Origin of the sequence: Actinoplanes lutulentus (assembly GCF_003259845.1) — a bacterium.
Lineage (GTDB): Bacteria > Actinomycetota > Actinomycetes > Mycobacteriales > Micromonosporaceae > Actinoplanes > Actinoplanes lutulentus.
In genome coordinates this window covers 220,017-274,383 of the sequence record NZ_QLMJ01000015.1, presented here as the reverse complement: position 1 = coordinate 274,383, position 54,367 = coordinate 220,017, and the positions used below count along the sequence as shown (strand labels likewise).

The window sequence follows — 54,367 nt, the reverse complement described above, 5'->3', positions numbered from 1 at the left end:
GTTGCAGCGTGAGGCTGCGGGCCTGGCGGGCGGATCGTAACCGCCCACCGATCGCGGGGCCGGTCGTGGTGGTGGCTGGGGCAACGCGCCGTACCTGACCCGCCATTAAAAAACGCCCGCCGTCACGACTCAGACCTCCAGTTGCATGGCGACCGCGCGTACCGGGGCCCCGTCCGCATTCTCCAAGGCGAGCGGCAGGCATGACACCAGGGGGTCGGGGAAGTCGACGAGTTCCAGGTTGCGGAAGTTCTCGCCGATGACCCCGCCGGCCGAAGCGATCAGGTGGTGCACCGGATAGCCGACACCGGGGTGATCGTCGGAAGGCGTCTCGTCGATGTTGATGGCGTCGATGCAGAACGTGCGCACCCCGAGGTCGAGCATTCGCTGGCAGGCGTCGGCGGAGAGGTATGGGTGGTCGAAATATGCTGGCGTGCCGTAAAAATCCAACCATCCAGTGCAGATCAGCGCGATAACCCCCGGACGTAAGAACCGCTCATAACGCGAAATTTCCGACAAGCCAACCCGTCCCCGCGGACCCAGCCCCCGTACGTCGATCAACACCCCCGGCCCGGTGAACAACCCCAGATCCAGTTGATCGACACGCAACCCGGAATCCTGGAAATGGAACGGCGCGTCGACATGCGTCCCGGTCTGCGACCCCATGTCCACGTGCAGCAGGTTGAACCCGTCCCGCTCAACCGTGGAATGCACGGAAAGCCGCGGCACCGGATCGCCAGGATAGGTCTGGGTGTCAGACCCGATCGGAACCGACAGGTCGACGATGCGGCGTACCCGCATGTTCCCTCCACGAAATATTCTGGAAAACAACAGCCGTTGCCTCACATGCAACTTAGCCCTACTCTCCCTCCAGTGGGTCGACGCAGACCGAAGGAGATCGCATGACTACCGCCATCGAGCGGCCCAAGGCCACCGACATAGAGCAGCACGGCATCGACACCATTCCGGCGGAGCACCGGCACTCCCGGCCGCTGGACCTGTTCCGCATCCAGTTCGGCGGGGCGAACACGTTCGCCACCGTCATCCTCGGCACCTTCCCGATCCTGCTCGGCCTCTCGCTGTGGCAGGCCGTCGCCGCCACTGTCGTCGGCGTCCTGGTCGGCTCCCTGTTCCTGGCGCCGATGGGCCTGTTCGGCCCGTTGACCGGCACGAACAACGCGGTCGCCTCCGGCGCCCACTTCGGCGTACGCGGACGGATCGTCGGCTCGTTCCTGTCCCTGCTCACCGCCATCGCGTTCTACTCGATCTCGATCTGGGTCAGCGGTGACGCCGTGGTCGGCGCGCTGGTACGCCTCGCCGGCGTACAGGACTCCGACCTGCTGCGCGGGGTCGTCTACGCGATCCTCGGCGCGATCGTCATCGTCGTGGTCATCTACGGGTACGCGTTCATGCTGCTCGTCAACAAGATCGTCGTCTTCGGCAACACGCTGCTGATCCTGCTCGGCGCGGTGGCGTACAGCGGCCAGCTCGACCTGGGTTACAACCCGGGCGCTGACGCGTACGCTCTCGGGTCTTTCTGGCCGACGTTCGTGCTGTCGGCTCTGATCGTGATGGGCAACCCGATCTCCTTCGGTGCGTTCCTCGGCGACTGGTCGCGGTACATCCCGGCGAACACGTCGCCCAAGAAGATCCTCGCCGCCACATTCGGCGCCCAGCTGGCGACGCTCGTGCCGTTCTTCTTCGGCGTCTTCACCGCGACCCTGGTGGCCGGCGAGGCCGACTACATCGTCGCGCTGATCAACACCTCGCCCGCCTGGTACGCCCTGCTGCTGATCGTCGTGGCGTTCCTCGGCGGCCTCTCCACCGGCATCACCTCGCTGTACGGCACCGGCCTCGACTTCTCCTCGGTGTTCCCGCGGCTGTCCCGGGTGCAGGCGTCGCTGTTCATCGGCGCCCTCGCGTTCGTCTTCATCCTCGTCGGCCGGCTCGCGTTCGACCTGCTGGCCAGCGTGAACGCGTTCGTCGGCGCGATCGTCATCTGCACCACCCCGTGGATGGTCATCATGACCATCGGCTACTTCGTGCGGCGTGGTTACTACCGCTCCGCCGACCTGCAGGTGTTCAACCAGGGCCGGACCGGCGGGGCGTACTGGTTCAGCAACGGCGTCAACTGGCGGGGCATGGCGGCGTGGATCCCGTCGGCGATCCTCGGCCTGTTGTTCGCCAATTACCCGCCGCTGATCGAGGGCCCGTTCCGCAATGCCGCCGGGGGCGTCGACATCAGTCTGCTGGTGTCGATCGGCACGGCCGCGGCCGCGTACCTGGCTCTGATTTTGATCTTCCCGGAGCCGCGCTACGTCTTCGGCCCGGAAGGGCCGCGCGGAATTCCGGCCGCGGACGGCGAGATGCCGGAGGTCGTCGACGACCACGGCGCGTCCGTCCACCGCACCAAGGCACGCGCCGAAGCGAAATAAAGGAAAAAAGCACAATGTCCGTTCCCCGCATCGTCACCGAAGGGCGCGTCGGTCAGATCGACGCGACCCAGGTTCCCCGCTTCGCCGGTCCCGCCACGTTCGCGCGGCTGCCGCGCATCGACGAGGTGTCCGACGTCGACGTCGCCGTGATGGGCGTGCCGTTCGACGCCGGTGTCTCCTACCGGCCCGGCGCCCGGTTCGGCCCCGCGCATGTCCGAGAATCATCACGGCTGCTGCGGCCCTACAACCCGGCCGTCGACGTGTCGCCGTTCGCCAGCCAGCAGGTGGTGGACGCCGGTGACCTCGCGGTGAACCCGTTCGACATCGAAGCGGCGATCGGACAGGTGGAGGCCGGCGCGCGGGCGATGCTCGAGCGCGCCGGCCGCCTCGTCAGTATCGGCGGCGACCACACCATCGCGTTGCCGCTGCTGCGCGCCGTGGCCGCCAAGCACGGTCCGGTCGCGGTGGTGCATTTCGACGCGCACCTGGACACCTGGGACACCTACTTCGGTGCGGCGCACACCCACGGAACCCCGTTCCGGCGCGCCTCGGAAGAGGGCCTGATCGATACCTCCGGCTGCATGCACGTCGGTACCCGCGGCCCGCTCTACTCGAACCAGGACCTCGCCGATGACCGTGAGCTGGGCTTCCATGTCGTCCCGAGCGTCGAGATCGACGACCTGGGCGCGCGCGGCATCGCCGAACGCATCCGCGAACGCGTCGCCGACCGCCCGGTCTACCTGTCGATCGACATCGATGTTCTCGACCCGGCGTTCGCGCCCGGCACCGGCACCCCCGAGGCCGGCGGCATGACCAGCCGCGAGCTGCTCGCCGTGCTGCGCTCCTTCAGCGAGCTCAATCTGGTCGGCGCCGACGTCGTCGAGGTCTCACCGGCCTACGACCACGCCGAGATCACCGGCATCGCCGCGGCGCACACCGTCTACGAGATCCTGTCCGCGCTCGCACCCCGCAAGGAACAACCATGACGACGCCGCTCGACGCCGCTAACACGCTCATCGATGCGTTCGGCCGCCACGACACCGAGGCCTATTTCGCCAGCTTCGCTGCCGACGCGACCTTCGTCTTCCACACCCACGTGCAGCCGTTGCGCTCGCGGTCCGATTACGAACAGCTCTGGTACGCATGGGAGCGCGACGGCTTCCGCGTACTCCAGTGCGAGTCGAGCGACCAGCACGTGCAGATGCTGACGTCGGACATCGCGATCTTCACCCATAGGGTACGGACACTGGCGCGCACCGGAGCCGTCGAAGAAACCGCCGAGGAACGCGAAACCATCGTGTTCCAGAAGCGCGACGGTGGACGATGGCTCGCAGTGCACGAACACCTGTCACCGGCTCTGGAGGCCTGATGTACACCGTGGTTGACCCGGCCACCGGAAAGCAGATCGCGGATTACCCGACGATCAGCGACGCCGACGCGACCGCCGCCGTCGCGAAGGCACACCAGACGTACCGCACCTGGTCACGCAGCACCACCGTGGCCGAGCGGGCCGCGCTGATCAAGAAGGTCGCCGAGCTGCACACCGAGCGCCGCGACCAGCTGGCCGCCACGATCGTGCGGGAGATGGGCAAGCCCCTCGGCGACGCGCTCGGCGAGGTCGACTTCAGCGCGGCGATCTACGAGTACTACGCGGACAACGCGGTGGCGTTCCTCGCCGACGAGCCGATCACCCTGCTGGAAGGGGAGGGTTCCGCGGTCATCCAGCGGCGTCCCCTCGGCGTGCTGCTCGGCATCATGCCGTGGAACTTCCCGGCGTACCAGGTCGCCCGGTTCGCCGGACCCAACCTGGCCGCCGGCAACACCATCGTGCTCAAGCACGCGCCGCAGTGCCCCGAGTCGGCAGCGGCGCTGGAGCAGATCTTCCGCGACGCCGGGTTCCCCGAGGGCGCGTACGTCAACGTGTACGCCACCAACGAGCAGATCGAGACCCTGATCGCCGACCCGCGCGTGCAGGGTGTCTCGCTGACCGGATCCGAGCGGGCCGGTTCCGCGGTCGCCGAGATCGCCGGCCGGCACCTGAAGAAGGTCGTGCTGGAACTCGGCGGCTCCGACCCGTTCATCGTGCTGAGCAGCGACGACCTGGACGCCACCGTCGACGCCGCGGTGGCCGCCCGGCTCGACAACACCGGCCAGGCCTGCAACGCCGGCAAGCGGATGATCGTGCACGAGGACCTGTACGACGCGTTCCTCTCGCGCTTCACCGACCGCATCCTCGGCACCCCGCCGGCGCCGCTGTCCTCGCTCGCCGCGGCCGAGCGCCTCGACGAGCAGGTCACCTCGGCGGTGTCCGAGGGCGCGAGCCTCGCCACGGCCGGTCAGCGCGACGGCGCCTGGTACCCGCCCGGCGTGCTCACCGGCATCGAGGCCGGCACCAGCGCCTACCAGCAGGAGCTGTTCGGCCCGGTCGCGATGGTGTTCAAGGTCCGCGACGAGGACGAGGCGATCGAGGTCGCCAACGACACCCCGTACGGTCTCGGCTCGTATGTCTTCACCACCGACCCGGCGCAGGCGCAGCGGGTGGCCGACCGGATCGAAGCCGGCATGGTCTTCATCAACGGTGTCGGCGCCGAAGGCCCGGAGCTGCCGTTCGGCGGCGTGAAGCGCTCCGGTTTCGGCCGCGAGCTGGGCCGGTACGGCATCGAGGAGTTCATCAACCGCAAGTTGGTACGCACCGTCGGCTGACCCACCGAGTACGGTAGCCGGGCACTTGAACGACCTTGAGGAGCCCGGTTGAACCTGACGGACGCCCGGGAGCTCGCGATCGGTCTGATGGACCGGCACGGGCTCACCGGCTGGGAACTGACGTTTGACGACGCCAAAACCCGGGCCGGGGTCTGCCATCACACCCACAAACGGATCGGCCTGTCCCGGTCGCTGGTCCGCCTCTACAGCGTTGAACAGGTCACCGACACCGTCCTGCACGAGATCGCGCACGCACTCGTCGGCGCCCGCCACGGCCACAACCGGGTGTGGCGGGCCACCGCGGTGCGGATCGGCAGCACCGGCACCCGATGCGTCCCCGAGGACGCGCCGAAGGTCGACGGCAGCTGGGAAGGCGTCTGCCCGTCCGGTCACCGCACCACCGCGCACCGCCGGCCGCTGCGGGTCCGTTCCTGCCCGGACTGCTCGCCCGCGTTCGACGTCACCGCGGTCTACACCTGGTCCCATCGCGGCGAGCCCGCACCGATGCTCCCCGCGTACCAGGCGGAACTCGCGCGCCTCCAGCAACGCGCGCCGGTGCCGGCGCCGTTGCGCGTGGGCGAGAGGGTACGCCTGACCGGCGGCGGCAAGTACCACGGACTCTCCGGCACGATCGTGAAACAGGGGCGCAGCCGCTATCACATCCAGACCGCGAAGGGCGTGCTCGGAGCACCGTTCGCGATGGTGGAACCGGTATCGTGACCTCGATCAGGCAGGCCGGCCAGCGGATGGCCGTGGCCACGCTCGCCTCCCGTGTCGCCGGTTTCCTGCGCATCCTGGTGCTCGCCGCCGCGCTCGGGCTCGGCACCCGCCTGCTCGACACCTACAACGTGGCGAACACCCTGCCGAACGCCGTCTACGAACTCGTGGTCGGCGGCACGATGGCCAGCATCGTGGTCCCGCTTCTCACCCGCGCCGCGCTCTCCGAGCCCGACAACGGCATTGTGTACGCCCAACGCCTGCTGTCGCTGATCGTCTACATCCTCGGCATCGTCACGGTCCTGGCCATCGTCGCCGCACCGCTGCTGATCGACCTCTACGCGCCCGGGTTCACCGCCGGCCAGCGTGACCTGGCGATCGTGTTCAGCCGGTACTTCTTCCCGCAGATCCTCTTCTACGGCATCAGCGCCACCGCCGGCGCGATCCTCAACATCCGTGGCGTCTTCGGCACGCCGGCCTGGGCGCCGCTGGTCAACAGCGTCATCGTGATCGCGGTCGGGCTTACCTACCTGATCGTCGGCGGCAGCACCGGCACCAGCCTGACCACCGGCGACCTGCTGCTGCTCGCCGTCGGCACCAGCGCCGGCGTATTCGCCCAGATGACCCTGGTGGTGTGGGCGCTGCGCCGCAGCGGCTTCCCGATCCGCCTGCACCTCGACCCGCGCGGCATCGCGATCCGGCGGATCGGCAGACTCGGCATCTGGGTGCTGCTGTCGGTGATCACCGCGCAGATCCTGACCGCCGCGGCCACCCGGGCGGCGTCGTGGGGCGGGCCGGGCGGCATCACGGCGTACCAGAACGCCAGCGCGATCTACCTGGTGCCGTTCGCCGTCATCGCGGTCTCGGTGATGACGGCCATGCTGCCGAGGCTGAGCCAGTACGCGGCCCGCGGCGAACACCAGCGCGTCACCGTCGGCCTGTCCCGCGCGGTCCGCACCGCCCTGGTGGTGATGGCCCCGATCGCGGCCGCGTTCATCCTGCTCGGCCCGGACATCGCGATCGTGCTGTTCGACCACGGCAACAGCGACGCCGGCACGGTCCGGGTGCTCGGCCGGGTCCTGTCCGCGTACGGCCTGGCCCTGGTCCCGTTCACCAGCTACATGATCATGCAGCGCGGTCTGTACGCGTTGCAGGACACCCGGACGTCAGCGCTGATCACGGCCCTGGTCGCCGCCGTCGGCGTGGCCGGCTGCGCGGCGGCCGGGTGGCTGCTGCCGGCCCGGGACATCGTGGTCGGCATCCCGGTCGCGTACGCCGTCGCCTACTTCACCGGGCTCAACGTGACGGCGCTGGTGCTGCGGAAGCGGCTCGGTTACATCGACGGCAAGCGCTTGGTGCGTACCCATGCCCGGGTCTTTGTCGCGACCGCGACCGGCGCGGCGAGCGCGGCGGTCGCGGTGTGGGTCGTGGGCGCGTCAAGCTGGACGGAGTCGCTGGTCACCCTGGTCGTGGCGGGGCTGGCAGGCGGGCTGGGCTATCTCGTGGCGGGCCGGTTGGTGCGCATCATCGAGCTGAAGCACCTGCTCGCGACAGCCCTGCCCCGGGTGCGCACCTGGTAACCGGCCAGGCCGCGCCGAGCAGTTGACCTTGTGAGTTTGCGCCGCCGCATCAGCCACAAACTCACAAGATCTGTGGGCGGCGGCCGCTCCGGGCGAAGTCCTGCCGGTGTGGCTGAGGTCGCGGGCGCCGGCGGGAGACGAAGTGAGTCGACCTTGTGAGTTTGTGCCGCGGAGGCAGCCACAACCTCACAAGATCCGCAGGGGGACGCCCCGGCCGCCCCGGGCGCCCGGATGGCCCGGCGCGCTCGGCGTGTTGGCCGTCCTGCGCGCCTGCCGCCCCCGCAAGGTCAGGCTGCGGCATCGAGCCGTCGGCCAGGGACGTTATCGGGCCTTCGAAGCGTGGCTGGACTACGGCTGCGTTGCCCGAGCCGTCGCTCAGCCATGTCATCGGAGCCGTTTGACGTGTCAGAGCTACGGCTCGCCACTTGGCGGCACCGCCTTGCCGTTTGGTAGCAAGAGAGTTCGTCGCTCGGCAGCACGGCATCGCTGCCGGCCGCAGGTTGCCGGCGCCGGGGCGCGCCCGGCTCGACGTGCGTTGGAACCCGGTGCCGGCGGTCGTCACTCGAAGACTGACGGCAGCAGTGAGCGGATGCGGATTTTGGGGTGGGGGCCGGACCAGGGGGTGGTCGCCACGGTGAGCGAGCGGTCGCCGGTGGTCCAGGACTCGGTCCAGTAGGCGTCCAGGAAGTCGCCGCTGTGGCCCCAGACCCGCACGCCGCTGGGCAGCAGTTTGGTCATCAGGCCCAGGCCGTAGTCGTAGTCCGGGGTGCCGCGCCGGAATGTCAGCAGCTCGCGCTGCTCGGCCGGGCGCAGCAAACGGCCGGTGACCAGCGCGCGGAAGAACGTGTTCAGGTCCGCCGTCGTGGAGATGATCTCGCCGGCCGCGCCGGCCAGCGACGGGTTGAAGACCGTGATGTCGACCGGCCCCGGCGCCGGCGCCGGCGCCGGGACATAACCGTGCGGGTGCGGGCCGCGCAGGTGCGGATCGGTGCCGGGGAGCTCGGTGCCGCGCAGCCCGAGCGGGCGCAGGATCCGGCGGCGGATCTCGGTGGCGTACGCCGACCCGGTCACCCGCTCGATCAGCAGGCCCAGCAGGACGTAGTTGGTGTTCGCGTACCACCAGTCAGTGCCGGGCTCGAATCGCAGCGGCATGCCGTCGACGAATCCGAGCAGCTCACGCGGTGTCCACGTGCGGTACCGCAGCCGCACCAGATCCGCCGGCCCGCTGAAGACGGCGCCGAACGCGGGACTGTTCGTGTAGTTCGGCAGGCCGCTCGTGTGCTGGAGCAGGTGCCGCACGGTGATGCCGTCGGGGAGCAGGCCGGGCAGGCGGTTTCGCACGACGTCGTCCAGCGCCAGCCGGCCCTCGCCGACGAGTTGCAGGACGACGGTGGCGATGAACGGCTTGGTGATGCTGCCCGCCCGGAATCGGCTGTCCGGGTGCACCGCCTGATCGGAGCCGAGCATGGTTACGCCACTGGTCGCCTCGGTTCCGCGTACCCGGGCAAGAGCGCCGACCGCAGAGCCGGCGGTGATGTCGTCGAGCGCTGCTTGCAGCGCGCCGGTTTTGATCTTGCGCTGCGAAAAGTTGCCGGTCGCGGTGATGAAGCCGGTCGCTCCGGCGAGGCGCAACACGTTCCTGCGAGTCATCATCATCGAAATCTATGAGTGACCGTGGTGGCGGGGCGTCGGCCTGCGGATGCAACTCGGGGTGCTCGTCATCCGCGCGATGTATGCCTATAGTGAACCACATGGTTCAGCATGACGCGCTTGATCGGGTGTTCGCCTGCCTGGCCGACCCGGTCCGCCGCGGCGTCCTGATCAAGCTCGGCGACGGCCCGGCCACCGTCGGCGAACTGGCCGGACCCGCCGAGATGACGCTGACCGGCATGAAGAAACACCTGCGGATCCTGGAGGACGCCGGCCTGATCGTGACCGAGAAGATCGGCCGCGCCCGGCAGTGCCGCCTCGCTCCGGCGCCGCTCGACGAGGCGATGGCGTGGATCAGCTTCTACCAGCGGCTCTGGACGCGCCGGCTCGACGGCCTGGACGCCTACTTCACACTGAGAAAAGGAGACGACGCGTGACTCTCGACATGCGGATGACCCGGCAGTTGCCGGCCACGCCGGAAGAGGTCTTCGACGCCTACACCGACGCCGAGAAGCAGAAGATCTGGTTCTCGATCCTCGACGAGGAACCCGGCATCGTCGAGATCGAGGTCGACCTGCGGATCGGCGGCACCCAGACCGCGGTCTGGGGTCCCAGCCCCGACGCGTTGTTCCGCGAGGTACAGACTTTCATCGAGATCGACCGCCCGCACCGCCTGGTCACCGACTCGACCGGCTCCAGCCCGGACGGCATGACCATGACGACCCGCATCGAGATCACCTTCGAGGCCAACGACGCCGGCACGCTGATGACCGTCGTCCAGAGCGGCTTCCCGGTCCCCGAGATCCGCGACTTCTTCACCGCCGAGGTCTGGGCCGGAGCCCTCAACCGCATCGAGGCGTACCTCGTCCGCTCCCATGCCTGAGCTCTCCCGGCCCGCGGTGGTCACCCTCAGCGGCCTCGCCGCGCTCACGATCAACCTCCTTGTGTACGCCGGAGGCCGCGCCGCCGGCGGCACATTCCAGTTCACCACGGCGGGGGAGCGGGCCGAGGTGGACGCCGTCACGGTCGCCGGGTTCAGCGCGGTGCCGCTGCTGATCGGACTGACCGCGGTCGCGCTGCTGGCCCGGGTGTGGCAGTGGGTCACCCGCGTCGCGCTGATCATCGGGCCGCTGCTGGCGATCGGCACGATCTTCGTGATGACGGTGCCGGCCGATCTCGACACCGTCAGCACTGTCGCGCTGGCGGTGTGTCACCTGACGCTCGTACCGATTCTTATCCTGGCGATCCTCCGCCTTGGCAAACGAAATACCAGCTTGCGGGCGGTGGCACCCGATCGTGTGTGACCGCTGACACCACTTGGAAGAACCTCGTCGTGCGGCAACTTGTCGAAGTTGTGGCTCAGATTCAAACCGTGACACCGACCGGCTCGCCCGGCGACCTGCTCCCGGCGGGGCGCCGCTTCCGGATCGTGCTCGTGCTCGGCCTGCTCACCGCGCTCGGGCCGCTCACCATCGACATGTACCTCCCGTCGCTACCGACGATCACCGACGATCTCCAGACCACCGCGGCGGCCGTGCAGCTCACGCTGACCGGAACGCTCGTCGGCCTGGCGTTCGGCCAGCTGCTCGTCGGGCCGCTCTCCGACGCGATCGGCCGGCGCCTGCCGCTGCTCGCCGGCATCGCCGTGCACGTGCTCGCGTCGATCCTGTGCGTGATCGCACCCAACCTGGCGCTGCTCGGCGCGCTGCGGGTCCTGCAGGGCCTGGGTGCCGCCGCAGCCGCCGTGGTGGCGATGGCGATCGTGCGGGACCTGTTCGACGGGATGGCCGCGGCCCGGCTGTTCTCCCGGTTGATGCTGGTCGTCGGCGTGGCCCCGATCCTGGCCCCGACCATCGGCGGCCTGGTGCTGGGCTGGACGTCCTGGCGGGGCGTGTTCGTGGTCCTGACCGCCGTGGGTGTCGCGATCATGGTGGCGTCCGCGGTGGTGCTGCCCGAGACGCTGCCGGTCGCTCGCCGTCGTAACGGCGGGGTTGCCGGAACGCTGCGGGACTACGGGCGGCTCTTCACCGACCGGGTCTACGTCGGCCTGATCCTGGTGGCTGGGCTGGCGATGGCCGCGCTCTTCGCGTACGTCAGTGGCTCTTCCTATGTTTTTCAGGATGGGTACGGGATGAGCGAGCAGCAGTTCGCGCTCGTCTTCGCCGGTGGCGCGGTCGGGCTGATCGGCGCGACTCAGTTCAACGTGCGGCTGCTCCGGTGGTTCACGCCGCAGCAGATTCTGGGTGGTTCGCTGGTGGCGGGCCTGTTCTTCGGCCTGGTGCTGCTCGTTCTGGCGGCGACGGACACGGGTGGCCTGGTCGGGATCCTGATCCCGCTGTGGCTGGTGCTGACGATGGTTGGCCTGGCGATGCCGAACGCTCCGGCGCTGGCGTTGTCCCGCCACGGCGAGGCTGCGGGTACGGCGGCGGCGTTGCTGGGTGCGGTGCAGTTCGGCGTGGGTGCGCTGGCGGCGCCGCTGGTCGGGGTCCTCGGCGTCGGCGCGGTAGCGATGGCGATCGTGGTGTTCGGCGGCATGCTGGCCGCGACAGTGGTGTGTTTCCTGGTGGTCCGGCCGCACCAGCTCGAGTTCGACGAGTCGCTGCCGGCGGTGGCGGTCGCCCACTGAGCCTGTCGAGTTGGGGTGCGATCCGCGCCGAAATTCGACACGCACGCTGGAGTGCGGTCCGCTTGTGTCGATTTGAGGTGCGATCCGAACCCGAACTCGACACACCGCGGCGGGCATGACTCCAGCGGGTGTGACCTCGGCGGGTGTGACCGCAGCGGGTGTGACCGCAGCGGGTGTGACTCCAGCGGGTGCGACCGCAGCGGGTGTGACTCCAGCGGGTGTGACTCCAGCGGGCGTGGCTCCGGCGGGCGTGACTCCAGCGGGTGGCCCCTCGTGGGTCGGCGGCCTGCACGCAAGGTCAGGTCCGGCTGGCTCTCTACTGCTCACCCTGCTGGCCAATCGTGGTGGCCGCTCAGCGGGGGATGCGTGACGTTCGAACGGTGGTCGGGCGCGTTCTGTCGCTGCAGGCCTCGTCGCCGCAGGGGCGAGCCGTAGCTCAGATAGGTCATCAGCTCCGATGACCTATCTGAGCTACGGCTCGCGTCGAGCAACCCGGGTCGTTCCAGCGGCTGTTTCGCCCCAGCGGCTGTTTCGCCCAGCGGCCAGGTCGGATCTGCTTGGCGAGGCCGACGGCATCACGCCGCGAGCATCCAGCCCGGTGTGTGTCGAGTTGAGGTGCGTATCGCACCCGAAATCGACACAGGGCGGGTGGTTCGCGGGGTGTGTGTCGAGTTTGGGGGCGTAGCGAACCCGAAGTCGACACGCCCACCCCTGGCCCGCGCGATCTTGGGCCGCCGATCGCGCGGGGTGTGGTTCGGGGACCACGATCGCCACGGGAGGCCAGGGAGAGAAGGCGATCGACACGGAAGCGTCCACTGCCGGCTGGATCTGGACGGCTAACGCGCCGAGCGCGCCGGGCCATCCGGGTGCCCGGGGCGTCCCCTGCGGATCTTGTGAGGTTGTGGCTGATGCGGCGGCACAAACTCACAAGGTCGACTCTCTTCGTCTCACAGCCACGACGATCTTCGCGAGTTGTGGTCCGCGCGTGTGGGCTGGCGTTGCCTAGATCTCGACGGGCGGGTGGGATCGGTGTTGCATTGACAGGACTTGATTTCATCGGTGCGGGGGAAGGGGTGCGAGGCATGCTGGCACACGGGGAACAGGCCGGCTTGTCTCGCGCCTCCTATCAGTGCCGGTTGCTGACCGGGGCGGAGGAGATCGCCGCGGCCCAGCGATTGCAGGGTCAGGCCTACGTCCGGCACGGGCACCTGGCGGCGGAAGCGCTGACCTCGGACGGCTGGTTGCCCTGGCACGACCAGGTGGAAGCCGGGCGGGTGCGGTGGTTCGGGGTCCATGACGCTGATGGCCTTCTCGCCGTCGCCAAGAAAATCGTCTCGCTGACGGCGGCCGCGCCGGTGGGGGATGGGCTTGTCGAGGTCTCCGGTGTCGCCAAGGCCGATCGTGCGGACCTCGCCGCCACGCTGCATGTCTATCGGGCGATCTATCAGGACAGTGTGCGTCGCGCCGAGCGGATGTGGGTCATGAGCGTGATCCCGGCGTTGCGGGCCACCCTGGAACGGGTCGCGCCGGGCGGGATCAGTTTCGGACAGCGGGTGGTTCGGGTGGCGGACGTTCATCCGCAGGTGCGGCCGGAGGTGGTCGTCTATCCGGCGTGGGGGCTCGTCGACGGGTTCACCGCGAGGATCCGGGCGTCCGCGGATCGGGAGTCTGATGCCCCGCGTCGGCAATTCCTGCACGGTGTCGCGGATTTCATGGATGACGGGATCGGCGGATGAAAACCCTTCTCTGGGACGTCTACGCTCGGTGTTACGACGTCATCGCGGGCCTTTTCCCGTACCGGAAAATGGTTTTGGATCTTATGAATGTGGTTCCTGAAAGGCCTCGCAGGGTGCTTGACGCGGGGTGTGGGACCGGGAATCTGACGCTCGCGGTCAGGGGTAAGTCTCCTGGTGAGCTCGTCGCTGCCGACCTGTCGCCGGTGATGTTGGAGCGGTCGCGGCGGAAGAATCCCGGGGTGACTCATCTGCCCGCCGACCTTGACGGCGATCTGGCGGAATTGCCGGGCGAATTCGATGTGATTCTGTGCGGGAACGTTCTGTACGCGCTCGCCGATCCCGCCCGGACCGTGGAATTGCTGAAAAAGCGGCTGGTGCCCGGAGGTCGGCTGCTCGTGACCACGCCGAAGGCCGGTGCCGGAGTGCTGCCGATCCTGCGGGAGCACATCCGGGAACGCGGGATCGCGTCGTTGTGGCGGGTCATCGTGCCGCTGCTCGTCGTCGGCGTGATCAACGCACGGCTGCTGACCACGCCGGCGCACCACTTTATGACCCGTGATCAGCTGCGTGAGGTGCTGGGGACTGATCAGATTCGGACTACCTACAGCGGGCAGGCGTGGCTCGCGGTTTATCAGGAGTCCTTCAGCGAGGGCTGACCGGATTCACACCAGGATCAGCTGGCCCAGCTCCTGCGTGCACCGGGTCAGCGCCACATAGAGCCCGTTCCAGCCACGCGGCTCCGCGGCGATCCCCTCGGCGTCCACGAGCAGGGTGGCGTCCCATTCGAGACCCTTCGCCTGGGTCGCGGTCAGCACCGGGACGTCACCCAGGACCCCTCGAAGCGCAGCGACCCGGGCCACCGGGGCGACCACTCCGACCGTGCCGCCGGTCCACCGGCCCTGCATCTCCTGAGCCAGCGCGGCCACTTCGCCGAGCGTCACGGTCCGCTGCCACGGCTCGATCCCGGACGAGCGCACCGCCCGGGGTGGCGCGTTGTGACTGCCCGCCTTCTCCAGGACCGGTCCGGTCAGCTCCATCACCTCGCGCGGCGTCCGGTAGCAGATGGTCAGCTCAGCGGCGGTCCACCGCTCCCCGAACGCCGCCCGCACGGCCTGCGCCCACGTGGTGTGCCGGTGCGCCGCCTCGGCCTGGTCGATGTCGCCGACCGCGGTGATCGACCGGCTCGGGCAGCGCCGCAGCACCATCTGCCACTGCATCTCGGACAGTTCCTGGGCTTCGTCGACGACGACGTGACCGTAGACCCAGTCCCGCCGGCCGCGCGCCTGGTCGGCGATGAACTCGCCCTGCTTGACACCGGCGTCGACAGAGCCGAGCAGGTCGGCGACCGCGTCCAGCAGCGGGATGTCACTCGACGACCACGCCTCGGGCACGACCGCCGTCGCCGTCGTGATCTCTTCGGGCGACAGCGCGGGGGCGAAATCGGCCAGCAGCGCGGGATCGCTCAGCAGGTCGCGCAACGTCTGCCCGGCGTCGCGGGTCGGCCACCACGACTCGATGAACCGGGCGATCGGCTCGTTCTCCGCGATCCGCTCGCGCAGCTCGTCGATCTCCTCCTCGGACAGCAGCCCGTCGACGTCACTGCTGCTCGCGTGGGCCACACCGGGCTTCGCGCCTCTGTCGAAGCGGGCCAGGATGTCCTCGTACCCATGCTCCATCTCCTCGAGCAGCGCGGCGCGCTGCTCGGCGACCGCTTCCGCCAAGAGCGAGTGGATCTGCTCGGTGAAGATCAAACGCGCCCGATGGTACGCACGACCCGGCACCGCCGACGCCAGAGCCTGCGCGACCGTCGCGGCGGGGATGACGTAGAACTCGCCTTCCCACCGCAGCTTCAGGTCCCGAGCCCGGGGGAGCAGCGAGGCTACGTGTTTTTCGAGCGCCGGCTGCCACAACGCCCGGCCCTTGATCTCGGCGATCTCCCGGCTCTCGTCCCGGCCGACCTCGACGCCGGGCAGCAGCGTGTCGCAGGTAGCCGCCACCACGGCCGTCTCGCCGAGCGCCGGCAGCACCTGGGCGATGTACTCCAGGAACCGCGGCGACGGGCCGAGCACGAGAACCGCCTGGTCAGCCATCTGCCGGTGGGTGAACAGCAGATAGGCGACCCGGTGCAGCGCCACTACGGTCTTGCCGGTGCCGGGACCACCCTGGACGATCAGCGGCCCGGTTGCCTCGGCGCGGATGATGTCGTCCTGCTCGCGCTGAAGCGTGGAGATCGCCGTCGACATGCGACCGGTGCGTCGCTGGTCGAGCGCGGCGAGCAGAGCGCCCTCACCGACGAGTTCCGACGGGGCAGCGTCGTCTTCTGCTGACGCGGCGGCGCCGTCCAGGGGTTCGTCGTCGACGCCGGCGACCACCGAACCGGTCGTGCGGATGTGCCGGCGGCGAGCGAGTCCTTGCGGGTCGATCGCCGTAGCCGTGTAGAACGGCCGGGCCGCCGGCGCACGCCAGTCCAGCAGCAGAGGCTCATCACCCTGGTCCTCGGCCTGGATCCCGATCCGGCCCACGTGCCGCACAGTGCCGTCGAGCGCGTCGAGGCGGCCGAACACCAGACCGTCCTGTGCTCGTAGCAACTCCTCGTGCTGGCGGCGCAGCATCCGGTGCCGGGCCCGTTCCAGCGCGTCGGAGATTTCGGTGTCCAGTTCGGCCCGCAGGTGTTCGGCAAGCTGGTCGCGCCGCTCGATCGCCTGGTCGAGGAACCGCTGCTCCTCGGCGATCGCGTTATCGAGTGAAGTGTGTGCAGAATTCCGGCGCATGTGCGAAAGGTTAAGGCTCATGGGTCCGCTCATGGGCGCGAAAGAGACGGTTTTCTCACTGCCTTGCGATTTCCCGAGCGCTCCTATCTGACGATTAAAAATTCATTCTTGACGGTACGGTCGTGATGTGACCTATCAACGCGGCGGCCTGATCGGCGACGGCGTGCCCGAGCGGACGGGTGACCAGGTCACTGAGGGCGAACATGTCCAGTACACGGCCCAGATAGGCCCAGTTCGCGGGGAGCGGGGTGTCCTGTCCCTCGGCGAATCCGGCGGCGAAACCGTCCAGGCGATCGGCGGCGAACCGTGTCATGTTCGCGGCGTCGGCATAAGGGCATCCCGAATAGCTGAACTCCCAATCGAGCAGCGCATTAGCCATCCAGCCGCTGTTCGTCGTCGCGACGAGTATGTTCTTCGGGTTGACATCCGAATGGACGAGCCGGGACTGGCCGTCGACCGCTTCCAGAGCGGGCGCGTGATGTGGGCACAGCTTCGCCCACGCGCGCCGGGTACGGCTGTCGAGGCGCCCGTCCGGAACCGCGGCCATACAGTTCTCGGCGAATTCGGGGAGCTGTCTCGACCAGGGCGGATCCTCGTTGACGGCGAGGTTGCCGCCTCCGGAGAAGAAGCCCGGCCGGTCGAAGCTCACCCGGGACACGCGGGCGACGACTCTGCCCACCTCGGCACCCAGATCGGTGTGACGGTGGGCCCTGGGCGAGGGCGGTGCTCAGCGGAGTTCCCCGGTCCGGTCGCGGGGTTCCTCGGTCCGGTCGGGGGGTTCTTCGGTCCGCATGAAATCAGTCAAGCAGACCCGCGCGTGGGATTTTGCACTCACCGTGCATCTTGTCTGGCGGGGTTCGGCTGTCTAGCGTCGCAACATGCCTGAATTCTGGACGTTCGCCGTCGCTCGGGACGACCTCGGCCGGACCACCGTCGCCGAGACGAAGACACCGGTACTCACCGACGGCGAGGCGCTGCTGCGCGTCGACCGGGTCGGCCTCACGGCCAACAACGTGACGTACGCGGTTCTCGGCGACGCGATGCGGTACTGGGAATTCTTCCCCGGTTCGGCGTACGAAATCGGTCTTGAATGGGGTCTTCCGCCGGTGTGGGGCTTCGCCGAGGTGGTCGAGTCCACCGTCGAGGGAGTCACGATCGGACAGCGGGTCTACGGCTATTTCCCGCCGGCGAGCCACCTCGTGGTGCGGCCGGAGCGGGTCGACGAGACGGGATTCCGCGACGGCGCCGCACATCGGGCTTCGCTGCCCTCGCCGTACAACGCGTACCGCTCGACGGTGGGTGACCCGGCCTACCGCGCCGACCAGGAAGACCTGCTGGTGCTGTTCCGGCCGCTGTTCTTCACCTCGTTCATGCTCGCCGACCAGGTGTCCGACAACGGCTTCTACGATGCCGACCAGCTGATCCTGTCCTCGGCGTCGAGCAAGACGGCATACGCGGCGGCGTTCGAACTGCACGGCCGAGGCCACCGCCTGATCGGCCTGACGTCACCGGGCAACGTGGCCTTCACGTCGGCGCTCGGGTGTTACGACCAGGTGCTGACCTACGACGAGGTTTCGGCGCTTTCCCCGGTGCCGACGGTCTATCTGGACCTGTCCGGCTCGCCGTCCACGCGCGAGGCGTTGCGTGCTCACCTGGGTGATGGGTTGGTGCGCGACATCGCGGTGGGCCTGACCAACCAGATCCCGAACGCTGCAGCGGCCGGCGAGGTGTTCTTCGCCCCGGTCCAGATGCGCAAACGCCGCCAGGACTGGGGCCGCGACGGCCTGGACCAGCGCTTCGCCGAGGCGTGGCAGCGGTTTGCGGGCGCGGCGGAGCAGTGGGTCGACGTCGAGGCCGGCGCGGGCCCTTCGGGTTTGCGCGATGCGTGGCTGGAGGTTTTCCACGGCCGCACATCGCCGCGGGTGGGGCATATCGTTCAGCTTTGAGCCCTGCATTACTCCCGCAGGGCGTCGACGGGCGGGCGGTGTTCCAGCAAGGCGTCCACGGGCGGGCGGCGTTCTAACAAGGCGTCCACGGGCGGCTGCCGCTTCGGCAAGGCGTCCACGGCCGACCGCCGCTCCCGCAAGTTGCCGGACGCCGTTCCCGCAGGATGCTGGCCGCCGTTCGCCGGCGCTGACCTCCTGGATCTTGAGCGATTTCGCACCGTAGAGGGTAGAAGATCGCTCAAGATCCGCTGGCCACGTCGGCTGGCGAGCTGCGTTCGGGGCTGCTCCCGTGCGGCCTTGGTTACCAGCCGGACCACCTGACGCTCGGGGCTGCCACACCGCCTTGGAAACAGCACTGACCCTGCTGGTCAATGGAGATCCAGCTGGCAGTGGACGCCTCGGTCGTGATCGCCTTCCGTCCCGGGCCTCCCGTGGCGATCGTGGTCCCCGAACCACACCCTGATGGGAACGGCGGCCCAAGATCTCGCAGGCCAGGGCGGGTGTGTCGACTTCGGGTTCGCTACGCCCCCAAACTCGACACGCACCCCGCGAACCACCCGCCCTGTGTCGATTTCGGGTTCGATACGCACCTCAACTCGACACACACCGGGCGGGATGATCGCGGCGTGATGCCGTCGGCCTCGCCAAGCGGATCGGACCCGGCCGCTGGGCGAGACAGCAACTGGGGCGAGACAGCCGCTGGAACGACCCGGTTGCTCGACGCGAGCCGTAGCTCAGATAGGTCATCCGCCTCGATGACCTATCTGAGCTACGGCTCGCCCCTGCGGCGACGGGACCTGGGGTGGCAGAACGCGCCCGGCCACCGTTCGATGTCACGCATCCCCCGGTGAGCGGCCACCTCAATTGGACAGCAGGTTCAGCAACGGAAGCCAGCTCGGGTGGTCCAGCGGACATCCAGTGTTGTGAAACGGCCCGTGAGGCAGCACTGCCGACCGGCCGGACCGGCTAACGCCCAGCGCAGAACCAATCCAGGACCCACCGTGTGCTCCTGTATTCGCGAGTCTCGAGCTCACCGTGTGCCCTGGTGTCCGCGAGTCTCGAACTCACCGTGGGCCCTCGACCCGCTTCAGGGCAGTCGGCGCCTACCCGCGAACCCTGCCTCTGAGCTGCCGCTCATTTACCCGGCCGCCGTCTAGCTGGACTGCCGCGTTCGGGAGTCAGCTGCACGGGGCGTTGTTGACCTCGCAAGAAGCCGGGCGGTCTCCCGCCCCGGTGCGGGCGAACTGGAAGCGCAGCGCCACGCTGGACCCTGGATTCACCGGCACACCCGAACGCCAGATGTAGGTCGACCCGGAGCGGCTCAGCGTCGCCTGGGGTGCGGACTCGACCCATGAGGTGCGCAGGTCGCCGACGTTTGACGGGAAGCGGAGCTCGACCACCCAGTCGGTGGCCGCGCTCGTCGGGTTGCTGACCAGCACTTCGCCGATGAACTCGGCGTCGTAGGACCCGACTACGCCATAACGCCCGGCGGCTGACGGCAGCGCGGGTGCCGGTGTCGGCGACGGCCTTCGCGAGGACGACGGCGACGACACGGGCGGCGACGAAACCGACGACACCGATGAGACCGGCGACCCCGGCGACCCCGGCGACCCCGGTGGCGGGGCGGACGACGACCAGGCGACCTGCCGCGGCGAATACGACGACTGAACCGTCGGCGAGCCGCTCACCGCGGACGAGTCCACGGGCGGCAAAACCGGCGGCGAAACCGGCGGCGACTCGAGGCCCGATGACGAACTGAATGAGGAACCCGGCCAGAGACCCGGCATCGCCTGCGTCGGCCCCAGCCCGGCCGCTTCACCCGAGGTCGCGGTCGCCCCCGGTCCGAGCCGCGTCGCCGCCACAGCGACCATGCACAGCAGAACACTCACGCCGGCGATCGTCGGCACCCACGGCAGCAGGTCCCGCAGGCCGTCCCGGAAGCCGCCTTCGCGAAAACTCGAACCCGTCATCGGGGGACGGCACCTGCCCAACGCATGAAACGCACCCTCCGCGCCGGCCATAGAGAAACCGCGATGTGTGAACGAGCACAGACCTTATGTGGACCCCGAGACAAGGTCAACAGCCGTGTCACCGGACGGTCACAACTTCCTGATCTTTCGGTTCGGATCGGCGTTCATGATTGTCCCCTCGATCCCCAGCTGCGGAAAGGCTCGACCATGCATGCCCTGATAGCCATCGGCCTCGCGCTCTCCGCCAACCTGCCCGTCTCCGGGCCGGTGGATTACGTGGCGCTCGGCGACTCCTACGCGGCGGGCAGTGGTGCAAGCGGCACGAACGAGGGCTGTGGACGCCGGGCCCAGTCGTACCCCGCGCTCTGGGCCGCCACCCACGATGTTGCCTCCTATCGGCACGTGGCCTGCGCGGACGCGGTTACCGCCGACGTTCTCAGCGACCAGATCGCGGCCCTGAACGCCGGCACCGACCTGGTCACCATCACGGTCGGCGGCAATGACATCGGCTTCGTCGGCGCGGCGATCAATTGTGTCCTGTTCGGTGACTCCCGCTGCCTGGAAGCGGTCGCCGACGCGAACACGGCGATCACCGGCGAGCTGCCCGGACGGCTCGACGAGGTCTACACCGCGATCCGCGAGGCCGCCCCGCACGCCGAGGTCGTCGTCCTCGGATATCCGCGGCTCTTCGAGTCCGGCGCCTGCCCCGGCGGACTGAGTGCGACCAAACGGCAGGCCCTCAACACCGCGGCCGACCGCCTCGACGCGGTGATCGCGGACCGGGCCGCCGCGGCCGGTTTCACGTTCGGTGACGTCCGGGACGCCTTCGCCGGCCATGGCGTCTGCGCGAGCGAGCCCTGGCTCAACCGGGTCAACCTGCTCGCCCTGACCGCGACCTATCACCCCAACGATGCCGGGTACGCCGGTGGTTACCTTCCGACGCTGGCCGCGATCACCGGATAGTCGATGCTCGGGTGCTTTGAGGCGTACCCATGCCTGGGTTTTATGAAGTGTCAGGACTTGCGGACGGTGAACGTGCTGTCCGCGGTGAACTCGCCGGTGTCGCTGGGTTCGTCGATGTAGAACTCGGTGCCGCGCCGGTGCAGCAGGTGGTCCGGATAGTTCTTCGAGGACAGCCGCACGGTCCCGGCGGGCTGTTCGTCCTGTGCGCAGAAGGTGGCGTCGGCCGTGAACAGGTCCGAGCCGTCGGTGTTGTCGAACCGCAGGCGGTAGTCGAAGTGGCGCAGGTACTTGCCGTTCTTGGCGCGGAACGAGAAGCAGTCGTCGTCGGCCAGGCCCTCGACCACGGTGAACACCGCCTCGTCGCCGACGACCGCGGCGAAGTCACCGTCGACACCCAGGTAACCGCCATCGATGCCGATCGTCCAGAAGCCGGCGCCGAACTTCTCGAGGGTGGGGCTCGGCGCCGCCTCCGTCACCGGTGATGTGGGTGCGATCGCGGCCGGCACGGCCGGCCCAGGATCGCCGGTGGGAGAACGCCCGAGCCAGAAGCCGCCCGCCACCACGACGACGATCGCGGCGACAGCCACCAGAGTGATCACGGCGGGGTGAAGGCCACGCCGGCTGGGCTTGCTGACGTCGACGCCACCCCGCCCGTAGACGGTGCTGGTGGGGCGTCGGTGATCGCGGCCGGGGTCAATCATTGATCTATTGTCCCTGGGCGCTGATCCGGGCCCGGCGGGAGCCCGGCAGGATGGGGTGCGTGATCGATGCTCCGCTGGCCGTGTTCGACGTGGATGGTGTGGTCGCCGACGTGCGGCACCGGCTACGGCACGTCGCGCGACGGCCCAAGAACTGGGCGGCGTTCTTCGCGGCCGCCGACCGCGACGCCCCGCTCCAGGCCGGGATCGACCTGGTCCACCACTACGCGGCCGATCATTACCTGGTCTGGCTGACCGGCCGTCCGGAGCGGCTGCGGCGGGTCACCCTGAGGTGGTTCGCCGAGCAGGGGCTTCCGGACGGCCGGCTGCTGATGCGGCCCGACGACGATCGGCGGCCGGCTCGTGAATACAAGAGCGGGCAGCTGCGCCGGCTGGCGAAAGAAGGCGTCATCGCGGTCGTCGTCGATGACGATCCGGCGGTCGTCAAGCGGTTGAAGGCGGACGGGTTGCCGGTGCGGCTGGCGGATTGGGTGCCGTATGAGCGTTCGCTGCGCGAGGCTCAGGAACGGGACGGCCGGACCTGATCTTTCTACAGCCGCGGGCTGACGTGGTAATGGCTGATCAAGCCGCCGGTGACCACCATCGTCAGGTTGACCTCGACCGGCGGGCGGCCGTCGGCGAAGCGGAACGTGGCTTCCACCCAGCCGAGCTCGACATCCTCGGCCAGCAGCCTCACCTCGTTGATCCGGTATTCCACTGTCAACCCGGCCGGTTGCCCGGCGTAGTAGTCCGCGACTCCCTGCCGCCCTGTCACATACGGCTTCAGGCCCTGGAAGATCGCGTCCTCGGTGAAGAGGGCGGCCACCTGCTGCGGTTTGCCGATGTTCTGCTGCCAGGCGTCGAGAACGCCTCGTAAAAAGCTCATCAGTGGCCCGCGCTCTGGCCGCCGTCGACGTGCAGGATCTCGCCGGTGACGAACGGCGCGTTCTGCAGGTAGACGATCGCGTCGGTCACGTCCGAGATCTCGCCCATCCGGCCCACCGGGTGCAGCGCGGACAGGAACTCGTGGGTCTCGGCCGGATGCATCGGCGTACGGATGATGCCGGGGGAGACCGCGTTGAATCGGATGCCGCGGCCGGCGTACTCGATCGCCAGTGACCTGGTGGCCGCGTTGAGACCGCCCTTGGTCAGCGAGGCGAGCGCCGACTGCAGGGCCGAGTTGGCGTGATCGACGAGGCTGGTGGTGATCGTGACGACGTGCCCGCCATCGCCGTGGGCCTGCATGGCCGTCACGGCCTGCTGGGTGATCGTGACGAACCCGCGCAGGTTGATGCCGGTGATCACGTCGAAGTCCGCACCGGTGTACTCGGTGAACGGCTTCGCGATGAAGATCCCCGCGTTGTTGACCAGCGTGTCGATCCGGCCGAACTCTTCCAGACCGGCGCTGATCACCCGCTCGGCGACCGCCGGGTCGGCGAGGTCACCCGCGACGGCGAGCACGCCCGGGTCGTCCGACGCGGTGATCGAACGGGAGGTGGCGACCACGTTCCAGCCGAGCTTGCGGTACGCGGTGACGGTGGCGGCGCCGATGCCCTGCGAGGCTCCGGTGACGACGGCGACTTTCGACATTTCCACTCCTAGGTCCGGTGTTGTGTCGCAAGCATCGGTCGCCGCTAAGTCATTGACACGTCCATCTTTCTACCTGCTGAGAGGCTGCGCCTATCACCCCTAAGCTGGGGCGATGGAGCTTCGCCAGCTGCGCTATTTCGTCGCCGTCGCCGAGGAGTTGAGCTTCGCCAAGGCAGCCGTGCGGCTGCGCATCGCCGGGCCCTCGCTGTCGCAGCAGATCAAAGCGCTCGAACGGGACCTGCGCGTGCAGCTTTTCGACCGGGATCGGCGCTCGGTCACGCTCACCGCGGACGGCGCCACGCTGCTGCCGCGCGCGGTCGCTCTGCTCGATCAGGCCGACCAGTTGAGGCGTACCGCACTCGGCCTGTCCGCCAACGAGACGGTACGCCTTGGGTACGTCAACTGGCGCCCCGCCGACCTCGAAGAACGCGCCGCCGGCATCGCCCAGCTGCTCGTCGACGCCTGGGTGCTGCCCTCCCACGCGCAAGCGGCCCGGGTCGCCGACCGCGGCCTCGACCTGGCGATCTGCTGGGCGCCGGCCGCCGACCTGGACAAGAGCGGCCTGCAAGCCCGGCTGCTCGGCGCCGACCGTCTCTACGCGGTCAGCGCCGGTTCCGCCGACGCTCCGGTGCGGGCCCGCGACACCGTCGTGCTGATCGACGCCGACGAGACCAGCTGGTCGTCCTGGAACACCTGGGCGGTGGCGATGGCCGCCGAGACCGGCGCACACGTCGTCCACGTCCCGGAAGGCGGCGTCACCGGCCCGGCGTTCTTCGACCATGTGCGCCGCCTCGGCCGCCCGGTCGTCAACAACCCGAAAAGCCAGACCACCCCGGTCCCGCCCGACCTGATCGCCCGCCCCATCGAATCCCCGAAACCGTACTGGACCTGGTCGCTGGTCACCCGCCGCGACGAACAACGCCCATCGGTACGCGCGGTCGCCGAAGCGCTGACCCGCTCGATCGGCCGCCTCTGCCTCGACGAGCCGGGCGTCTGGATCCCCGCCGAGGACCCGCACCGCTGAGGGTCAGTGCAGGTTCAGCCCGGTGAACAGACCGGTGGCTGCCGCCAGGATCACCAGTGCGATCTCGACGCCCAGGGCGCGGAAACGGTGCCGGCGCATGCGCAGGCGGCTGGTCGCGATGACGGCGTCGATCCGGTCCGGCGGCCAGGGGCCGAGCGCCGGCTCGATGTGTTGCATCTGCCAGCGCAGTTCGAGGATCACCCAGGCGTCGTCCACACGATGTAGACGCCGGTCACGGCACCCGGGGTTGCATCACGAGGATCCGGAAAACGAACAAAGATCGGTTAAACCGAGAAGTTCGACGGGTCGAGACAGATCGTCGAGGTCGGGCAGTGCGCGTGCGAACCCCGCGCGGCGAGGCTCTCGACGATGTCGGTCAACTCGCGGCCCGGGCACGGCTTCAGCAGCACCGCGCAGGCGCCGTGCTCGACAGCGCCGGTGTGCACGTTCCACGGGTACCCGGTGAGAACCACGATCGGGATCTCCGCCAGGTGCTCGTGCCCGCGAACCGCCCAGATCAACTCCCACCCGCCCATGCCCGGCATCCCGATGTCGGTGAGCAGCACCGCCGGTGGAGAGGCCACGATCGTCTCCAGCGCCGCGACGCCATCGGCGACCCAGGAGATCGGCATCGCCGTCTTCTGCAACATCAGGGCCAGGACGGCGGCTATGTCCTCGTCGTCTTCGGCAATAAGTAGATCGTTCATCGCAAGCTCCAGCGAGCACGGCGGTAAGGGTGGAACCGACCTAGCATGCGCCCTCCCGGACGGCGACAACCGCACTTCCCGCTGAGCCGCTCGGGAATTGGCAACTGTCATGCACCTGATCCGCGCTTCCCCGGGAGCGTCGTCGATCGTTACCGTCGTTGCAGGCAAGTCATGACCGGATGGGGGACAACGGCAGTGATCATTCTGCGGGCGAGCTTCGGGCGCGACGATCCGGTGTCGCCGCTGCGCCGCAGGGTGAAAGCGGTCCTCACCGAGCGGATCGACGCGGCCGCCGACGACGCGTGGATCGACGACGCGCTGGTCACGGTCAGCGAGCTGGTGCAGAACGTCGGCCAGCACACCGGCAGCGGCGGCGAGCTCACCGTGTCCGCGACCCCGGACGGCGTCCTGATCGAGGTCACCGACGCGGCCGCCACCCCACCACGCCTGCGTCAGCCGGACAGCCGCCACGCCGGCGGCCGGGGCCTGCTGCTGATCGACGCCATGTCACTCGCCTGGGGCACCCGCCACCGCGACGACAGCAAGACCGTGTGGGCCCTGATGCCCGCCCCGGTCCTGGCCGTGCAGTCCCGCTCGCCGCGGTGAGAACCCCGATGTCGCTCGCGCTTCGCGCGGCTGTCCCGCCTCACCCCATGCCTTCGGTACGCGGAAACGCGCCCGTCAGCGCGGGATGACGCCCGTTCGCCGGGCGTCATCCCGTGCTCGTCAATTGCGGTGTCGGAAGAGAATGCGTCCCCGGGTCAGGTCATAGGGGGTGAGCTCGACCAGCACCCGGTCGAACGGCATGACCCTGATGTAGTTCTTGCGCATCTTCCCGCTGATGTGCGCCAGAACGACATGCCCGTTCTGGAGTTCCACCCGGAAATTGGCGTTGCGCAGGCACTCGATCACGGTGCCTTCGAGCTGGATGGAGCCCTCGGCATTCGTCATCGCAGCACCAGTTCCAGGTTGCTTCCGGCACGGCGGCCGCCGATGCCTTCGAAAAGGGCGAGTGCCGCCTGATTGGACTGGTTCACTTCGGCGGATGCCGTGGTGACGCCGCGCCGGTGAGCCGCGCCGAGCACGCCGGTCAGCAGTGCCCGGGCGATTCCGCGGCGGCGATGCGAGGCGCGGACCGCGATCAGGCCGATGCGTGGCTGCCGGGGCAGGGGAATGACCCGGACCAGGCCCACATATTCACCCGCGTGAACGGCGACGGCGTATCGCGACGGGTCCAGCACGGACATCACCTCGGCCGGCATGTTGTGCCACCCGATTGTTGCCTCGACCTCGTCACGAATGACGTGGTCGAGCTCTCGTAGCGGTTCGATATCGGGTTTGCCGACGGCCAGAACGGTTACGCCGGGTGGCGTCGAGCCGCTCTGATCGGTGGGCACCACGTACTCCCACTCGCGCCGCCGCGGACCGAAACCGAATCCCTCCCACCGCGACAACAGGTCGAGGTCCTGCTCGTCGACGACGGTGTAGAGCGGCTTCGGCAGATTCGCCAGCATGGCGCCGGCGATCTGGTCGAAAACGGTGTCGTGCCAGGCGTCGATGCTGACGAAACTGCGTCCGTCCGGCCGCCGCGAAACCTCGCCGCGACCGACCACCTGGTCGTCGCCGAGCGCGTGCCAATGCCGTTCTGAAACTTGCGTGATGACTGATGTCATGAGGTGTCGCCTTTCAGGAAATGTGCTCCCGGGCGACACCTATGTCAGTCGCCGAACCGTGACGACGGGGGGAGCACCCACATCGGTACAACGTTCACGGTGCTCACCTCCTCGACGACTGCCACGGCCGACGGCACGTTATCTTCGCCCGCGCCGCCGTGTCCAACGATTTATGCGACCAGGCCTTTCGCCAGCATGGATCGGGCGGCGTCAAGGAGCGCGTCGTCGACCGGGCGCGGCGTCCAGCCCAGAATCCGGCCGGCCTTGGCGTTCGACGTCTTCTTGACGTAACCCAGATCCGGAACCAGCGCCCGGAACTCCGGTTTGAAAAGGGCGCCGAGCCGCACGACAAGGTGCGGAATGCCGCGGGCCGGCACCTTTCCGGCCGCCGCGCCGAGATGGTTTTTCAGCAGCTCACCGACCTTTTTCAGCGCGATCGCCGGCCCGTTGGAGATGAGGAATCGCTGACCGGCCGCACCCGGCGTGACCATGGCGAGAATGTGCGCCGCGGCGACGTCCCGCACGTCGACGAATGGGATGTACATATCTGGAAAACCAGGCATACCGCCGCTGAGTATCCGCTGCACGACATGATTCGCCCCGGAGACGCCCCGCCCCATCACCGGCCCGACCACCGCGACCGGGCAGAGAACCACAAGATCCATTCCTCCGCCTTCGGCGTCGATGAAATCCCAGGCGTCACGCTCCGCGAGCGTCTTGCTTCGTGCGTACGCGTCAACGCCCGGCCCATCCAGTACGGTCCAGTCGTCCTCGGTGAACGCCCGGTCCCGATGCGGATGACCCCAGCTGATCGCATGAAACGCCGACGTCAGCACCACCCGCTCGACACCGGCGGCCCGCGCGGCCCGCAACACCCGCATCGTCCCCGCCCGAGCCGGCACGATGACCGCGTCCTCGTCCTCGACATGTCCCGGATGCACCGGCGAAGCCACGTGCAGCACGTAATCACAGCCCGCGACCGCCTCGGCCCACCCGGCGTCGCCGAGCAGATCCGCGGCCGCGAAACTCAGCGCCTCGCCGTGAACCATCCCGGCCTCCGCCAGAACGGCACGCACCGCATTCTCACGCTGCAGCGACCGTACGGTCGTACGCACCTGAAAGCCCTGTTCGAGCAGCTGGACGATGATGTGCCCGGCGATGAACCCGGAGCCACCGGTGACAAGTACACGCTTCTGAGCCATGCCGGGAACTGTCCGCCCGCGACACCGCCCGAGGTAGAGCCCCCATCAGCCGGGGGCCTGACAGGACCCCCTCACCGGGACGGGCACGCGCTTACGGTGGAACGCATGACCGGGGAATCGAATCTGCTGGGCGCGTTCCTGCGCTCCCGCCGTGAGCTCGTCAGCCCCGAGCAGGCGGGTGTTCCGGTGACGGGCGTACGGCGGGTGCCGGGCCTGCGCCGCGAAGAGGTCGCGATGCTGGCCGGCATCAGCGCCGACTACTACCTGCGTCTGGAACGAGGCCGCGACCGCAGCCCGTCGGTGCAGGTCCTGGAGTCGCTGGCCCGGGTGTTGCACCTGGACGATACGGCCCGGGACTACCTGCTGAAACTAGCCGGCGACAAGCCCAGGAAGCGCCGTCCCCGCCGCGAGGTGGTGCCACCGAGCACCGCCCAGTTCGTGGCAATGCTTCCGTTCCCCGCGTTCGTGGAGGGCCGCTACCTGGACGTCCTGGTGGCGAACCCCTTGGCCACGGCCCTTTCACCACGCCTGTCCGCCGGAGGAAACCGGCTGCGCGACGTGTTCCTGGACCCCGGCGAACAGGCCATGTGGCCCGACTGGGAGTCAGCGGCGGCGGCGCTGGTCGCTTCGTTCCGCCAAGCGGTGGGCACCGACACGGACGACCCGCGCGTCATCGAACTGGTCGGCGAACTCTCGCTGTCGAGCCCCCTGTTCCGCCGGCTGTGGGCCCGCCACGACGTCCGCCCCCGGGTGGGCGCGATGGTCGTCCCGTTCCTGCACCCGCAGGTGGGCGAACTACGCCTGAACCGCGAGAAACTCCTGATCAGCGGCACCGACGGGATCATGCTCGTGGTCTACCACCCCGACCCCGCCAGCACCGGCGCCGACAAGCTCTCCCTGCTGGCCTCAGCGACCCTGCCCACAACGCGGTCGGAGCCCCACGCCACACCGGGCCCACCGCCGCCGCCGTCACCCGCGCGAATCTTGAGCGATTCCTGACCCCAAGCGGTAGAAAATCGCTCAAGATCGCGGAGGCGAGGCGCCAGCGCTGGCTCAGGCGACGGCTCGGGCTCCGATGCCGAGGCCTACGACGACTACCAGGGCCGCGGTGGCGGTCGGTGCGGTGGCGGCGACCCGCCTGCTGAGCCGGGAGAGCCGGTCGCCCACGCGCCCGGCCCGGCCGCCGTCGGTGATCATGCGGGCCAGGCGGTTCTGGGCGACGACCAGCAGCAGCCCGACCGCGGTCAGCGTCGCGGCCATACCGAGGCCGTAAGCGATCACCAGCGCCACCCCGAGCCCCGCGCGACCGAGACCGATCGCACCGAGCAGCACCACCAGCGCCGACGGGCTGGGCACCAACCCACCGGCCAGCCCGATCCCGGCCAGATCAAGCCGCCGCCACACGCGACCCCTCGAACCGTGCGAGTGCCCCGGCCCGTGCGAATGATGCGGCCCATGTGAATGGCTGTGTGAGTGTCCGTGCGGACCGTGGCTTCGGCGGGCGGCTACCAGCATCCCCACCCCTACCAGCACCACCAGCACCCCACTCACCACACCGAGCGTGCTCAGCACCCGCTCACCGGCCAGCGCCGTCGACGTGCTCAGCACCAACCCGAGCGCCAGCACCCCCGCCGTGTGCGCGAGCGTCACCGTCGCCCCTACCGTCACCGCATCCCGGATCCGCCCGCGCCGACCGGCGAAATAGGCGGCCATCACGGTCTTCCCGTGCCCTGGCAGGACCGCGTGCCCCGCACCGAGCAGCAGCGCCAGCAGGAATGCCAGCCCGACCACCGCCGGCGCCAGCCGCCCACCGACCACCTCCTGCACCCGACTCTGCGCGTCACCCAGCCACCCCGGCCCGCTCACCCGCGTCACCGCGTCGCCCGCACCCGCCGCGCCGGACGAGCCCACCGCGGAAAAATCCGTCCCGCTTGTCGTGATGGTTGCGCTACGCACATCCAGGGCTGAGGAGAGCAAATCCCTTGGGTACGCCCGGAGCACCCCACTGACACTCTCGGACGGCAGTCCCGAACCGGTGAGACCCACGTGGTCCCCGGCAGCCGTCATCTCCCGCCAGCCGATCCGGTCGGTGCGATAGCCGTTGTCGACCCGCACGGTGGCCGGCGCCGCCAACCCCGCCGGGGCGCTCAGCCGGCAGCTCAGCCTGCTGGTGTTCAGGCCGCCGGCTCCAGGAGTCAACGCGAAGGCGGGTGACGAGACCGTCCACGTCAGGCGCTGCCCGTTCACCGTGACCGTGAACCGAGCGGCCACCCGGGCGCATTCAGCCTCCGGGTCCGAAGCCCGGTCCTGCAAGGTCGGGATCTCGGCGGCGTCGACCACCACGGACACGTCGACGCGGTCCGGGTGCAGGGTCAGGCCGGCGTATTGATTGACCGAGAAGTTGCCGAGCGGGTGGGCCTGTGCCGGTGACGCCGGCCAGGCCAGCAGGCCCGCGGCGGTCGCGCCTGCCACGATCACGCCCTGCTTGATCATCGGATGCCTCCGGTGCTGGTCAGGCCGGACAGGGCGCGGCGGGCGGTGGGTGCGTCCACCGGGGAGAAGTGCGGGTTGGTGCTCAGCGCACGCGCGATCTCGGTACGCGCGGCGGCCCGCTGCCCGAGGCTGAGCTGGATCATGCCGAGGTGGTACGCGTAGCTGGCCGGGTGTGCGCCGCCGGCCACGGCCCGACGGGCGTACGACAGGGCTTCGGCGTCCCGGCCCGCCGCGTGCAGTGACCAGGCGAGGGTGTCCGCGACGTCGGGGTGTTTGCGGCGGGACCACTCGGCGCGGGCGGCGGCCACCGCGTCGGCGGGGCGGTTCCGGGCGAGGGCCAGCGCCGCGGTGACCAGGCCGTCGGTGCCGCCGTTCGCGGTGAACAGCCTCTCCGTCACAGCGGCCAGCTCCAGCTGCGCGTCGGCCTCGGCGCCGCGGCCGGCGAGGCGCAGCAGGTCCGCGTATTCGAGCAGCGTTGCCGTCGCGGGCAGGCGGGCGGTGAGAGCGCCGTAGTCGGCGATGGCCCCAGCCAGGTCACCCCGCGCCGCCTTGACCCGAGCCATCCCGTGCAGCGCACCGGATGCCGCCGGCCCCACGGCCTGCGGCGTGCCGCTCCCGGCCTGCTGAGCGCCGGCTTCGGGCTGGGTGCTGGGTGTGGCCGCGCTGGCGGCTATCGCTGCTGTGTATTCGGCTGTGGCGGTGTCCAGGTCACCTCGGCCGAAGGCCAGGTCGCCCAGCTGGGTGCGGCAGAAGGCGATGTCGTGCGGGTCGACCGCGCCGGCCAGGGCCAGGCGCATCAGGTCGGTGGCCTCGGTGAGCAGCCCACGCAGCTCCAGGTCGTAGGAGGCGCGGGTGAAGGCGGCCATCCCCGGGCGCAGGTCGAGCATGCGTTGCACGGCGGCCGTCGCGCCGGGTGCGTCGCCGAGCTGGGTCAGGGCGTCGGCCCTTACCGCGTACCCCAGGGGATTGAAGGTGTTGATCTTGATGGCCTGGGCGGCGAGGTCGCGGGCCAGGGGGAAGTCGTGGCGGGCGTTGGCCAGGGCGCCCAGGACGATCAGGGCGTCGCTGTTGCCGTCGCGGCGCAGGGAGAGGGACGTGCGGGCGGCCTGTTCGGCCTTGGGGTAGAGGGCCGGGTCGGCGGTGATGCGGGCCTGCTCCAGGTATGCGGAGCCGAGCGCTGCCCACGCCGGCCAGTCGCCGGGTACGTCGGCGAGTCGCTGCTGGGCGCGGGCGATCCGGTCGGTCACGGAGTCGGTGGGCGGTGCGGCCGATTGCGCGGCGGGGAGGGTGGGACGCGGCCGGATCAGCACGGCCGCGACAGTGAGCAGGGTGGCCGCTAGTGCGGCGGCCAGTCCCAGGCGGACAAGGACTCGTCGCATGGATGGCTCCTGGGGGAGAGGCGGGCGGCCGCGCCGGCTGGCACAGCCGCCCGGAAACGCGGTCAGAAACGGAGGGTCGGGTCGTTGTCGGGGAAGGGCCGGCGGGGCGTCTGTGCGCGCCGCCACCGCAGGAGCAGGAAGACGCCGGCCGCGACGATGAGGATCGCGATGCCGGAAGCGCCGGTCGCGTAGGCGACGGGCACGGTGACCTGGGTGCCTTCCGGAGCGGCAGCGGTGTCCGCCGCGGTGTCGACAGGTGTGTTGCCGGTGACGCCGTCGACCGCACCGACCGGACCGGCGGCGCCGGCGTCGCCGGCCGACGGGCTCGGCTGGGCCGCGGCGGGCTGCTGACCACGGGCTTTGTTCACCGCGACGCCGTTGGGCAGCGCCACATAGGGGAACGTCGCGGCGAAGTCCTGGTCGTTGGTGTCGACGCCGTCGCCGGCGGCCAGGGCGTCGACCAGCTTGCCGGTCTGTGCCGCGCCGACCAGGGCCTGCAGTTCGATGTCGAGGACGTCGTCGGTGAGCCGCCGCCCGTTCGGGAAGCCCTGCAGGTCGCCGGCGAGCACACCGAGGCGATTGGGCTGCCCGGCCACCGGTACCGACAGGTTCAGCCGCAGCTCCTCGGCCGGTACGAAGCGGGACGCCTTCACGTCCTTGTTGTTGAGCTGGGAGTTCAGATCGGCCTTGATCGGGCCGTCGCCCTTCGTGGTGATGCCGGTCAGGAAGATCTCGGCCAGATCGTTGCGGGGTGTCTTCGGCGCCGGGATCTTGTAGATCGACTCGATGAGCTTCGGCACCTCGGGTTCGAGAACCCGCTTGACCAGCGCCGGCGTCTTGGCGTCCTGGCGGGGCGGGCTGGCGTTGAAGGCGTCCTTCAGCCCCGCCGGGACGATCACCTCGTTGATCAGCGGGTTGCCGAGACGGGAGACCTGGACCTTGCCGCCGCTGCCGGACGTCGAGCCGCTGATGCGTACCCGGTCGCGTTCGGTTGTGGTCCAGACGCCGATGACCGGGTTGCGGCCGGCGTCGCCCTTGAGCGCCACGTCGTTGAACGGCACCTGCAGGGCGATCGTGTTCACGTTGTAGCCGGCGACGGTGTCGTTCCCGGAGTCCGAGAGGTCACCGCCGTACAGCAGGTTGAAGACCTGAAGGTCCAGGAAGAACGGGTCGTCGGCCTGGCCGGCGAAGACGTTCCAGCCGCCCGGCAGTGTCTTGGTGGCCTGGTCACGCAGGGTCTGGTAATCCGGCATGGACGCCGTGCCGACCCGCGACGGCGCGACCGGTGCGTCCTGCACCCGGGTCTTGAAGGGCGCGCCGCCGAACGAGGACTCCAGGCTGTACGTCTGCTTGAACAGCAGGTTCTCGTCGTCGAGCGAGGTGACCGGGCCGTTGTTGTAGAGGAACGTGTTGTTGCCCCGCTTGTCGATGTTCCGGAACTTCCACCGGAACTCGGCGTCGGGTCGCGCGTCACCGTCGCTGTCGACCTTGATGTGGTACGTCGCGTCGGTGGCGAACGGGTAGAAGTTGGGACCGCCGTTCGGTTCGGAGAACGGCTGCCAGTTGGCGACGAAGGTGACGTATCCGGGGCGGTCCGGGCTGACGAACGCGTACAGGTCGGTGTTGTCGACCGCCGGGTCCGCGGCGATCAGGGGCGCTTCGCGGTGGCTGGACGCGGTCGCGGTCACCGGCCCGAGGGTGTACACCGAGCCGGCGAGCAGAGCGCCGATGCCGAGCGCCGCCAAGGCGCGCTGGCGGCGGGTTCTGGGACGCATGGTGGATCCTTCCGTGCCGAGGAATGACTCTCGGCACGGAATTCGCAAGGATCATCGACCTGGATGGGTGTCTGTCACATCCACGACGCTGAGCAGTCCGTGGGCGCGGCGGCGCCGAATCACCTGGTTCAGCGCCAGCCGGCCGCGGTGGAGTCGGGGGCGGTCAGGTCGGCGGCCATCCGGGCGATGAGCTGGCTGACCCGGGTGTCGCGGTCGTGGGCGGCGTGTTCCAGGCTGACGGTCCGTGCGGCGGCGGCATCACCGGCGCGGATGGCGTCCAGCAGCGCGGCGTGCTCGGCGAAGCTGGGTCCGAAGTCGCGGGCGCCGCCCGGGGTGTTCCACGGCGCGGAGACCTTCACCTGCGCCTCGATCGTGCGCAGCAGCGTGGTGATGGTCCGGTTGTGCGCGGCGTTGCGGACGGCGTCGTGGAAGTGGTTGAACAGCCGCCGCACCTCGGCCGGGTCGTCGGTGGCCTGCGAGCGGTCGTGCAGGTCCTGCAGCCGGGCCAGGTCGATCGGGGTGGCGCGGGTGGCCGCGGCGTACGCGGCCGAGGACTCCAGGATGGCCCGGGTCTCGAAGATCTCCAGGATCTCCTCGTCGCCGCGGCGGCGGATCTCGAACCCGCGCCGGCCGGAGACCAGCAGCCCGTCCTGTTCGAGCAGCGCGAGCGCCTCCCGAACCGGGGTGCGGGAGACCGCGAACTCCTCGCTGAGCGTCTGCGGGATGAGCGGATCGCCGGCGGCATAGTGGCCGTGCGTGAGCCGTTCGAGCAGCGTGCGGTACACCGTGTCGCGGGCGTTCACCGTCATCGGCCCATGCTAAGCGGGCGGCTCGGGTCGGCCCGCCACTGCGTGAGCGAGCCGTCGTAGAGCCGCGGCCGGGGCAGTCCGGCGGCGTCCAGGGCCAGGATCAGCCCGGCCGCGTTGATGCCGCCGCCGCAGTAGACGATCGCGTCCGAGCCGAGCGCGGCGCCCCTCTCCCGAGTGGCATCGAGGTCGATCGTTCCGTCGGCGCGGAGCAGCTCGGCATAGGGGAGGCTTCCGCTGCCGGGAATATGACCGGCTTCGTAGACCTCACGGCGGAGAGCACAGACAAGCTGCCCGGGATACTCCTGGCGGGACGTCACAAGGACCTCGGAAAGGTCGGCGGTGACCGGCCCCGGCTCGTGCAGGGTCAGCGTCCCGGTCGCGGCCGGAGCCGACGGATGTCCGCTTTCGACCGGGAGACCGGAGGCGATCCACAACGCCAGCCCACCGTCCAGCACGCTCACCGATGGGTGGCCGTGAATGGTCAGCAGCCACCACACCCGGGCGGCCCACGCGCCACCGTTGCGGTCGTACACGACCACGGGGGCGTTATCGCGTACCCCTGCGCTCTGGGCTGTCTCGCGCAGGTGCGCGAGTGACGGCAGTGAGAAGGGGTGGGCAGCGGCCGGGTCGGAGAATCCGGTGAAGAGGTCCGCGAAGCGGGCGCCGGGAATGTGCGCTTCGGCAAAAGCGTCACTGCCAGGAGCAAAACCGCCTTGGGTACGGTCGATGGACGCGTCCAGCAGCACGATGTCGTCGCGGTGCTCGCGCAGCCACGCGGGGCTGACCAGCGGAGTCGTCATGATCGGCGAGCTTTCCACTCGCCGCGGGCCGGGCGGGGGAGGCCGAGGTTGTCCCGCAGCGTCGAACCCTCGTAGGACGTGCGGAAGAGGCCTCGGCGCTGGAGTTCCGGGACGACCTCGGCGACGAAGTCCTCGAACGCGGCCGGCACGTGGGTGGCCTGGATGACGAAACCGTCGGCGGCACCGGCGTCGACCCACTGCTGGATCGTGTCGGCGATGTCGGCTGCCGAGCCGATCAGGCTGCCCTCGGTGCGGGCGCCGTACCAGCGGCCGATCTGCGCGACGGTCAGCTTCTCCCGCTCGGCGAACTCGACGACCTCGCGGTAGTGGCCCTCGACGCCGACCTCGTCGAGGGTGGGCAGCGGACCGTCCGGGTCGTATTTCGTGAGGTCCACGTTGACGTGGTACGCCAGGCGGGACAGTCCGGCCTCGACCGAGACCAGGTCGGCGAAGGCCTCGTGCCTGGCGAGCGCGTCCTGCACGTCGCGGCCGATCACCGGGGTGGCGGCCGGCAGGATCACCAGGTTGTCCGGGTCGCGGCCGTGCGCGGCGGCGCGTGCCTTCACGTCGGTGTAGAACGCGACGGCCGACTCCAGGGACTCGTGACTGCAGAAGATCACGTCGGCCCAGCGGGCGGCGAAATCCCGGCCCGGCTCGCTGGCGCCGGCCTGGATGATCACCGGGTATCCCTGCGGCGGCCGGGGCACGCTGAGCGGGCCCTGCACCCGGAAGTGGTCGCCGTCGTGGTCGATCGCCTCGACCGACTCGGGGCGGCCGAAGACACCGGACTCCCGGTCGGCGACGATCGCGTCGTCCGCCCAGCTGTCCCAGAGCCGGGTGGTGACCTCGAGGAACTCCTCGGCCCGGGCGTACCGCTGCGGGCGTGGCGGCAGTTTCGGCTGGCCGAAGTTCTGCGCCTCGGCGTCCTGGAAGCTGGTCACCACGTTCCAGCCGGAGCGGCCACCGGTGAGGTGGTCGATCGTGGCGAACTCGCGGGCCACGTTGTACGGCTCGTGATAGCCGGTCGACACGGTCGCGGCCACCCCGAGATGGGTGGTGACCGCGGCCATCAGCGAGATGACCGGTACCGGGTCGAGCCGTGGTGTGCCCGAACCCCACTTCACCGCCGGGGCGAAGGAACCGCCGAGGCTGCGCGGGACCGCGAGGGCGTCCGGCACGAACGCGAAGTCGAACAGGCCCTGCTCCAGGACCTGGGCGATGCGCACGTAGTGGGCGGCGGTGAGGAACCGCGGGGAGGCGTCGGGATGCCGCCAGCCCGCGGTGCCCTGGACGCCGGCGTTGAGGAAGGCGCCGAGGTGGATCATCAGTTGCTTTCGTCGGTGTCATTCAGCAGGGACAACTCGTCTACCAGGGCCACCGCGAACGCGCCGGTTCCCTTCGTCCGGGCGCCGGCCCGCTCGGCGGCCTCGGCGTAGGCGGCGTGCGCCACGACCGCGCCCTGCAACGCGTCACCGGTGGCGAAGACCGCGGCGGCGGTCAGCGAGCCGAGCGCACACCCCGCGCCGGTCACCCTGGTCAGGCGTACGTCACCGCCGGGGACCTCGACGGTACGGTGACCGTCCGAGATGTAGTCGACCGGTCCGCTGACCGCCACGACAGCGCCGATCCGGGCGGCGAAATCGGAGACGGCGGCGACCGCGTCGGCCGAGTTGACGGTCGTCTCGACGCCCTTGCCGGTGGCCTCGCCACCCGCGAGGGCGATCAGTTCGCTGGCGTTGCCCCGGATCACGGCGGGACGGAACTCCAGCAGCGAACGCACGAAGTCGTCGTACGCGGCCGCGCCGGCGCCGACGGCTACCGGGTCGAGGACCCACGGTGTGCCCGCCTCATGGGCGGTGCGTGCCACGGTCCGCAGTGATTCCTCGTCGCTGCTCATCAGCGAGGCCGTGTTGATCCAGACCGCGCTCGCGCCGGCCGGGAACGTGGTGGTCCAGTCCGACGCGGCGCCGATCGCGGGTCCGGCGCCGGCGGCGAGCAGGACGTTGGCGCTGAGGTTGGCCGCGATGTAGTTCGTCAGCCCGTACACGAAGGGGCCGGTCTCGGCGATCCGCGCGTATCCCTCGCGAACGGCCGGGTCCTTCCAGGTTGCCACTGTCATCGTCATCGCTCCGCTTGATCGGGGTACCTCGTCGGTCTGCATACTGCTGCATACAACCGGAGCGAGACTACGCCTGGCGGGTGTTTTTGCTGATGACAGAGATCTCATTCCTATCTTTCCTTGCTGGGAGATAGGATATGCGGCTCCTGGCTCAGTGGCGTTGCCATTGGAGCATGGCGGCGGTGGCGTCGTCGCGTAATTCGCCGTCCTCGTAAGAGACGATCGTCTGGATCAGGCGGCGCATCGTTTCCGGGGCGGGATTGCCGTGGCTCAGGGCGTCCAGCATGAACGCGCCCAGCCGGTCGGCGCCGAACAGCTCGCCGGACGCGTCGCGTGCCTCGGTGATGCCGTCGGTGTACAGGACCAGCGAGTCACCGGGTTCGAGCTGCTGCGCCACCACCTGCGGGCGCCGGGTGACCATGTGGCCGAGGCCGAGCGGCAGTGCGTTCGGGGTGGGCAGCGAGGGCAGGACCCGGCCGTCGCGCAGGAAGAGCTCGGCGGGGTGCCCGGCGCTGATCCGCCGATAGACGCCGGTCGCGATGTCCAGCTCGGCAACGAGCGCGGTGACGAACGCGCCCGGGTACTGCGCGCGGATCCACTTGTCGATCGACCGGCAGGTGTCGACCAGCGACAGCCCGGACCGGCGGGCGTTGCGGTACGTGTTCAGCGTCAGCGTGGTCAGCGCACTCGCACTGATCCCGTGGCCGACCGTGTCGAAGAGCGCGACGTGCAGGGTGTCGCCGTTCGCCGCGTAGTCGAACGCGTCGCCGCCGACGTCGTAACAGGGTTCGAGGACGGCGGTGACCATCGTTCCGTCGACAGCGAACGTCAGCGGCGGCAGCTGGTTCCAGATGATCTCCGCGGCGAGCTGCATCGGCATCCGCCGCCGGGTGTGCTCGACCGCGTCACCGTAGAAGCGCCGGCTCGCGATCAGCTCGGCGACCAGGGCGGCGATCACTTCGAGGTCGTGCCGGGCCTCGTCCGTCGGGGGTGTTTTCAGCTCGAATTCGAGGACGCCGAGCCGTTCGGCGCCGTGCAGCAGCGGCAGCCACAGGAAACCGGCGTCCCACTGGTGCCGCGCGGTGGTGAAGGCCTGTCCGGCGAGGCTGCCCTCCACCGGCAGTGAGGTCGTTGTTCCGCGGAACGGGTGCAGCGCGAGCTGTCCGTAATCGATCAGCAGCACGGTGATGGCCTGCGCGTCCAGCAGGGGCGCGGCATTGGCGAGCACCTGCGGCAGGTCCTCAGCCCGGCCACGGTGCCGCAGGTCCATCAGCCGCCGGACGGCCTCCATCGATGCGAGCACCAGACCTACCTACCCACTTGACGACCACGGACAACAGCAGAACCAGTCCGACGATGCTCAACGGGCGCGGTCCCCAGTACATGTAAGGATCCCACGGGATGGCGGGCATGACGTCGGCGCCGTTGAACGCCTGGAATCCGATCACCATGGTGGAGAGGATTCCCGCGGGCGCCGACAATCCGAGGCCCCAGCGGCCGAGCGTGGTGGCACCGGCGCGCCTGCCGACAGCGAAACCCCAACCCGCGCCGGCCAGCCAGGCCGCGGAGGTCACCCATACGACCACTTCAGGGGTACGCCGATAGACGCTGATCTCGATCGTCTCATCGTCGGCGTAAAGACGGGTCATCCACAGCGTCCAGTCCGTCGCGAAGGCCTGCACATCGCCGTCGGGAAGGCGGGTGATGTTCTCCCAGCCCCACTGGGCCAGCACCGGGTCCGCCTCGGGGAACGCGGCGTGTGCCTCGATGATCAGCTGCCCGGCGTAGTAGTCGTCGCCGCCGAAGAAGGCGAACCCGAACCTCTCCTCCTGCACCGACCGTTCCTCGTACTCGGCGATCTGCGGGATCAGGGTGATCTCCACGTCGCGGGCGTCCGGGATCAGCGCCCTGGTGAACGCCTCGCCCCATGCCTTGTCCGGCAGCGCGGGCGCGGTCCGGTGCCAGGCGATCAGCGCGGCCGCCGACCCGAGCCAGGCGCCGGCGATGACCGCCATGAGGCATCCGCAGAGAAGATCGAGCAGTCGTCTCGGCACCGTGGAATCTCCCGCCCCCGTCGAAGTGCAAGATCATATGGGCGGGCCGCGTACGCTCGCGGCGGGGGAGATCGCGGGGGAGGAGACGCCGAGAGTGCGACTGGAGCAGCTGGAGTACCTGATGGCGGTCATCCAGCACGGATCGCTGCGCCGGGCCGGGGAGCAGCTGCACGTGTCGCAGTCGGCGCTCAGCGAGGCGATCAGCACCCTCGAACGGGAACTCGGCGTGCCGCTGCTGGAACGGCACCGGTCCGGGGCGCGGGTGAGCGTGGCCGGCCGTGACCTGCTGCCGATCGTCGCGGAGATCCTCGCCGGGGTCGTACGGCTCAAGACGGCCGCCGGTGATCGCAGCCGGACCATCCGGGTCGGTACCGTCAACGCCGGGACGTCCGCGCTGATGGTGCCCGCGGTCCGCGAGTTCGGCGCCGGGCATCCGAGCACCACCGTCGACGTCGCCACCATGTTCCAGGTCGACATCCAGGACAGCCTCCTGGAAGGCCGGCTCGACGTCGGGCTGATCAACGTGTTCCCCGGTGACGACATCCCGGCGGCCCTGCACCGGACGGCGCTGCTGAACGGTGTGCCTGTGGTCTGCTGCCGCACCGACGACCCGCTCGCCGCGCAGCAGAGCGTCAGCGTGGCCGACCTGCGGCAGCGTCCGTTCGTGGCGATGCGTCCCGGGTATCTGATGCACCGGCTCACCCAGCGGCTGTTCGGGGACGCGCCGCCGCCGGACACGTTCTCCGCCGACGGCGCCGAGATGGGCAAGAGCCTGGTCGCCAGCGGCAGCGGCCCGACGATCCTGCCGGATTACAGCATCGTGGGCGATCCGCTGCACGCCGCCGGGCTGATCACCGTGCGTCCGCTGGCCGAGGAGGTGCCGCCGGTGCTGATGCTGATGCTGCGGCGGCGCTATGACCGGGTGCCGCCGGCCATCGCGGACTTCGAGCAGACGATCCAGCGCCTGGCCGCCGGGGAACCCGAAGCCGATGAGCGATCGGCCTGACCGGGCGGGCGTTCGGCACACCCGTACATAGAAGGTCTTGTTTTTCTCTTTAAAGCCTAGAGACTCTATAGGCATTAGAGAGAAAGGGGCCGCATGAGATTCCACTGGTTCCTGCCGACAAACGGCGGTGACGGCCGGCACGTGGTCGGCGGCGGTCACGGCCTGGCTCCCGGCAGTTCCGGGCGGCCCGCCGACGTGGCCTACCTGACCCAGGTCGCCCGCGCCGCGGAGGACAACGGCTTCACCGCCGCGCTCACCCCGACCGGCGCCTGGTGCGAGGACGCCTGGCTCAGCACCGCGATGCTCAGCCAGACCACCGACCGGCTGAAGTTCCTGGTCGCGTTCCGTCCCGGCGTGGTCTCGCCGTTCCTTGCCGCGCAGATGGCCGGCACCTTCCAGAACATGTCCGGCGGCCGCCTGCTGCTCAACGTCGTGACCGGCGGGGAGAGCCACGAGCAGCGGATGTACGGCGACTACCTGGACAAGGACGCCCGATACCGGCGCTGTGACGAGTTCCTGGAGATCGTCCGGCGGCTGTGGACGGGGGAGACCGTCGACTTTGCGGGCGAGTTCCTGTCCGTCGACGCGGCCTCGCTCGGGCAGATCCCGGACCCGGTCCCGGACATCTACTTCGGCGGATCGTCGCCGGCCGCCGGGATCGTCGCCGCCAAGCACGCCGACGTCTATCTGACCTGGGGTGAGCCGCCGGACGCGGTGGCCAGGAAGATCGCCTGGATCCGGGAGCTGGCCGCTTCCGAGAAGCGGGACCGGCCGATCCGCTTCGGCATCCGGATGCACACCATCACCCGGGACACCGCCGAGGAGGCCTGGGCAGAAGCGGACAGGCTGCTCGCCGGGATCCCGCCGGAGACCATCGCGACCGTGCAGAAAGGCCTGCGCCTCAGCGAGTCCGAGGGGCAGAAGCGGATGATCGCGTTGCACAACGGCTCGACCAGCGACCTGGAGATCTATCCGAACGTCTGGGCCGGCGTCGGCCTGGTCCGCGGCGGCGCCGGCACCGCGCTGGTCGGCAGCCACGAGCAGGTCGCCGACCGGATCGCCGAATACGCGGCGCTCGGCATCGAGGAGTTCGTGCTCTCGGCGTACCCGCACCTGGAGGGCGCGTACTGGTTCGGCGAGGGTGTCCTGCCGATCCTCGCCGAGCGCGGGTTGTGGAAGGACGAGCGGCCACGCCGGCGCACCAGCGCCCGGGTGCCGTTCGCTGCCGCGGGCACCCGATGAGGACCAACCAGGACCTCGACCCGATCCGGCTGCGGCAGGCGTTCGGCGTCTTCCCCAGCGGTGTGGTCGCCGTCGCCGCGGATGTCGACGGCGTCCTGGTCGGGCTGGCCGCCAGCTCGTTCACCTCGGTCAGCCTGGACCCGCCGCTGGTGTCGGTCTCCATCGCGAACACCTCGAAGACCTGGCCCGACCTGCGCCGGGCCAACCATCTCGGCGTGACGATCATGGCGGCGCACCACGACGTGATGTGCCGGCAGCTGGCCGGGCCGGTCGAACACCGCTTCGACGGCGTCACCGCGTCGGTCACCGAGACCGGCGCGGTCACCGTCGACGACGGGCTCGCCAGCTTCGACTGCACGATCTACCGCGAGGTCGAGGCCGGCGACCACACCATCGTGCTGCTGCGGTTGCATGCCGTGCGGCACAGCACCGATCAGACCGGCGGTCCGCTGGTCTTTCACCGATCCGGATTCGGGCGTCTGTTTCCGTACAGTTGAAAGGGTCGTGAAATGCCGACAACCCGGCGCGGTCTTCTGATCGGCACCCTGGGTGCCGCCTTTCTCGCCGGCTGCGGCGACTCCGCCTCCTCGACCGGCGCGAGCTCCGGCGAGCCCGGCAAGCTGCGCATCGGTTACCAGCGCTTCGGCGGTCTGAGCCTGTCCAAGGTGCGCGGCGACGCGCCGGACGCGGAGTGGTCGCTCTTCGAGAGCGGCCCGGCGCTGACCGAGGCGCTCAAGGCCGGCGCGATCGATATCGGACAAACCGGCGAGGCTCCGCCTATCTTTGCCGCCGCCGGCAAGATCAATTTCAAGATCATTGGTACGAGTGAACCCGTCCCTCAGGGCGAGGCCGTGCTCGTGAAAGCGGCAAAGGGGTTCACGAGTTTCGCCGACCTCAAGGGCAAGACGGTCGCGCTGAACAAGGGCTCCAACGTCAACTGGCTGCTCGTCAAACTCCTGGAGCAGTCCGGTCTGGCGATCACCGACATCAACGTCAAGTACCTGAAGCCCGCCGAGGGCCGGCCCGCTTTCGACTCCGATCAGGTCGACGCGTGGATCATCTGGGACCCGTATTTCGCGCTCGCCGAACAGCCCGGTGTGCAGGTGCTCGCCGACGCCACCGGCCTGGCGAACAACCGGGAGTACATCCTGGCCACGCCGGAGGCGGTGACCGGAAAAGCCGAGCTGATCCGTGACTTCCTCGGCAAGTACCGCACGACCACCGACTGGGGCATCGCCAACCCGGCCGAACGCGCCACGATCCTCGCCCCGGAGCTGAAGATCGACGAGCCGACGACGACGCGGGCCCTGGCACGCAGCGCGAAACCACTCGCCGCCATCACTCCGGAGATCGGGGACGAGCTGCAGGTCATCGCGGACGGCTTCACCAAGCTTTCGCTGATCCCGGGCGCGGTGAACATCAAGGAGCGGGTCGACGGGCAGTTCAACGAGGCGTACCTGTGACCACCACGGTTACGCCGCCGGTGGTGTCTCGTCAGGCGCCTCTCCGCCGGCGGATCCGGGGCCAGCGACGGTGGTATCGCCTGGTCAGCCCGGTCGTGCTGCTCGTGGCGTGGGAGGTCGCCTCGCGGACCGGACTGCTCTCCCCGGAGAAGATGCCCGCGCCCAGCGTCGTCGCGGAGACCGGCTGGCGACTGGCCGCGGACGGCTCGCTGACCGTCCACCTGGTCGACTCGCTGACCCGGGCTCTGATCGGACTGGCCATCGGCGGCGGCCTGGCCCTCGTGCTCGGCGCCGCGGCTGCCCTGCTGCGCCTCGGCGACAACGCCATCGACCCGCCCGTCCAGATGGCCCGGATGCTGCCGCACCTCGGCCTCGTCCCGCTGCTGATCATCTGGGTCGGCATCGGCGAGGAGCTGAAGATCAGCCTGGTGGCGCTGGGCAGCTTCTTCCCGCTGTACTTCAACTTCTACTCCGGCATCCGCGACATCGACCAGCGCCTGGTCGAAGCCGCCAAGACGTGTGGCCTCAACCAGTGGCAGCGGCTGCGGCACGTGGTGCTGCCCGGCGCGCTGCCGTCGCTCTTCCTCGGCCTGCGGCTCGCCATCGGCGCGGCCTGGCTCAGCCTGGTGGTCGGCGAACAGGTCAACGCACAGACCGGCATCGGCTTCCTGATGATGGAAGCCCGCGAGTTCTCCCAGACCGACGTGGTCGTTTTCGGACTGCTCGTCTACGCCCTGCTCGGCCTGCTCTCGGACGTGCTGATCCGGATCGCGGAACGGAGGACCCTCGCATGGCGACGCGGCCTGCAAGCGACGTGATCGTCTCGGTCACCGGCCTGCACCGATCATTTGGCGACACTGTCGTCCTGGACGGCGCCGACCTGACGGTCGCGCGCGGCGAAGTGGTCGCGCTCCTCGGTGGCAGCGGCTCCGGCAAGAGTACGTTGCTGCGCGCCTTGGCCGGGTTGGACGACTCGGCTTTCGGCGCCATCGACGTGCCCTCGCACTTCGGCGTGGTGTTCCAGGAGCACCGGCTGCTGCCGTGGAAGCGGGTCGTGGACAACGTGGCGCTGGGACTGCGAGGCGCTGACGTGCGCCGCCGGGCTCTGGAGGCGCTGGCCGAGGTGGGCCTGGAAGATCGGGGCGACGCCTGGCCGGCCGAGTTGTCCGGCGGGCAGGCCCAGCGGGTCGCGGTGGCGCGGGCGCTGGTCCGCGAGCCGTCGCTGCTGCTGTTGGACGAGCCGTTCGGGGCGTTGGACGCGCTGACCCGGTTGCGGATGCAGCAGCTGCTGGAGCGGTTGAGGGTGCGGCACGGATTCGCGGCGCTGCTGGTGACGCACGACGTGGACGAGGCGTTGCTGCTGGCCGACCGGGCTCTGGTTCTGGAGGGCGGCCGCATCGCCGAGGAGTTCGAGGTGACCCTGCCGAAGCCGCGCCACCAGGACGACCCGGGCTTCGGCGGCCTGCGGCGGCACCTGCTGGAGAGGCTCGGCGTCCCCGCCACGTGAGGCACAGAGCTCCTGTATTTCTTCCACGCCACCGCCGAGGGCCGCGCGGTCGCCACGGAGGAGACCCTGGCCTTCATCACCGACGCGCGGCTGCCGCTGCTGGTCGGCGTCGCCAACCTGCCTCTGCTGTCGCCGGAGCAATATCGAGCGGCGCTGCACGCCCGGCTGGAGCAGGTCGAGGCGAAGATCGCCCAGGTCCGGGCCGCGCGGCAGCCGGGGATGCCGTTCGCGGCCCATGAAGTGTTCGATTACTCCCTGAGCCTCCTGGAGGCAGAGAGGCAATGGCTCGCGAGTAGTAGCAGAAGCGTCAGCGACCGAGCCCCAGGTGCCCCATGACTGACAAGGTCGACTTCAAGAAGACCCTTGACGGCTACAAAGCCCGCCAGGGCCAGTTCCGGCTGATCGACGTGCCCGACACGCGGTATCTGATGGCCGACGGCCATGGCGACCCGAACACCTCACCGGACTTCGCCGCCGCGGTCGAAGCGCTGTATCCCCTCGCGTACAAAATGAAGTTTCTCAGCAAACGCGAGCTCGGCCGCGACTATGTCGTTCCGCCCCTGGAGGGTCTGTGGTGGGCCGGTGACATGGATGCCTTCACCACGGCGCGGGACAAGTCGCTGTGGGACTGGACGTTGATGCTGATGGTCCCGGACTGGATCGACCCGAGCCTGGTCCCGGCCGACGAGAAGGTCAGGCTGCAGACGCTGTCCGAGGGGAAGTGCGTGCAGACGCTGCACGTCGGATCGTTCGACGACGAGGCCGGTGTGCTCGCCCGGCTGCACGACGAGGTCATTCCCGGACAGGGACTGCGGATGACCGGCACCCACCACGAGATCTACCTCAGCGACGCCCGCAAGGTCGCGCCGGAGAAGCGGCGCACCATCCTCAGGCAACCGGTGGCTGATGGAACTGGCGCTCCGAGCCTTCGGCCGGGCCGCTCCGCAGACCCGCGATGAGGGTCTCGACGAGGAAATCGAAGCTGCGGTCGACGTCGCGGGGCAACCCGAAACCGCCGGCTGCCTCGATCGTGGCGAAACCGTGAAGCGTGGAGCGCAGCACCCGGGCCGCGTCGACGGCGTGTGTGCCGCGTAACTCGAAGCCGGCGAGGACGTCGTACATGATCTGCATGACCACGTCGTTCACCCGCCGGTGCTCCTCGTCCTCGGCGCTGGTTCCGGGTGCGCGGACCGTGGCGGCGTACCGGCCCGGGTGGGCCAGGGCCCAGCGGCGATAGGTGGTGGCGAACGCGCGTACCGCGTCCGGGCCGGACTGGCCGACGGCGGCGCGGGAGACCGCTTCGCCGAACTCGCGGGTGGCCTGGATGGCGACGCCGCGGCGCAGCGCGTCCAGGGAGTCGACGTGTTTGTAGAGCGACGGCGTCCGTACGCCGACCCGCTCGGCCAGCAGAGCCATGGTCAGGTTGGCGAGCCCCACCTCGTCGGCGAGCGCCGCGCCGGCGGTGATGACCGCGTCCGGGGCCAGACCGGCCCTAGGCACGCGCGTGCGCCGTCAGGAACGTGAGCATCAGGGCCACCGTCTCGTCGGGGTACTGGACGTGCGGGTAGTGCCCCGCACCTTCGATCATCTCAAGCCGGGCCAGACCGTCCGGAATGGCCGCCGCGATCGCCTCGCCCTCGGCGCGCGGGTCCACCCAGTCCGGGTCGAGTGAGCCCTCGATGATCAGGGCCGGGCAGCGTACGTTGCCGAGCTGGGCTCCGGCGTCGGCCGGCGAGGACTGGGTCATCTTCGTCAGTGCCTTCATCCGGCCGGGCTCGCGCAGCATGGCGTCGATGCCGGCCAGGTTGGCGGCCCAGTCGGCCGGCTTCTTGCCCGGGTACGCGGCGTCGAGGTAGCCCTTCCAGGACGACAGGCTGCCGAGCATGGTGCCGGCCAGCTTGAGCGTTCCTTTCCGGTACGCCCCGTGCCGCAGATCGCCGAGCTTGAAGGACTGCGCCTTGGTGAACGGCGCCAGCTCGATGATGCCGGTGATCAGCTCGGGTGCCTGGGCGGCCGCGATGGTGGCCGCACCACCGGAGATCGAGTGACCGACCAGCACGGCCGGCCCACCGAGGTGCCGGATCAGCGCGAGGAGGTCACCGGCCATGTCGGTGCGGCTGTAGGACGGCCACTCCGCGCTGGATTCGCCGGAGCCGCGCAGGTCAGCGACGGCGACCCGGTAACCGGCGTCCACGAGGCGGGGCGCGACGAACCGGTACGCGTCCCGGCCGTTGCCGATCCCGGGCGCGAGGACGACGAGGGGTCCGGCGCCGGTCACGTCGTACGCGATAGTTCCGCCGTCAACGGTCAGAAACGAGGTCATGACAAGCCTCCCAAGTTTGGCTAAGTGCGTTAGCTATAAGCTAATGCCGTTAGCCAGAAACGTCAAGCCGGCCCGCTCACGCCGTTGATGGTCAAGTCGAGCAGGCGTTTCGCCTGGTCCACGCCGTCCGGATGATGCTCGGTGGCCAGCGCGATCCCGGTGATCAGATCGAGCAGGTCGGCGATGGTGACACCCGGCGCCAGTCCGCCGCCGGCCACCGCGCGTGCCACCAGCGGCCCCCCGGCCTCGCTCAGCCGCGCGCTGGCGCAGAACTCGCCCGCGTCGGCGAGGTGCCCCCGGTTGAGCGCCTCGGCCACCCCTCGGGTGGTGGCCGCGAACGACAGCACGGCACCGAGCCACTCCAGCAGCGCGGCCGGGCTGTCCGGCCGCCCGGCCAGTTCCCGTGCCCGGTCGGCCAGGGTGTCCATCCGCTTGCGGAACACCGCTTCGAGCAGGGCGTGCCGGGTCGGGAAATGCCTGCGTACGGTGCCGGAACCGACTCCCGCCGTGCGGGCGATCTGCTCCAGGGAAGCGTCGGCGCCCTGGTCGGCGACCGCTTGTTCGGCAACCGCCAGCAGCAGGGCGTAGTTGCGGCGGGCATCCGCGCGCTGGCCGGCCATCCGGTCTCCTGGGGGTTTGCTAAGTGGCGGGGTCCGCCGTATCTTAGCGCTGAAGAAGCGGCGGGCCCCGCCACTTATCTGAGCAAGGGGAGAGTCATGTCCGCACCCGTTCTCGTCGTAGGCGCCACCGGACAACAGGGCGGTGCGACCGCCCGAGCTCTGCTGAAGGCCGGCATCCCGGTGCGGGCGCTGGTCCGCGACCCCGGCACCGATCGCGCGAAAGCAGTCGCCGCCCTCGGCGCCGACCTGGTCATCGGCGACCTGAAGGACAACGCCTCGCTGGTCGGCGCGGCCACCGGCACCCGGGCCGTCTTCTCGGTGCAGATGGCCGAGGTGGTCGGCGGCGTATTCGACTTCGACGGCGAACTGAGGCAGGCGGCCAACCTGATCGAAGCCGCCCGGTCCGCCGGAGTGCCGCAGTTCGTGCACACGTCCGTGTCGGGCTCCGACCGGCTCACCACCGCACCCGGTTATGACCAGGGCCGGTGGAAGCCCTTGGAGCCGTACTACGCGGCAAAGGGTGGCATCGAGGAACGCGTACGGAATGCGGGTTTTCCGCAGTGGACCGTGATCAAGCCGGCGTTCTTCATGGAGAACTTCCTGCTGTCGGCCGCTTACCTGCTGCCTCGTGGCGTCGAGGGCGGCATCGCGACGGTCGTCAAGCCGTCGACGCGGCTCTCGCTCATCGCGGTCCATGACATCGGCGTCACGGCCGCCGCGGCCATCGGTGACCCGCGGCGGTTTCACGAGGTGGAGCTGGAGCTGGCCGGCGACTACCTGCCGATGACCGATATCGCCCAGGTGCTGTCACGCACTCTCGGTGCACCGATCACCGCGCCCGACATGACCGAGGAGGAGGCCCTGGCGGCGGGCATGCCGCCCTATGCGGGCCTCCCGATGGACCTCATGAACGTCGCCGGTCAGCCCGCACGCCCGGAATTCGCCCGAGCCCTCGGCATCCCGCTGACCTCGTTCGCCAGCTGGGCGCAGCGGAACATGACTAGTTGAGGCGCAGCGCCGCTGTCATCCGCGCGCGGAACTCCGCCAGGGTGAGCTTCGCCGCGATCCGGTCCTCGACCGGGAAGATCGCGATGAGAGCGTCGTCCTCCTCCAGCTGCGGCAGCCACTCCGTCAGGAACGCGTCGACCGGGATCCGCACCGCGTGCTCCCCGTCGACCTCACCCGCGTTCTCCAGCCGCGCCACCGCCGCGTAGGGCCAGACCGGCAGCAGCGTGCGCCGCTCGCCGTCCTCGGTGAACAGGATCTCGTCCTCGTCACCCCACACCCACAGTGATCCCTCACCGGCGAGGATCTCGAACGTCTTGGCCACGCGGGCCGCCTCGTCCAGCCCGCGAAGCCGATCCGCCTGGCCCCGCGAGATGTCATCCCGTGCCACTTGACCACCTATTTCCGTCTTCACCCCGATAACCGCGCTGATCCTAGCCGGGTGACACCTTCCCGGCTCCGGCCGTCCGGACCAGGGTGATCCGGTCGATCTCGGTGAACGGCTGCCTGCTGCCGGGCAGCGCGTCCGCGAGGCACCGCACCGTCATCGACGTCCGTGCCCCGCGTGCCGCCGGTACCACGTCGATCGCGGCGAACGCGTAGTTGTCGTAGCGCACCTGCGACCAGTCGACCGTTTCCGGAATCCGGATCCCGGACGGGTGCCCGGCCGCTTTCACCACCTGTTTCTCCGCCGACCACCGGTAGCTGTTGACGATGTTCTCGGTGTTGTTCTCCAGTTTGTTCGCCCCGCCCGGCGGCCGATATCCGCGATAGCGCTGCCCGGCCGGCAACGATTGCGGCCCCGACGCCGTCACGCCGGCCGGCGGTGGCGCCGCCGGGCCCGGCGCCCGCCGGAACGGATAACGCGGCCGTCCACCGGAACCCACACAGAGGTACGTGACCCCGTCGGCCGCCGGCGAAATGGTGGAACCGTCCGGCGCCGATCGGGTCCGTTTCCCGTTCCGGATCGGATCGGTGCGTTCGAGCAGGTGGTTGTGCCCCTGCACGACCAGGTCCACCTGGAATCGGCTGAACAACGGGTCCAGCGCCTCGCGGACCCCGCCGTCGGACGCGTGATTGTCGGACGTCGCATATGCGCAGTGGTGCAGGAACGCGACGACGAAATCGATGTCCGGGCGCTCACCGCGCCATTCCTTGAGGGTACGTTTCAGCCAGCTCACCTGGGCGCCGCCGGAGTACCCGGTGTTCGTCTGCAGCTCGCCGGAGAGTTCGTTGGCGTCGAGCGAGATGACGCCGACGTTGCCGTAGACGAACCGGTACACCGACGGGCACGTGTGCGGCCCGTTCGACGGGAAATCGAGGCGTTGCACCAGGCCGGCGTACCCGTGGGCCGGGCTGTCGCCGAGGAACCGGGTGTTGCCGTACAACGGTTCCATGTCGTGGTTGCCGGTCGCGAACATGAACGGCGAGAAGGCCGCCAGGGGCTCGATCTGATTCAGGAACACATCCCAGACGTACGGGTTGAAGAGGTTCCTGCCCTTCGGAGCGATGCGCGTCAATGCCGTGGTGTCGTCGGCGGGCAACCCGGATCCGGACGGATTGGCGTAACAGATGTCCCCGGCGAGCAGGGTGAACACCGGCTTCTGGGTGGCGAGCAGCAGCGTCTGGGTGAGGGCCGGCCGTTTGTCGGTGCCGTTCACACCCGCCACCGGATCGTCGGGCAGGTACGAGTTGTCGTCGAACACCCCGGGCGGCCAGGTCCCTTTGGCGGCCGTCACCGACGCCGGATTCTTTCCCCAGGCGAATGCCGGATCGGTCGGCGCCGTGTTGGTGCCGACGTCGGCGAAAGCGGTGAACGTGAACGGCGCCGCGACCGCCGGGCCACGGGCCGGTGCGGTCGAGAAGTGGGCCTCGCCGCTGACGGTTCCGTCGGAGAGCCGGATCCGATAGTGATGGACGGCTCCGGGGCTCAGCCCGTCGATTTTCGCCTTCAGATAGAACTGGCTGCCGATCGGGCCCCCGGGGATCGCATATTGTCCGGTCAGGTGCCGGATATCGGCTTCGATACGCGTACCGAATTGTCCTGGGGTTGATCCGACCTCGACGTATGCTCGCAGATCTCGCGGCAGTGAGCCGGTTTTGCTGACCAGTTGCGCGGTGACCGCCATGGCCGGGCGCAGGGCGCCGTCGGCGCCCGGCAGGAATGACAGATGGCGGCCGGAAACGACGACACCGGCCGGTCCCGCGCTGCCACCACCGGCGGCGAAAGCGGCGCTGGCCAGGTGAAACTGGGCGTACGCGTAACCGCCGGCGCCGGCCATCACGGCGCGGAGCAGCGAGCGGCGGCTGACCCGTTCACGAGCGAGCCGGCCGGCGTTCCATGCGCTGTATTCGTCCATGGTCAGGGACTTCACGTTTGTCATCGTGGCCCGGCAGGCGAGCCGGCTTCACCAAATGCCCGGAATGTCGGAAAACTGTTTGCCGTCCGGACACCCTGGGTAACCGGCTGGGGATCATGAAAGGAGACACTCATGCCCGATCCTGATAAGTACCCGCCGCTCGATCCCGGTGTGCCGATCCCGGACGACCCTGGTGAGCTGTCGCCGGACAACCCCGATCCGCTCCCGCCACCACCGCCGGAGGCGGTCCCGGAGCCGATCTCGCCGGACCCGGGGCCGGTGGGGCCGGATCCGGACGCTGTTCCTGAGCCTGCTTGATCCTCGTTGAGGCCGGGTCGTCGTCGGCCCGGCCTCAACGTCTTATTTAGGCTGGCGCGGTGCCTGAGCTGACCGCCTTCCTCGCCGGTCTACTCATCTCGATCGTGACGTCACCGGTCGGGGTCTCCGGCGCCGTGTTTTTGCTTCCGGTCCAGCTCAGCGTGCTGCACGTACCCAACCCGGCGGTGACGCCGACGAACCTGCTCTACAACGTCGTGGCGGGCCCGGGCGCACTGCTGCGATACCGCCGCAACGGCCAGCTCACCGGCCCGCTGGCCCGCCTGCTGATCGCCGGAACCGTGCCCGGCGTCGTCGCCGGCGCTGTCATCCGCGTCTTCGCCATCCCCGGCCCGCAGGTGTTTCGCCTGGTCGCGGCGGCGGTGCTGCTCCCGCTCGGGCTGTGGCTGTGCGCGCGAGCCATCCGCGCCGGCGTCCCGGACCGGCCGCCGCTGTCCCGCCGCAGTGTCCTCGGCCTCAGCGTCGCGACCGGCGCGGTGGGCGGGATCTACGGCATCGGCGGCGGCTCGATCCTCGGCCCGCTGCTGGCCGGCCGCGGCACCCCGATGAGCCAGATCGCCCCGGCGGCCCTGGCCTGCACGTTCGTGACGTCCATCGCCGGGGCCGCGACCTACGGCGTGTTGTCGCTGGGCACCGACGGCGACATCGCGCCGCACTGGACGGTCGGCCTGCTCAGCGGGCTGGGTGGCCTGATCGGCGGTTATCTGGGCGCGCGGCTGCAGCCCTACCTGCCGGAGCGGGCGTTGCGGCTGCTGCTGGGCGCGATCGCCACCGCACTGGCCGTCGTCTATCTCGTCCAAGGACTCCGATGAACCCGGGCATGATCGGGCAGGCCGTGGGCCTCTTCGCCGTCACCAACATCGACGACATCGTCATCCTCGCGCTGTTCTTCGCTCAGGGCGCCGGTGCTCCGAGGTCCACCCGCACTATCGCCGCAGGTCAGTACCTCGGGTTCACCGGCATTCTCGTGGTCGCGGTGGCCGCCGCGTTCGGCGCGACGTTCCTTCCCGCGCCGGTCATTCCGTATCTCGGACTGTTGCCGCTCGCCCTGGGCATCAAGGCCGCGATCCAGTCCTGGCGGCACGGCAACGACGAGTTCTCGCCCGGCGAGCGTGGTCCGGGGATCTTCGATGTGGCCGCCGTGACGTTCGCCAACGGCGGCGACAACATCGGCGTCTACGTCCCGGTCTTCGCCACGTCGGGCGTGGCCGTCTACGTGATCGTCTTCCTGGTGTTGGTGGCGGTCTGGGTGGCTGCGGGCCGCTTCTTCGCCACCCGCCCGGTGATCGCGAAGGCTCTCAGCCGCTGGGGCCACATCCTGCTACCGATCGTGCTGATCGGCATCGGCCTGCTCATCCTGATCGAGGGCGGCGCCTTCGGGCTGTGAGCTTCCTTCGCCTGGTGACGGCACCACGTTGCCGAAGGTGCGGCCCACCGTCCGACTGACGCCCCCTCAGCAGCGACGCAAGCAGTCAGTTGACGGACGGGCGGCCGGAAACCGTGGGAACTATCGACTCCGACAGCAAACACCGCAGCGGCTGAAGGAGAACGTCATGTCCGTGACCATCCTTGAAGACCTGGTCCTGTCCCACTCCGCCGAGGTCGTCGAGGTCCAGGCGCCGTTCGACAAGGTGAACATCGAAGCGTGGCTCAAGGCCCTGCCGGACAAGGAATACCAGCGCTGCGCCCCCGGCGACCACAAGGCCGCCGGCTACACCGTCGACGACGACGGCACCCCCATGTCGATCAACGTGGAGATGATCGGCACCGGCCTGGTGATCCAGCACTACCGGTACGAGCAGGCCGGCCCGCACTACTGCAGGATGGTCTCCACCTCGGACGTGCTGACCCCGAACGGCTGGACCAACGTCCAGGTGATCTGGGAGCTCAAGATGGAACAGATCGACGGCGACAACCTGCGGTACACCAACACGGTGACCTCGCACCCCACCGAGGAGATGCTGAAGATGGTCGCGGAACACGGCGGCACCTTCGAGCAGGCCGCCGCCGCCCGCCAGGAGGCCTCCGGCGCGCACAACAAGCGCGAGACCCCGCTCTTCGCCGCCAGCATCGTCCGGGCAGCGACCGCATGAGAATCGAATCCCCGCGCGAGGCCGCGAGCCACTTCACGCCGGAGTTGACGGCGCTGATCGAGGATCCGCTGTATTCGGAACGGGTGTGGGCCGACCCACGCCTCAGCCCCCGCGACCGCAGCATCGCCACCCTCGGAGCGATAGTGGCTCTGTATCGCCCGGATGAGTTGCGAGCCCAGCTGCACCGCGCGGTCGACAACGGCCTGACGCTGGAGGAGATCTCCGCGTTGATCACCCACACGGCCTTCTACGGCGGTTTCCCCGCGGCGATCTCGGCGTCGGTGATCGCCCACGAGGTCCTGAGCCCCGACCACCATTGAGACGCGGACGCCTGGCCGGCGGTGACGTCACCGGCCAGGCGCCTCGGAAACAACGGGTCCCAAAGAAGGAAACCGCACCCGCAGCTCGGCAAGGAACGACCGGTAGTGATCAGTCCCATGGGCACACGCGGCCGCATAAACCGCGTTGATCGCGCCGACGAGCGGGTTGGCTGCCGCGGCGGCGAACAGAGCGGGCATGGCGACGTGCTGCTGCGACATCTCCATGACGGGCTCCTCGGGAAGGAGCCTCGGGAGAACCACCGTCGTGAGCTGAATCGCAGGGTCGTCGAGAAGATCCCACACACCGCGCTGGTCCCGGCGTCTCGGGGTGAAGGGTGGTGGGGGTGGATCGCCGGCCTTCACCGCTGCCAGGGCCGCACCGGTCCATGGGAGCACACCGAGGCCGGCGACATCAGCCGCGCGTTCCGCGGCCCACACGGCAACGGACCGGACGGTCTCGCCGTCCGCGTCGCCGAGGTCGAGCGTGAGATCGCGGTCCATCTCGATCAATGGGTTGGCCCACCGCATGGCGGCGCGCAGAGGCGGGCTGGGCCGCCGCTCCTGCGATGGGGCCGTCCTCGGCTTAGCCGTCCTCGTGCGCCGGGGAGAGTTGTCGGCTTTGTGGGATTTGGTCCCGGACTTTAGCCGCGAGTGCGCCCGATGCCAGTAGGCGGC

At 69.4% G+C, this 54,367-nt stretch carries 60 protein-coding genes (2 of these 60 only partly in view); 31 read left to right on the top strand and 29 right to left on the bottom strand.

The window, feature by feature from the left end:
• Positions 1-106, bottom strand: the 5' portion of a protein-coding gene (locus tag B0I29_RS29625) for a helix-turn-helix domain-containing protein (protein WP_111652388.1). Its footprint begins 479 nt before the window's first position; the window shows 106 of its 585 coding nt (coding positions 1-106); its start codon is at positions 104-106; its stop codon lies beyond the left edge, outside the window.
• A 23-nt stretch (positions 107-129) separates the two neighbouring features.
• Entirely contained in the window at positions 130-798 is a 669-nt protein-coding gene (locus B0I29_RS29620) for a cyclase family protein (RefSeq protein WP_111652387.1), read from the bottom strand.
• Positions 799-899: 101 nt separating this feature from the next.
• Between B0I29_RS29620 and B0I29_RS29615 the strand changes: the two genes are divergently transcribed.
• From B0I29_RS29615 to murJ, 6 genes are read left to right on the top strand one after another with little or no spacing between them, the layout of a single operon-like run.
• Positions 900-2,432 (top strand): purine-cytosine permease family protein, encoded by a 1,533-nt coding sequence (locus tag B0I29_RS29615; RefSeq protein WP_111652386.1) that lies wholly within the window; start codon positions 900-902, stop codon positions 2,430-2,432.
• A 14-nt stretch (positions 2,433-2,446) separates the two neighbouring features.
• Positions 2,447-3,418 (top strand): agmatinase, encoded by a 972-nt coding sequence (gene speB, locus B0I29_RS29610; RefSeq protein WP_111652385.1) that lies wholly within the window; start codon positions 2,447-2,449, stop codon positions 3,416-3,418.
• Positions 3,415-3,801, top strand: coding sequence for a YybH family protein (locus tag B0I29_RS29605; protein ID WP_111652384.1), 387 nt, complete (start codon positions 3,415-3,417; stop codon positions 3,799-3,801). Before speB ends, B0I29_RS29605 begins: the two co-directional genes overlap by 4 nt.
• Positions 3,801-5,135 carry an NAD-dependent succinate-semialdehyde dehydrogenase gene (locus tag B0I29_RS29600; protein WP_111652383.1) on the top strand — a complete coding sequence of 445 codons (1,335 nt, stop codon included), beginning with the start codon at positions 3,801-3,803 and terminating at the stop codon, positions 5,133-5,135. The genes B0I29_RS29605 and B0I29_RS29600 overlap by 1 nt, the downstream gene beginning before the upstream one ends.
• A gap of 48 nt (positions 5,136-5,183) precedes the next feature.
• On the top strand, positions 5,184-5,855 hold the full coding sequence (locus tag B0I29_RS29595; RefSeq protein WP_111652382.1) for a SprT-like domain-containing protein: 672 nt from the start codon (positions 5,184-5,186) through the stop codon (positions 5,853-5,855).
• A 26-nt stretch (positions 5,856-5,881) separates the two neighbouring features.
• Complete coding sequence (gene murJ / locus B0I29_RS29590) at positions 5,882-7,432, top strand: murein biosynthesis integral membrane protein MurJ (RefSeq protein ID WP_111652411.1); 1,551 nt, start codon at positions 5,882-5,884, stop codon at positions 7,430-7,432.
• A gap of 558 nt (positions 7,433-7,990) precedes the next feature.
• On the opposite strand, the gene B0I29_RS29585 is transcribed toward murJ, so the two are convergent.
• Complete coding sequence (locus tag B0I29_RS29585) at positions 7,991-9,085, bottom strand: serine hydrolase domain-containing protein (protein WP_181558031.1); 1,095 nt, start codon at positions 9,083-9,085, stop codon at positions 7,991-7,993.
• Positions 9,086-9,183: 98 nt separating this feature from the next.
• Between B0I29_RS29585 and B0I29_RS29580 the strand changes: the two genes are divergently transcribed.
• From B0I29_RS29580 to B0I29_RS29555, 6 genes are all read left to right on the top strand, one after another.
• A complete protein-coding gene (locus B0I29_RS29580; RefSeq protein WP_111652410.1) occupies positions 9,184-9,519 on the top strand; it encodes an ArsR/SmtB family transcription factor in 336 nt (111 codons plus the stop codon).
• Positions 9,516-9,965, top strand: coding sequence for an SRPBCC family protein (locus B0I29_RS29575; protein ID WP_111652380.1), 450 nt, complete (start codon positions 9,516-9,518; stop codon positions 9,963-9,965). The genes B0I29_RS29580 and B0I29_RS29575 overlap by 4 nt, the downstream gene beginning before the upstream one ends.
• Positions 9,958-10,386, top strand: coding sequence for a DUF6069 family protein (locus B0I29_RS29570; protein WP_111652379.1), 429 nt, complete (start codon positions 9,958-9,960; stop codon positions 10,384-10,386). Before B0I29_RS29575 ends, B0I29_RS29570 begins: the two co-directional genes overlap by 8 nt.
• A gap of 50 nt (positions 10,387-10,436) precedes the next feature.
• The gene (locus B0I29_RS29565) at positions 10,437-11,708 is read left to right on the top strand and encodes a multidrug effflux MFS transporter (RefSeq protein ID WP_111652409.1); all 1,272 of its coding nucleotides are present in this window, start codon (positions 10,437-10,439) and stop codon (positions 11,706-11,708) included.
• A gap of 1,082 nt (positions 11,709-12,790) precedes the next feature.
• The gene (locus B0I29_RS29560; RefSeq protein ID WP_146616919.1) at positions 12,791-13,444 is read left to right on the top strand and encodes a hypothetical protein; all 654 of its coding nucleotides are present in this window, start codon (positions 12,791-12,793) and stop codon (positions 13,442-13,444) included.
• On the top strand, positions 13,441-14,100 hold the full coding sequence (locus B0I29_RS29555; RefSeq protein ID WP_111652377.1) for a class I SAM-dependent methyltransferase: 660 nt from the start codon (positions 13,441-13,443) through the stop codon (positions 14,098-14,100). The genes B0I29_RS29560 and B0I29_RS29555 overlap by 4 nt, the downstream gene beginning before the upstream one ends.
• Positions 14,101-14,106: 6 nt before the next feature.
• On the opposite strand, the gene B0I29_RS29550 is transcribed toward B0I29_RS29555, so the two are convergent.
• The gene (locus tag B0I29_RS29550) at positions 14,107-16,215 is read right to left on the bottom strand and encodes a HelD family protein (RefSeq protein WP_111652376.1); all 2,109 of its coding nucleotides are present in this window, start codon (positions 16,213-16,215) and stop codon (positions 14,107-14,109) included.
• 94 nt (positions 16,216-16,309) lie between these two features.
• A complete protein-coding gene (locus B0I29_RS29545) occupies positions 16,310-16,906 on the bottom strand; it encodes a phosphotransferase family protein (protein ID WP_111652375.1) in 597 nt (198 codons plus the stop codon).
• A gap of 187 nt (positions 16,907-17,093) precedes the next feature.
• Between B0I29_RS29545 and B0I29_RS29540 the strand changes: the two genes are divergently transcribed.
• On the top strand, positions 17,094-18,161 hold the full coding sequence (locus tag B0I29_RS29540) for a DUF2855 family protein (protein ID WP_111652374.1): 1,068 nt from the start codon (positions 17,094-17,096) through the stop codon (positions 18,159-18,161).
• A gap of 1,178 nt (positions 18,162-19,339) precedes the next feature.
• On the opposite strand, the gene B0I29_RS29535 is transcribed toward B0I29_RS29540, so the two are convergent.
• The gene (locus B0I29_RS29535; protein ID WP_111652373.1) at positions 19,340-20,131 is read right to left on the bottom strand and encodes a cellulose binding domain-containing protein; all 792 of its coding nucleotides are present in this window, start codon (positions 20,129-20,131) and stop codon (positions 19,340-19,342) included.
• A 207-nt stretch (positions 20,132-20,338) separates the two neighbouring features.
• Between B0I29_RS29535 and B0I29_RS29530 the strand changes: the two genes are divergently transcribed.
• A complete protein-coding gene (locus B0I29_RS29530; RefSeq protein ID WP_111652372.1) occupies positions 20,339-21,094 on the top strand; it encodes an SGNH/GDSL hydrolase family protein in 756 nt (251 codons plus the stop codon).
• 50 nt (positions 21,095-21,144) lie between these two features.
• Here B0I29_RS29530 and B0I29_RS29525 read toward each other — a convergent pair whose 3' ends face one another.
• Complete coding sequence (locus B0I29_RS29525; RefSeq protein ID WP_111652371.1) at positions 21,145-21,795, bottom strand: AbfB domain-containing protein; 651 nt, start codon at positions 21,793-21,795, stop codon at positions 21,145-21,147.
• Positions 21,796-21,854: 59 nt separating this feature from the next.
• On the opposite strand from B0I29_RS29525, the gene B0I29_RS29520 reads away from it, so the two are divergent.
• Positions 21,855-22,337: a phosphatase domain-containing protein gene (locus tag B0I29_RS29520; RefSeq protein ID WP_245972800.1), complete on the top strand. Its 483-nt coding sequence runs from the start codon at positions 21,855-21,857 to the stop codon at positions 22,335-22,337.
• A 5-nt stretch (positions 22,338-22,342) separates the two neighbouring features.
• Here B0I29_RS29520 and B0I29_RS29515 read toward each other — a convergent pair whose 3' ends face one another.
• On the bottom strand, positions 22,343-22,678 hold the full coding sequence (locus tag B0I29_RS29515) for a nuclear transport factor 2 family protein (RefSeq protein WP_111652369.1): 336 nt from the start codon (positions 22,676-22,678) through the stop codon (positions 22,343-22,345).
• A complete protein-coding gene (locus B0I29_RS29510; RefSeq protein ID WP_111652368.1) occupies positions 22,678-23,382 on the bottom strand; it encodes an SDR family NAD(P)-dependent oxidoreductase in 705 nt (234 codons plus the stop codon). Before B0I29_RS29510 ends, B0I29_RS29515 begins: the two co-directional genes overlap by 1 nt.
• A 112-nt stretch (positions 23,383-23,494) precedes the next feature.
• Here B0I29_RS29510 and B0I29_RS47545 point away from each other — a divergent pair, with 112 nt between their 5' ends.
• Entirely contained in the window at positions 23,495-24,406 is a 912-nt protein-coding gene (locus B0I29_RS47545; RefSeq protein ID WP_111652367.1) for a LysR family transcriptional regulator, read from the top strand.
• Positions 24,407-24,409: 3 nt separating this feature from the next.
• Here the strand turns inward: B0I29_RS47545 and B0I29_RS29500 are convergent, their stop codons facing one another.
• The gene (locus B0I29_RS29500) at positions 24,410-24,622 is read right to left on the bottom strand and encodes a hypothetical protein (RefSeq protein WP_111652366.1); all 213 of its coding nucleotides are present in this window, start codon (positions 24,620-24,622) and stop codon (positions 24,410-24,412) included.
• A gap of 68 nt (positions 24,623-24,690) precedes the next feature.
• Positions 24,691-25,113, bottom strand: coding sequence for a response regulator (locus B0I29_RS29495; protein WP_181558028.1), 423 nt, complete (start codon positions 25,111-25,113; stop codon positions 24,691-24,693).
• A 195-nt stretch (positions 25,114-25,308) separates the two neighbouring features.
• Between B0I29_RS29495 and B0I29_RS29490 the strand changes: the two genes are divergently transcribed.
• Positions 25,309-25,719, top strand: a complete 411-nt coding sequence (locus B0I29_RS29490; RefSeq protein ID WP_111652364.1) for an ATP-binding protein — start codon at positions 25,309-25,311, stop codon at positions 25,717-25,719.
• Positions 25,720-25,839: 120 nt separating this feature from the next.
• On the opposite strand, the gene infA is transcribed toward B0I29_RS29490, so the two are convergent.
• The 3 genes from infA to B0I29_RS29475 all read right to left on the bottom strand — a co-directional run bounded on the left by infA (position 25,840) and on the right by B0I29_RS29475 (position 27,988).
• The gene (infA, locus tag B0I29_RS29485) at positions 25,840-26,064 is read right to left on the bottom strand and encodes a translation initiation factor IF-1 (protein WP_111652363.1); all 225 of its coding nucleotides are present in this window, start codon (positions 26,062-26,064) and stop codon (positions 25,840-25,842) included.
• On the bottom strand, positions 26,061-26,786 hold the full coding sequence (locus B0I29_RS29480; protein ID WP_111652362.1) for a GNAT family N-acetyltransferase: 726 nt from the start codon (positions 26,784-26,786) through the stop codon (positions 26,061-26,063). Before B0I29_RS29480 ends, infA begins: the two co-directional genes overlap by 4 nt.
• Positions 26,787-26,956: 170 nt before the next feature.
• Positions 26,957-27,988, bottom strand: coding sequence for an SDR family oxidoreductase (locus B0I29_RS29475; RefSeq protein ID WP_111652361.1), 1,032 nt, complete (start codon positions 27,986-27,988; stop codon positions 26,957-26,959).
• A 105-nt stretch (positions 27,989-28,093) separates the two neighbouring features.
• Between B0I29_RS29475 and B0I29_RS29470 the strand changes: the two genes are divergently transcribed.
• Complete coding sequence (locus tag B0I29_RS29470) at positions 28,094-28,987, top strand: helix-turn-helix transcriptional regulator (RefSeq protein ID WP_111652360.1); 894 nt, start codon at positions 28,094-28,096, stop codon at positions 28,985-28,987.
• A gap of 54 nt (positions 28,988-29,041) precedes the next feature.
• Here the strand turns inward: B0I29_RS29470 and B0I29_RS29465 are convergent, their stop codons facing one another.
• The 9 genes from B0I29_RS29465 to B0I29_RS29425 all read right to left on the bottom strand — a co-directional run bounded on the left by B0I29_RS29465 (position 29,042) and on the right by B0I29_RS29425 (position 39,378).
• Positions 29,042-30,481 carry a High-affinity nickel-transporter gene (locus tag B0I29_RS29465; protein ID WP_111652359.1) on the bottom strand — a complete coding sequence of 480 codons (1,440 nt, stop codon included), beginning with the start codon at positions 30,479-30,481 and terminating at the stop codon, positions 29,042-29,044.
• Positions 30,478-31,860 carry a tetratricopeptide repeat protein gene (locus tag B0I29_RS45975; RefSeq protein WP_181558027.1) on the bottom strand — a complete coding sequence of 461 codons (1,383 nt, stop codon included), beginning with the start codon at positions 31,858-31,860 and terminating at the stop codon, positions 30,478-30,480. Before B0I29_RS45975 ends, B0I29_RS29465 begins: the two co-directional genes overlap by 4 nt.
• Positions 31,861-31,922: 62 nt before the next feature.
• Entirely contained in the window at positions 31,923-33,635 is a 1,713-nt protein-coding gene (locus B0I29_RS29455) for a DUF4331 domain-containing protein (protein WP_111652358.1), read from the bottom strand.
• Positions 33,636-33,763: 128 nt separating this feature from the next.
• Positions 33,764-34,444, bottom strand: a complete 681-nt coding sequence (locus B0I29_RS29450) for a GntR family transcriptional regulator (protein WP_111652357.1) — start codon at positions 34,442-34,444, stop codon at positions 33,764-33,766.
• Positions 34,441-35,244, bottom strand: coding sequence for a sulfurtransferase (locus B0I29_RS29445; RefSeq protein ID WP_111652356.1), 804 nt, complete (start codon positions 35,242-35,244; stop codon positions 34,441-34,443). Before B0I29_RS29445 ends, B0I29_RS29450 begins: the two co-directional genes overlap by 4 nt.
• The gene (locus tag B0I29_RS29440) at positions 35,241-36,569 is read right to left on the bottom strand and encodes an LLM class flavin-dependent oxidoreductase (RefSeq protein ID WP_111652355.1); all 1,329 of its coding nucleotides are present in this window, start codon (positions 36,567-36,569) and stop codon (positions 35,241-35,243) included. Before B0I29_RS29440 ends, B0I29_RS29445 begins: the two co-directional genes overlap by 4 nt.
• Positions 36,569-37,363 (bottom strand): hydroxyethylthiazole kinase, encoded by a 795-nt coding sequence (gene thiM, locus B0I29_RS29435; protein ID WP_111652408.1) that lies wholly within the window; start codon positions 37,361-37,363, stop codon positions 36,569-36,571. Before thiM ends, B0I29_RS29440 begins: the two co-directional genes overlap by 1 nt.
• A 151-nt stretch (positions 37,364-37,514) precedes the next feature.
• On the bottom strand, positions 37,515-38,666 hold the full coding sequence (locus tag B0I29_RS29430; protein ID WP_111652354.1) for a PP2C family protein-serine/threonine phosphatase: 1,152 nt from the start codon (positions 38,664-38,666) through the stop codon (positions 37,515-37,517).
• Entirely contained in the window at positions 38,605-39,378 is a 774-nt protein-coding gene (locus B0I29_RS29425; protein WP_111652353.1) for a hypothetical protein, read from the bottom strand. Before B0I29_RS29425 ends, B0I29_RS29430 begins: the two co-directional genes overlap by 62 nt.
• Before the next feature lie 76 nt (positions 39,379-39,454).
• On the opposite strand from B0I29_RS29425, the gene B0I29_RS29420 reads away from it, so the two are divergent.
• The 7 genes from B0I29_RS29420 to B0I29_RS29390 all read left to right on the top strand — a co-directional run bounded on the left by B0I29_RS29420 (position 39,455) and on the right by B0I29_RS29390 (position 45,594).
• Positions 39,455-40,423, top strand: a complete 969-nt coding sequence (locus B0I29_RS29420; protein WP_111652352.1) for a LysR family transcriptional regulator — start codon at positions 39,455-39,457, stop codon at positions 40,421-40,423.
• Between the two features lie 93 nt (positions 40,424-40,516).
• Entirely contained in the window at positions 40,517-41,665 is a 1,149-nt protein-coding gene (locus tag B0I29_RS29415; protein WP_111652351.1) for an LLM class flavin-dependent oxidoreductase, read from the top strand.
• Positions 41,662-42,162, top strand: a complete 501-nt coding sequence (locus B0I29_RS29410) for a flavin reductase family protein (RefSeq protein WP_111652350.1) — start codon at positions 41,662-41,664, stop codon at positions 42,160-42,162. Before B0I29_RS29415 ends, B0I29_RS29410 begins: the two co-directional genes overlap by 4 nt.
• 12 nt (positions 42,163-42,174) lie before the next feature.
• Positions 42,175-43,128, top strand: a complete 954-nt coding sequence (locus B0I29_RS29405) for an aliphatic sulfonate ABC transporter substrate-binding protein (RefSeq protein ID WP_111652349.1) — start codon at positions 42,175-42,177, stop codon at positions 43,126-43,128.
• Positions 43,125-43,946: an ABC transporter permease gene (locus B0I29_RS29400; protein WP_111652348.1), complete on the top strand. Its 822-nt coding sequence runs from the start codon at positions 43,125-43,127 to the stop codon at positions 43,944-43,946. The genes B0I29_RS29405 and B0I29_RS29400 overlap by 4 nt, the downstream gene beginning before the upstream one ends.
• Positions 43,919-44,635: an ABC transporter ATP-binding protein gene (locus tag B0I29_RS29395; protein WP_111652347.1), complete on the top strand. Its 717-nt coding sequence runs from the start codon at positions 43,919-43,921 to the stop codon at positions 44,633-44,635. Before B0I29_RS29400 ends, B0I29_RS29395 begins: the two co-directional genes overlap by 28 nt.
• Positions 44,636-44,967: 332 nt before the next feature.
• Positions 44,968-45,594, top strand: a complete 627-nt coding sequence (locus B0I29_RS29390; RefSeq protein ID WP_111652346.1) for a GyrI-like domain-containing protein — start codon at positions 44,968-44,970, stop codon at positions 45,592-45,594.
• Here B0I29_RS29390 and B0I29_RS29385 read toward each other — a convergent pair.
• The 3 genes from B0I29_RS29385 to B0I29_RS29375 form a co-directional block, all read right to left on the bottom strand.
• Positions 45,524-46,135, bottom strand: a complete 612-nt coding sequence (locus B0I29_RS29385; RefSeq protein WP_111652345.1) for a TetR/AcrR family transcriptional regulator — start codon at positions 46,133-46,135, stop codon at positions 45,524-45,526. The genes B0I29_RS29390 and B0I29_RS29385 overlap by 71 nt on opposite strands.
• The gene (locus tag B0I29_RS29380) at positions 46,128-46,958 is read right to left on the bottom strand and encodes an alpha/beta fold hydrolase (RefSeq protein WP_111652344.1); all 831 of its coding nucleotides are present in this window, start codon (positions 46,956-46,958) and stop codon (positions 46,128-46,130) included. The genes B0I29_RS29385 and B0I29_RS29380 overlap by 8 nt, the downstream gene beginning before the upstream one ends.
• A 62-nt stretch (positions 46,959-47,020) precedes the next feature.
• Entirely contained in the window at positions 47,021-47,578 is a 558-nt protein-coding gene (locus B0I29_RS29375; protein WP_111652343.1) for a TetR/AcrR family transcriptional regulator, read from the bottom strand.
• 96 nt (positions 47,579-47,674) lie between these two features.
• On the opposite strand from B0I29_RS29375, the gene B0I29_RS29370 reads away from it, so the two are divergent.
• Positions 47,675-48,586 carry an NmrA/HSCARG family protein gene (locus B0I29_RS29370; RefSeq protein WP_111652342.1) on the top strand — a complete coding sequence of 304 codons (912 nt, stop codon included), beginning with the start codon at positions 47,675-47,677 and terminating at the stop codon, positions 48,584-48,586.
• On the opposite strand, the gene B0I29_RS29365 is transcribed toward B0I29_RS29370, so the two are convergent.
• Both B0I29_RS29365 and B0I29_RS29360 read right to left on the bottom strand, forming a co-directional pair.
• Positions 48,579-48,974, bottom strand: a complete 396-nt coding sequence (locus B0I29_RS29365) for a DUF2750 domain-containing protein (protein WP_181558026.1) — start codon at positions 48,972-48,974, stop codon at positions 48,579-48,581. The two genes, B0I29_RS29370 and B0I29_RS29365, sit on opposite strands and share 8 nt — an antisense overlap.
• A 43-nt stretch (positions 48,975-49,017) precedes the next feature.
• Positions 49,018-50,967 (bottom strand): purple acid phosphatase family protein, encoded by a 1,950-nt coding sequence (locus B0I29_RS29360; protein ID WP_111652340.1) that lies wholly within the window; start codon positions 50,965-50,967, stop codon positions 49,018-49,020.
• 108 nt (positions 50,968-51,075) lie between these two features.
• Between B0I29_RS29360 and B0I29_RS29355 the strand changes: the two genes are divergently transcribed.
• The 5 genes from B0I29_RS29355 (at position 51,076) to B0I29_RS29335 (ending at position 53,692) form a co-directional block, all read left to right on the top strand.
• Entirely contained in the window at positions 51,076-51,261 is a 186-nt protein-coding gene (locus B0I29_RS29355) for a hypothetical protein (protein WP_111652339.1), read from the top strand.
• 59 nt (positions 51,262-51,320) lie between these two features.
• Positions 51,321-52,091, top strand: a complete 771-nt coding sequence (locus B0I29_RS29350; RefSeq protein WP_111652338.1) for a sulfite exporter TauE/SafE family protein — start codon at positions 51,321-51,323, stop codon at positions 52,089-52,091.
• Positions 52,088-52,666, top strand: coding sequence for a cadmium resistance transporter (locus B0I29_RS29345; RefSeq protein WP_111652337.1), 579 nt, complete (start codon positions 52,088-52,090; stop codon positions 52,664-52,666). Before B0I29_RS29350 ends, B0I29_RS29345 begins: the two co-directional genes overlap by 4 nt.
• 166 nt (positions 52,667-52,832) lie before the next feature.
• A complete protein-coding gene (locus B0I29_RS29340; protein ID WP_111652336.1) occupies positions 52,833-53,372 on the top strand; it encodes a hypothetical protein in 540 nt (179 codons plus the stop codon).
• Positions 53,369-53,692 carry a carboxymuconolactone decarboxylase family protein gene (locus B0I29_RS29335; protein WP_111652335.1) on the top strand — a complete coding sequence of 108 codons (324 nt, stop codon included), beginning with the start codon at positions 53,369-53,371 and terminating at the stop codon, positions 53,690-53,692. The genes B0I29_RS29340 and B0I29_RS29335 overlap by 4 nt, the downstream gene beginning before the upstream one ends.
• 27 nt (positions 53,693-53,719) lie before the next feature.
• Here B0I29_RS29335 and B0I29_RS45970 read toward each other — a convergent pair whose 3' ends face one another.
• Positions 53,720-54,367, bottom strand: the 3' portion of a protein-coding gene (locus B0I29_RS45970) for a hypothetical protein (protein WP_181558025.1). 462 nt of this gene lie beyond the right edge of the window; only the last 648 of its 1,110 coding nucleotides appear in the window; the start codon falls outside the window, past its right edge; it ends in the stop codon at positions 53,720-53,722.

Coding starts and splice junctions, on each gene's coding strand:
- speB (WP_111652385.1), top strand. CDS start 2,447: ATGTCCGTTCCCCGCATCGTCACCGAAGGGCGCGTCGGTCAGATCGAC.
- B0I29_RS29605 (WP_111652384.1), top strand. CDS start 3,415: ATGACGACGCCGCTCGACGCCGCTAACACGCTCATCGATGCGTTCGGC.
- B0I29_RS29370 (WP_111652342.1), top strand. CDS start 47,675: ATGTCCGCACCCGTTCTCGTCGTAGGCGCCACCGGACAACAGGGCGGT.
- infA (WP_111652363.1), bottom strand. CDS start 26,064: ATGACGAATGCCGAGGGCTCCATCCAGCTCGAAGGCACCGTGATCGAG.
- B0I29_RS29585 (WP_181558031.1), bottom strand. CDS start 9,085: ATGATGACTCGCAGGAACGTGTTGCGCCTCGCCGGAGCGACCGGCTTC.
- B0I29_RS29450 (WP_111652357.1), bottom strand. CDS start 34,444: ATGACGGTGAACGCCCGCGACACGGTGTACCGCACGCTGCTCGAACGG.
- B0I29_RS29360 (WP_111652340.1), bottom strand. CDS start 50,967: ATGACAAACGTGAAGTCCCTGACCATGGACGAATACAGCGCATGGAAC.
- murJ (WP_111652411.1), top strand. CDS start 5,882: ATGGCCGTGGCCACGCTCGCCTCCCGTGTCGCCGGTTTCCTGCGCATC.
- B0I29_RS29535 (WP_111652373.1), bottom strand. CDS start 20,131: ATGACGGGTTCGAGTTTTCGCGAAGGCGGCTTCCGGGACGGCCTGCGG.
- B0I29_RS29480 (WP_111652362.1), bottom strand. CDS start 26,786: ATGACATCAGTCATCACGCAAGTTTCAGAACGGCATTGGCACGCGCTC.
- B0I29_RS29340 (WP_111652336.1), top strand. CDS start 52,833: ATGTCCGTGACCATCCTTGAAGACCTGGTCCTGTCCCACTCCGCCGAG.
- B0I29_RS29470 (WP_111652360.1), top strand. CDS start 28,094: ATGACCGGGGAATCGAATCTGCTGGGCGCGTTCCTGCGCTCCCGCCGT.
- B0I29_RS29395 (WP_111652347.1), top strand. CDS start 43,919: ATGGCGACGCGGCCTGCAAGCGACGTGATCGTCTCGGTCACCGGCCTG.
- B0I29_RS29530 (WP_111652372.1), top strand. CDS start 20,339: ATGCATGCCCTGATAGCCATCGGCCTCGCGCTCTCCGCCAACCTGCCC.
- B0I29_RS29335 (WP_111652335.1), top strand. CDS start 53,369: ATGAGAATCGAATCCCCGCGCGAGGCCGCGAGCCACTTCACGCCGGAG.
- B0I29_RS29600 (WP_111652383.1), top strand. CDS start 3,801: ATGTACACCGTGGTTGACCCGGCCACCGGAAAGCAGATCGCGGATTAC.
- B0I29_RS29465 (WP_111652359.1), bottom strand. CDS start 30,481: ATGATCAAGCAGGGCGTGATCGTGGCAGGCGCGACCGCCGCGGGCCTG.
- B0I29_RS29550 (WP_111652376.1), bottom strand. CDS start 16,215: ATGCGCCGGAATTCTGCACACACTTCACTCGATAACGCGATCGCCGAG.
- B0I29_RS29380 (WP_111652344.1), bottom strand. CDS start 46,958: ATGACCTCGTTTCTGACCGTTGACGGCGGAACTATCGCGTACGACGTG.
- B0I29_RS29415 (WP_111652351.1), top strand. CDS start 40,517: ATGAGATTCCACTGGTTCCTGCCGACAAACGGCGGTGACGGCCGGCAC.
- B0I29_RS29455 (WP_111652358.1), bottom strand. CDS start 33,635: ATGCGTCCCAGAACCCGCCGCCAGCGCGCCTTGGCGGCGCTCGGCATC.
- B0I29_RS45975 (WP_181558027.1), bottom strand. CDS start 31,860: ATGCGACGAGTCCTTGTCCGCCTGGGACTGGCCGCCGCACTAGCGGCC.
- B0I29_RS29560 (WP_146616919.1), top strand. CDS start 12,791: ATGCTGGCACACGGGGAACAGGCCGGCTTGTCTCGCGCCTCCTATCAG.
- B0I29_RS29390 (WP_111652346.1), top strand. CDS start 44,968: ATGACTGACAAGGTCGACTTCAAGAAGACCCTTGACGGCTACAAAGCC.
- B0I29_RS29555 (WP_111652377.1), top strand. CDS start 13,441: ATGAAAACCCTTCTCTGGGACGTCTACGCTCGGTGTTACGACGTCATC.
- B0I29_RS29510 (WP_111652368.1), bottom strand. CDS start 23,382: ATGTCGAAAGTCGCCGTCGTCACCGGAGCCTCGCAGGGCATCGGCGCC.
- B0I29_RS29580 (WP_111652410.1), top strand. CDS start 9,184: ATGGTTCAGCATGACGCGCTTGATCGGGTGTTCGCCTGCCTGGCCGAC.
- B0I29_RS29570 (WP_111652379.1), top strand. CDS start 9,958: ATGCCTGAGCTCTCCCGGCCCGCGGTGGTCACCCTCAGCGGCCTCGCC.
- B0I29_RS29375 (WP_111652343.1), bottom strand. CDS start 47,578: ATGGCCGGCCAGCGCGCGGATGCCCGCCGCAACTACGCCCTGCTGCTG.
- B0I29_RS29615 (WP_111652386.1), top strand. CDS start 900: ATGACTACCGCCATCGAGCGGCCCAAGGCCACCGACATAGAGCAGCAC.
- B0I29_RS29440 (WP_111652355.1), bottom strand. CDS start 36,569: ATGATCCACCTCGGCGCCTTCCTCAACGCCGGCGTCCAGGGCACCGCG.
- B0I29_RS29620 (WP_111652387.1), bottom strand. CDS start 798: ATGCGGGTACGCCGCATCGTCGACCTGTCGGTTCCGATCGGGTCTGAC.
- B0I29_RS29540 (WP_111652374.1), top strand. CDS start 17,094: ATGCCTGAATTCTGGACGTTCGCCGTCGCTCGGGACGACCTCGGCCGG.
- thiM (WP_111652408.1), bottom strand. CDS start 37,363: ATGACAGTGGCAACCTGGAAGGACCCGGCCGTTCGCGAGGGATACGCG.
- B0I29_RS47545 (WP_111652367.1), top strand. CDS start 23,495: ATGGAGCTTCGCCAGCTGCGCTATTTCGTCGCCGTCGCCGAGGAGTTG.
- B0I29_RS29475 (WP_111652361.1), bottom strand. CDS start 27,988: ATGGCTCAGAAGCGTGTACTTGTCACCGGTGGCTCCGGGTTCATCGCC.
- B0I29_RS29445 (WP_111652356.1), bottom strand. CDS start 35,244: ATGACGACTCCGCTGGTCAGCCCCGCGTGGCTGCGCGAGCACCGCGAC.
- B0I29_RS29495 (WP_181558028.1), bottom strand. CDS start 25,113: ATGAACGATCTACTTATTGCCGAAGACGACGAGGACATAGCCGCCGTC.
- B0I29_RS29355 (WP_111652339.1), top strand. CDS start 51,076: ATGCCCGATCCTGATAAGTACCCGCCGCTCGATCCCGGTGTGCCGATC.
- B0I29_RS29425 (WP_111652353.1), bottom strand. CDS start 39,378: ATGGCGGTCATCGCCGGCGCCTGGCTCGGGTCGGCGGCCGCGCTGATC.
- B0I29_RS29405 (WP_111652349.1), top strand. CDS start 42,175: ATGCCGACAACCCGGCGCGGTCTTCTGATCGGCACCCTGGGTGCCGCC.
- B0I29_RS29525 (WP_111652371.1), bottom strand. CDS start 21,795: ATGATTGACCCCGGCCGCGATCACCGACGCCCCACCAGCACCGTCTAC.
- B0I29_RS29410 (WP_111652350.1), top strand. CDS start 41,662: ATGAGGACCAACCAGGACCTCGACCCGATCCGGCTGCGGCAGGCGTTC.
- B0I29_RS29515 (WP_111652369.1), bottom strand. CDS start 22,678: ATGAGCTTTTTACGAGGCGTTCTCGACGCCTGGCAGCAGAACATCGGC.
- B0I29_RS29420 (WP_111652352.1), top strand. CDS start 39,455: ATGGGCGGGCCGCGTACGCTCGCGGCGGGGGAGATCGCGGGGGAGGAG.
- B0I29_RS29345 (WP_111652337.1), top strand. CDS start 52,088: ATGAACCCGGGCATGATCGGGCAGGCCGTGGGCCTCTTCGCCGTCACC.